This window comes from Pseudomonas sp. PA-6-3C, assembly GCF_021605825.1.
Taxonomy (GTDB): domain Bacteria; phylum Pseudomonadota; class Gammaproteobacteria; order Pseudomonadales; family Pseudomonadaceae; genus Aquipseudomonas; species Aquipseudomonas edaphica.
The window spans coordinates 1-53,614 of the sequence record NZ_WKDV01000032.1 but is presented as its reverse complement, the minus strand read 5'-3'; the positions used below and the strand labels follow the sequence as shown (position 1 = coordinate 53,614).

Here is a 53,614-nt window from a genome sequence, read left to right as displayed (position 1 = left end):
CAAACCGGCGGCACCATGCTCAACGCCACGTTCACCGTGACCTTGCCGGCCGGCGTGCAGATCAGTTGGCTGCGTGACCAATTCCTGGATTTCGCCGATGCCCTGAACCTCGACGCACTGATCGAGCCATGGCGCCCACAGAACCCAATGTAAGGAAGTACCTATGCCGGTAGCCATCGACAAACCCGTGGCCGATTTCGAAGCCCAGGCCACCAGCGGCCAGACGTTCAGCCTTGCAGCCCTCAAGGGCAAGCAAGTGGTGATCTACTTCTACCCAAAGGACAGCACCCCGGGTTGTACCACCGAGGGTCAGGGTTTTCGTGACCAGTACGCCGCGTTCAAGGCTGCCAATACCGAAGTGTTTGGCTTGTCGCGAGACAGCGTGAAGTCCCACGAGAACTTCAAGGCCAAGCAGGAATTCCCCTTCGAGCTGATCAGCGACAAGGACGAAGCGGTTTGCCAGCTGTTTGATGTGATCAAGCTGAAGAAGCTGTATGGCAAGGAATACCTGGGCGTGGACCGCAGCACGTTCCTGATCGACAAGGATGGCGTGCTGCGTCAGGAATGGCGTGGTGTGAAAGTGCCGGGCCATGTGGATGCGGTGTTGGCGGCGGCACAGGCATTGAATAAAGCTTGACCCTGCTGTGGCGAGCGAGCTTGTTGTGGCGAGCGAGCTTGCTCGCGCTGGAGTGCGAAGCGCTCCCGCTTTCAGAGGCCGCTAAGCGATCCAGCACGAGCAAGCCCCCTCGCCACAATAAGGTTGCTGCTACAACAAAGGCGCCACCACCGGCTCTTGCCGCGGCCACGCATCCAGTACGGCCTTGAACAGCGTCGCCAGCGGGATTGCAAAGAACACGCCCCAAAACCCCCACAGCCCTCCAAACAACAGCACCGCGCAGATGATCGCCACCGGGTGCAGGTTGACGGCCTCCGAGAACAGCAGCGGCACCAGCACGTTGCCATCCAGGGTCTGGATAATCCCGTACACCGCCATCAGGTAGATGAACTGGTCGCTCCAGCCCCACTGGAACAACGCGATCAACATCACCGGCACGGTCACCACCACCGCGCCCACATACGGCACTACCACCGATACACCCACCAGCAAGGCGAGCAGCGCCGCGTAGTTCAGCCCGAGCGCGACAAACGCGATGTAGGTGACGCCGCCACAGATCACAATCTCAATGACCTTGCCGCGAATATAGTTGGCAATCTGCCGGTTCATTTCTTCGGCCACTCGGGTGATCAGCGCCCGTTCACGCGGCAGATAGCCGCTGACCCAGCGGCCGATCATTGCGCGGTCCTTGAGGAAGAAGAACACCAGGATCGGCACCAGCACCAGGTAGATCATGATGTTGACCAGGAGCGGCAGGCTGGACAGGGAAAAAGTCAGCGCCCATTGTCCGAACTTTCCGATCTCGCCGCGCGCCACTTCAATGGCCTGCAACACCTGCTCGTCCGATACCAGGTGTGGATAACGCTCCGGCAACAGCAGCAACAGCGATTGCCACTTGGCGAGCATGCCCGGCAACTCGTTGAACAAGGTGATCAACTGATGCCACAGCAATGGCAGCACCACGACGATAAACACCACCAACAGCCCCATGAACAGGGCAAAGACCAGCCCTACCGCCACACCGCCGGGCAAACGCAGACGTTCCAGGGTAGTGACCAAACCTTGCATCAGGTAGGCCAGCACCATACCCGCCAATACTGGCGCCAGCATGCCGCCCAAAGTGAGCACGGCGGTAAAAGCCAGGAATAGCAGGACGGCCAGCACCACCGCTTCTTCATCGGAAAAATAGCGCTGAATCCAGTCTCGTAACACTTTGAACATCAATCAACCTCGGGCGGTGGGGGCGAACAGTTCAGGCCTTGCGCAACCAGTAACGGTACACACCGGCGGCATCTTCTTCATGCAGCAGGGTGTGCCCGGCCAGCTTGGCAAAGGTGCGAAAATCGCGCTGGGAGCCTGCGTCCGTGGCGATCACCTTGAGCACGGCACCGCTGGCCAAGCGGTTGAGTTCCAGCTTGGCCTTGAGCAGGGGCAGCGGGCAATTGAGGCCACTGGCATCGAGTTCGGCGTCAAAGGCTACAGCGTTGGTCATCGGTTTGCTCCGGGCATGCGTTTGGAGTGCTTAGAATATCTGGTCCGAAGCTCAGTGTCCGGCTACAGTAAGCTCTTTGTCGAAAGGCTTTGTGCATGACTTTTTTGCGCCCTACCCTGCTGACGCTGGCTTGCCTGCTGGCCTCCCCGGCCTTCGCTGACGACCTGCCGTCACTCGGCGACGCCAGTTCTGCCATTGTCTCGCCGCAACAGGAATTCCAACTGGGCCGCGCATGGCTGGCCTACCTGCGAGGCCAGGTCTCGCAACTCAATGACCCGCAGCTCAAGGATTACGTCGAAACCAGCGTGTACAAGCTGGTGGAGACCAGCCAGGTGAATGACCGACGCCTGGAGTTCATCCTCATCGACAGCCCGCAACTCAACGCCTTTGCCGCACCCGGCGGGATTGTAGGGGTTAACGGCGGCTTGTTCCTGAATGCTCAGACTGAAGGCGAATATGCCTCGGTACTCGCTCACGAATTGGCTCACCTGTCCCAACGTCACTTCGCGCGAGGTGTGGAAGCGCAGTCGCGCATGCAGATTCCGATGATGGCCGCCCTGCTCGGCGGCATTATCGCGGCGGCAGCGGGTGCAGGTGATGCTGGCATTGCCGCGATTGCGGGCAGCCAGGCGGCAGCTATCCAGGAACAGCGCAGGTTTTCGCGCCAGAACGAACAAGAGGCTGACCGTATCGGCATCCTCAACCTGGAAAAAGCCGGTTACGACCCACGCTCCATGCCGACGATGTTCGAACGCCTGATGCGCCAATACCGTTTCGATGCCAAGCCACCGGAGTTTTTGCTGACTCACCCGGTGACCGAGTCGCGGATCGCCGACACCCGCAACCGTGCCGAACAAGCCAAGCAGGGCGGCAAGGAAGACAGCTTGCGCTACCAACTGATTCGCGCACGGGTGCAGTTGCAATACGAAGACACGCCGGGGCTGGCCGCCAAGCGCTTTCAGGCGCAATTGGACGAGAACCCGAAAAACGATATAGCGCGTTATGGCCTGGCCATCGCGCAGATCAAGGGTACCCAGTTCAAAGATGCACGGGAAAGCTTGCAGCCGCTACTGGCCAAGGCGCCCAACGACATTACCTACAACCTGGCGCAGATCGAGTTGGATATCGACAGCAACCGCCTGCCGGATGCCCAGCAACGTACTGACCGGATGCTGGCCCAGTACCCCGGCAGCTATCCGCTGAATCAGATTCGCATAGATGTGCTGCTCAAGCAGAACCGTACGGCCGATGCTGAAAAGGCATTGGACGGGTTGCTCAAGTCGCGCCCCGATGATCCGGATGTGTGGTACCAGGTGGCAGAGACTCGCGGCCTGTCCGGCAATATCATTGGTCTGCATCAGGCACGCGCCGAGTACTTTGCTTTGGTGGGTGACTTCAAGCAGGCCATTCAGCAATTGGACTTTGCCAAACGCCGGGCCGGCAACAACTTCCCACTGTCCTCGCGTATCGACGCGCGCCAGCGTGAGCTGATCGAACAGGAACGCTTGGTGAAAGGGATGATGAGCTAAAACCATCGCCCACAAAAAAGCCCCGCTTTCGGTAACCGAAAGCGGGGCTTTTTATTGAGCTAGCGGATTACTCGGCCAGCTTGAAGGTGATGAAGCTTGCACGGCCCTGACGCAGCACGCGCATCGACACCGAGCGATTCTTCGGCAACGCTTTGGCGATGTCGGTGAATTCCTTGGTGGAGTTGATCGCCTGGTTGTTCAGGTGGGTGATCACGTCGCCCGGCTGCAGGCCGATCAAGGCGGCTGGGCCGTCCTGGACTTCTTTAATCACAACACCGCTCTTGAGGTCGAAGCTCTTCTTCTGCTCGTCGGTCAACTCAACCACGGCAATGCCCAAGCGATTGCTGCTGCGCTCAACGCCTGGCTTGGCGTTGCCCAGCGCGTCCAGGGTTGCACCCTCTTCCGGGATCGCGCCGACGGTCAGCTCAACGGTCTGGCGCTTGCCATCACGAATCACTTCCAGCTTAGCTTTGCTGCCGGCTTTCAGAGCGCCTACCAGATGCGGCAGGTCGGCGGACATGACGATCGGCTGGCCATTCATGCTCAGGATCACGTCGCCCACTTGCAGGCCGCCCTTGGCAGCCGGGCCGTCGTCCTGAATCTGCGCGACCAAGGCACCGGCCGGCTTGTCGAGGCCGAACGATTCAGCCAGGTCTTTGTTCACTTCCTGGATCACCACACCCAACCAGCCACGGCTGACTTTGCCGCCGCTTTTGAGCTGGTTGGAAACGTCCATGGCCACGTCGATCGGGATGGCGAAGGACACGCCCATGAAACCACCGGAACGGGTGTAGATCTGCGAGTTGATCCCCACCACTTCGCCCGCCAGGTTGAACAGCGGACCACCGGAGTTACCCGGGTTGATCGGCACGTCGGTCTGGATGAACGGTACGTAGTTTTCATTTGGCAGGCTGCGACCGATGGCGCTGACGATACCCTGGGTCACGGTATGGTCGAAGCCAAACGGTGAACCGATCGCAACCACCCATTGCCCGGCTTTAAGGTCCTGGGATTTACCCAGTTTCAGTACGGGCAGGTCTTTACCTTCGATTTTCAGCAAAGCCACGTCGGAACGCGGATCGGTGCCCACCAGCTTGGCTTTCAACTCACTGCGGTCGGCCAGGCGCACGAGAATTTCGTCAGCGTCGGCAATCACATGGTTATTGGTGAGGATGTAGCCGTCTGGCGAAATAATGAAGCCCGAGCCCAGGGACTGCGCCTCACGCTGCCCGCCACCGCCGCCACGCGGGGAGCGTTGTTGCGGCATACCGCGCTCAAAGAACTCGCGCAGCATGGGCGGCAAGCCTTCCAGGTCAGGCATCTGCTGGTTCGAGACTTTGCGATCCGGCAGCTTCTGCGTGGTACTGATATTCACCACGGCAGGCGAAGCCTGCTCCACCAATTGGGTGAAGTCAGGCAGCTCGGCCGCTTGCGCGGACACTGCCTGACCCAGCACCAATACCGTGGCGACTATGGTTAAGTAAGACTTCAAACGTGGTATCGACATACAGCTCCCGTTACGACGAGCAGGGTTGAGCGACAGGGTTCAAGAAACGCCGAAAACTTCGACCGGCATTTTTGTTCCGCGAACAAAATAAGGTCAGAGCCGACAAGCTCTGACCTATAAAAAACATGGGGATGTTTTGCAAGTGAAAATACTGATCCAGAAATTTCATGCTCTCAGCCCCCAACCGCGCAAAGGCTCACATTGAAAGGTCAGGATGAACATAGGATTAACGACTCATGGCTTGGCGGCGGTCTTTTCGCCGCGCACCGACAGCGCGATGCGTTCGGCGGTGCCGATGGGGATTTCGCCTACAACCGTCACCATGACTTCGCCATCGACCGTGTTCAGACGGCGCGACACGGCCACAGTTGGGCCAAGCTGCGTGCGTGTTTCGCTCACACTCGCACCGTCGGTGGACTCAAGAAACACTGAGAAACGTGCAAGCCCGTCGTCGTACATCAGACTGTCGACAGTGGCGTGGGTCTGAGTATCTTTTCGCGAGACGCTGTTGGTGAGCTGAAAACCTGGAGGCAACCAGTCCAGATGCCATGCGTGAGTGGCGGGCACCTCGAGTGCTTTGGTGCTGGAAACAGCCACAGGTGAGCATTCGCTGCTGGGCAGTAAGTCACGATCTGATGGCGCAGCCGAAGTGTTCAGTCGAGTGAACTGGAAGCGCTCCAACAACTGACCCTGCTCATTGAGTAACAGGGACTTTAGCGGCAGCGCGGTTTCACGATCCAGGTGCAACTCAAAGCCATATCGGTATTGATCACGGGGAGTAATCGACACAATCACCGCATTCCGACCGGCCACGCGAGATTTGCCAATGACGGCCAGTTCGTAGAATTGAGTTAGTTTTTGCGGATCCAGAGCGCGCGAGGGCGCATCAGGCGAGTTGCCAAGGCCGGCAACCAAGGTGCCACTGACACACTGCGTGCGTCCATCTACGCGCACCAGTTCCTGGGCAGAGCCGTCGAGTTGCAACAGCCGCTCGCGGACGTGACCGTCTTGGACGCGATGCCAGATGTCATGGGTAGAGAAACTGCCGTTACGCTCGTAGACGAACGTACCTGCAAAGCTTTGCTGCTGTTCTGCACGCCCAAGTCGAGTCAGCCAGTCTTGGGCTTCGTCGGCATGGGCGGATAGTGCAAAACAACCACTGAGCAAAAGCGTAAGGAGCGGTATGGCGCGCATAGGGCCCCTTAGCGGTTTAGCGGTTTTCCAGGCTGGCTGCACGAGCGTATGGCAGAGCGCTTTCAGTGCCTTTCAAGGCCGATTCCTGTGCGTGTTGGCGCAGGTAGCCTGGAAGACGCTGGTCCTGCCAGCCGGATTGCCCTTGAAGTACGCCGTTGGCCATAGGGCCGGTGGCATCAGAGCTTTCCTTGTAGCCGGCCAGTACCGCTGGGCCTTTGACTTGCGGACCGGCCATGACCGGTTGCTGAGTCTGCTGGGCCAGTTCGGCACCGGCAATTTCGTCCTGGTTGTACAGGCGAACACCGGCCAACACGGCAACAGTCACCGAGGCAGCTACTGCCAGGCGACCCAGGCTACGCCATGGACCACGAGCAGCTTTTGCCGGAACGGCTTCATCGGCCAACGCGGCAGAAACGGCCGCAGCAATATCCAGACGAGGGATTAAAAGATCCTTGTGCATCACCGCCCGAGCGACTTGGTAACGAGACCAGGTATCACGGGTTTCGGCATCATCAAATGCGTTGAGCACTCGACGAAGTTCCAGTTCATCCGCTTCGTTATCCATCACTGCGGACAGCGATTCCTGCAGGGCATCACGACTCATGGCGGTTCCTCTCTTGGCTGTCGCCGCTGTCTTTAGTTTTCCTGCAACAACGGTTGCAAGGCTTTGTCGATGGCTTCCCGGGCCCGGAAAATCCGTGACCTTACAGTCCCCACCGGACACTGCATGACGCTCGCAATGTCTTCGTAACTGAGACCATCGAATTCACGTAAAGTTAACGCCGTACGCAAATCTTCTGGCAGTTGCTGAATAGTGCGATGAACGGTGCCTTCGATCTCGTCGCGCAGCAAAGCACGTTCCGGCGACTCGAGATCTTTGAGGCCGTGATCACCATCGTAAAATTCTGCATCTTCTGAACTTACATCACTGTCCGGTGGGCGGCGGCCGCGAGACACCAGATAGTTCTTCGCCGTGTTAATGGCGATGCGGTACAGCCACGTGTAAAACGCACTGTCACCGCGAAAATTGCCAAGTGCACGGTACGCCTTGATAAAGGCTTCCTGTGCAACGTCCTGCGCTTCATGGGTGTCGTGCACAAACCGCACGATCAACCCGAGAATTTTGTGCTGGTATTTCAGCACTAGCAGATCAAATGCTCGCTTGTCGCCACGTTGAACGCGCTCGACCAGCTGCTGATCCTCTTCCTGGGTTAGCATGAACACTCCTCGTTGTACTCGCAGGAGGCTTGCATAACTAAACGATCAGGCTTGCAAACATAGACTAGGACTTCTCGCAAAAGTTCTCCCCCTCCAAGCAAGTTTCCGGCATGCACTGATTTGGCACACACGAAAAACGCAGCACGGGCTAGGCCGGCTGCGCGAATAATCTTGTCGCCGGTTTTCTGACGCGTCCAATGCTCCCGACGGGCCAATAAACTCAACGTTTTCCCAGCTTTCGGGCAACCTGCTATTGAGTCGGGGCTCATGCAAAAAGTTCCCATCCCAATAGCCGGCCCATATGACCCCAGCTGTGCACCGTAATTTCACATTGCCACGAATGCCCGGCTATTGTGCCGCTCCCCCCCTCTATATACTAGTGGCCCGTGTGACCCTTTGATTCGCCGATCCAGGCGTCCTGTTTGCGCCAGCCCTTTGGATCGCTTTTTGCGGAATCCTTCAAATGAGCCAACAGTTTCAACACGATGTCCTGGTGATCGGTAGCGGTGCGGCCGGCTTGAGCCTGGCACTCACCCTCCCCAGCCACCTGCGCATTGCGGTCCTGAGCAAGGGCGACCTGGCCAATGGCTCGACATTCTGGGCCCAAGGCGGTGTCGCCGCGGTACTGGACGACACCGACACAGTGCAATCCCACGTCGAAGACACCCTTAACGCCGGCGGCGGCCTGTGCAACGAGGACGCGGTGCGCTTCACCGTCGAGCATAGCCGCGAAGCCATCCAATGGCTGATCGACCAGGGCGTGCCGTTCACCCGCGACGAACACGCGGGCAGCGATGACGGCGGATTCGAGTTCCACCTGACCCGCGAAGGTGGCCACAGCCATCGCCGCATCATCCACGCCGCCGATGCTACTGGCGCCGCCATCTTCAAGACCCTGCTCGAGCAAGCCCGCCAACGCCCCAACATCGAATTGCTGGAGCAACGCGTCGCCGTCGACCTGATCACCGAAAAGCGCCTGGGCCTGGACGGCGAACGCTGCCTCGGCGCCTACGTGCTCAACCGCGCCAGTGGCGAAGTGGACACCTACGGCGCACGCTTCACCATCCTGGCCTCAGGCGGTGCCGCCAAGGTCTACCTCTATACCAGCAACCCCGACGGCGCCTGCGGTGACGGTATCGCCATGGCCTGGCGTTCAGGCTGTCGGGTGGCCAATCTGGAATTCAACCAGTTCCACCCCACCTGCCTGTATCACCCGCAAGCCAAGAGCTTCCTCATCACCGAAGCCCTGCGCGGTGAAGGTGCGCACCTGAAACTTCCCAACGGCGAGCGCTTCATGCAGCGCTTCGACCCCCGCGCCGAACTGGCGCCACGGGATATCGTGGCCCGCGCCATCGACCACGAAATGAAGCGCCTGGGCATCGACTGCGTCTACCTCGACATCAGCCACAAGCCCGAAGCCTTCATCAAGACGCACTTTCCCACCGTCTATGAGCGCTGCCTGGCGTTCAACATCGATATCACCAAAGGCCCGATCCCGGTGGTCCCGGCCGCGCACTACACCTGCGGTGGCGTGATGGTCGACCAACACGGTCGCACCGACGTGCCCGGCCTGTATGCGATCGGCGAAACCAGCTTCACCGGCCTGCACGGCGCCAATCGCATGGCCAGCAACTCGCTGCTCGAATGTTTCGTCTACGCACGCTCGGCGGCCACCGACATCCTTGAACAGCTACCCCGCATCCCGGTGCCCGCTGCCCTGCCGCGCTGGGACGCCAGCCAGGTGACCGACTCCGACGAAGACGTGATCATCGCCCACAACTGGGACGAACTGCGGCGCTTCATGTGGGACTACGTAGGCATTGTGCGCACCAATAAGCGCCTGGCACGGGCTCAACACCGCGTGCGTTTGCTACTGGACGAAATCGACGAGTTCTACAGCAACTACAAAGTCAGCCGCGACCTGATCGAGTTGCGCAACCTGGCCCAGGTTGCCGAGTTGATGATCCGCTCAGCCATGGAACGCAAGGAAAGCCGCGGCCTGCATTACACCCTCGACTACCCGCAGATGCTGCCCGAAGCCCGCGACACTATTCTGGTGCCAGCCACCTACGGCGACTGAACTTCAAGCGCACCCGCAGGCGTCGGTGCACATCGGCGACCTGCGAATCCATCGGCACACAGACCGAACGCACCCACCACTCGCCCTGCACCCGATAGCGCAGCACCACGATCAGCGGCAACGCCAGGCTGTCCGGACGCAGTTGTACGCTGTGCCAGCCGCGCTCGGCACTGAACAATTGCCAGCCATCTTCGTCACGGCGCAGGCCACGAATCGACGAACGGTGAGTCAGCAGGATATGACGCGGCAACACCCAGGCGGCATGGGCCAGGCACACCAGAATGCCAAGGCTTGCGAAGGGCAAATCAATAATCAACAAGGCACCCAGCGCGAACGCCTGGGCAAACAGATACGCCGCCAGCAACAGCCGAGAGGCCTGCCAGCGGCATTCGAAGCGATTACTTGGGCTGGACACGATCCAGAATCTTGCGAACCATGCGCTGCAGCTCCGGATCGTCAGATTCGGCGCGCTCCATGAACCAGCCGAACATGTCCTGGTCTTCGCACGTCAGCAGCCGCTCATAAAGTTCGCGATCCACCTCATCGAGTGTCGAGTACACCTCTCTGGTGAACGGCACCAGCAACACATCCAGCTCCAGCATGCCACGGCGGCTGTGCCAGTAGAGGCGGTTGATTTCTACATCTTCGACCATGGACTGCTCCTCAAATAGCGCGCAAGTATACAGGCCCGACGGCAGCGGAACACTCGGCTTTGGTCGCCCCATACGGAAACTATCCATTTGCCGGGCGCCCCTCTATGATGCACGCATGACTTTTTGACCTGCGAAGACCCATGGCCGACTCTGCATTTTTCTGCCCCCTGACACACGAAGGCGTCCTTGCCGTCCGCGGCTCCGACGCCGCCAAGTTCCTGCAAGGGCAACTGACCTGCAACCTCAATTACCTGAGCGACACCCAGGCCAGCCTTGGCGCGCGTTGTACGCAAAAAGGCCGCATGCAGTCGAGTTTTCGCATCCTGCTGCAAGGTGACGGCGTGTTGCTGGCCATGGCCACTGAGCTGCTCGAACCGCAACTGGCAGACCTGAAGAAATACGCGGTGTTCTCCAAATCCAAACTCACCGACGAAAGCGCCGCCTGGGCACGCTTTGGCCTGTCGAATGCGGATCAAACCCTGGCCACCCTTGGGCTTGAGCTGCCAACTGAAACCGACAGCGTGGTGCGCACCGACACATTGATTGCCATTCGTGTCTCCCAGAACCGCGCCGAACTCTGGGTGCCTGCCGAACACGCCGAAGGCGTACGCCAGCAATTGGCCAGCCAACTGCAACAAGCTGACTTGAATGACTGGTTGCTCGGCCAGATCCGAGCCGGCATCGGCCAGGTCATGCCGCAGACCCGCGAACTGTTTATCCCGCAGATGCTTAACCTGCAGGCCGTAGGCGGCGTCAGCTTCAAAAAAGGCTGCTACACCGGCCAGGAAATCGTCGCGCGCATGCAGTACCTGGGCAAACTCAAGCGTCGCCTGTATCGCCTGAGCCTCAATGCGGCGCAATTGCCCGAGCCAGGCACTCCGCTGTTCTCGCCCAACCATAACAGCGCGATCGGCGAAGTCGTCATCGCGGCAAAAGCTGACCATTCCATTGAACTTCTGGCCGTGCTGCAAGCCGAAGCTGCCGACAGCGGCGATGTGCACGTCGGCACCCTGGAAGGCCCCGGCTTACAACTGCTCGACCTGCCGTACCTACTGGATCGAGATAAAGAGATCCAGCGTTAATCGCCGCACCTTTTTGCAACACCCTAGAGAGCATGAATGAACAAGCTGGCGGAAAAAGTCCAACAGGCTTTGGTAACGGCCATCGACAACGATGACCTGGTTCTGCCGACATTACCGGAAGTGGCCTTGAACATTCGTCAGGCCGCGGAAGACCCGGAGATCAGCATCAGCCACTTGAGCAAAGTGATCGGTCGCGATACCGCGCTGTCGGCGCGCCTGATCAAAGTGGTGAACAGCCCGCTGCTACGCGCAACCCAGGAAGTCACTGATCTGCATACCGCCATCACGCGGCTGGGCACCAACTACAGCAGCAACCTGGCCATCGGTCTGGTCATGGAACAGATCTTCCACGCCCGCTCCGAAGTCGTCGAACTAAAAATGCGCGAAGTGTGGCGCCGCAGCCTGGAAGTGGCGGGCGTGAGTTATGCCTTGTGCCGCAACCACAGCCACCTCAAGCCGGACCAGGCCGCCCTCGGCGGGCTGGTGCATCAGATTGGCGTGCTGCCGATCCTCACCTACGCCGAAGACCGTTACGAGCTGTTGGCCGACCCGGTCAGCCTCAACCATGTCATCGACAGTATTCACCCGTTGCTGGGTGACAAACTGCTGGGTGTGTGGGATTTCCCGGAAATGCTGGCCAAGCTGCCGGGGCAGTACCTGGATTTGGAGCGTGACTCCCCAAGCCTGGACTACATCGACGTGGTGCAAATCGCCGCACTGTATTGCCACCGAGGCACCGCGCATCCATCGGCCAACGTAGACGTTACCAGCCTGCCGGCGCTCAAGAAGCTGCGCATCGACCCCTACAGCGAAACATTGCGTGCCGAGCTGGATGAAGCGCGCTCGATGTTCTATTGACTACCCCGCGATAAAACTCACCCGCACCTTCAACCCCGCCAATTCACCATCATGCAGGCTGATCTGCGCCAAATGCGCCCGGCAGATCTCGCCGACAATCGCCAGCCCCAAGCCCGAGCCCATGCCCTGCTGGCTGCGGCGGTAGAAACGTTCGAAAACCCGGTCCCGCTCATCCAGCGGGATGCCTGGGCCGTCATCTTCAACTTCCAGGATCGCCGGCGCGGTCACCCGCAGAATCACGTTCCCGCCCGATGGGGTGTGGGCCAGGGCGTTATCCACCAGGTTGCTCAGCAGTTCATTCAGCAAGGTCGGCTCACCGCGCAGCCACACCGGTTCGTCCGCCTCCAATGCCAGGGCAACGCCCCGCGCGTGGGCCAGCGGCGCCATGGCCATGCCGAGTTCCCGCGCCAGCTGGCTGAGGTCAAGCAATTGCGCACCGCCCTCGGCAATCGCCCGCGCGCCGTTTTCGATGCGTGCCAGGGACAGCAATTGGTTGGCCAAGTGGGTCAGACGGTCGGTGCCTTGGGCTGCGGTTTCCAAGGTACTGCGCCACGTCGCCGGGTCGCTGCTGCGCAGGCCCAGCTCAAGCCGGGCCTTGAGCGCCGCCAGCGGGGTGCGCAATTCGTGGGCGGCGTCGGCGATAAACTGCGCCTGGCGCTCGAACTGGCCGCGCAAGCGCTCGGTGAAATGATTAAGCGAGCGCACTAACGGGCCGAACTCATGCTGCACCTCCACCAGCGGCAGCGGGCGCAAGTCGTCGGGCTGGCGTTCTTCCACGGCGGTGCGCAGGCGTTCCAGCGGGCGCAGTGCCGCACTCACGGCAAACCACACCAGCAATAACGCACCGACCGCCAGCATGCCCAGGCGCAGCAAAGTGTCGGCCATCAGGCTGCGAGCCATGCTCTCGCGAGCTTCGTCAGTTTCGGCCACGCGAATTTCCGCCATGCCGTTCATGTTCGGCTCTGACACCGCCTTGAGCAGGCTGACCACCCGCACATGCTGGCCCTGGTACATGGCGTTGTAGAACCGCGCCAACGCCGGGTAATCATCGGTGCGCGGCGTGCCCCGCGGTGGGCCAGGGAGGTTTTCGTAGCCGGAGATCAATTTTCGGTCGATGTCATTGACCTGATAATAGATCCGCCCGGCACTGTCGTAGGCGAAGGTATCCAGCGCCACATACGGCACATTGGCACTCAGGGTGCCGTCCACCTGGGTCAACCCGGCGGCGATGGTGCGCGCAGAAGCCAGCAAAGTGCGGTCATAGGCGGTGTCGGCAGCTTCGCGGCCATTCCAGTAAGCACTCATGCCGCTGGCGAGCATCAGCACCACCAGCAGCAGCGCCAGGTTCCACAGCAGCCGCCAGCGCAGGCTGCTGGGCTTATGCATCACGGGCTTCCAGCAAGTAGCCAAGGCCACGGAAGGTCACGATGGCGATGGGCTGGCCGTCGAGCTTCTTGCGCAGGCGGTGCACGTAGATTTCAATCGCGTCGGGGCTGGCTTCCTCGTCCAGGCCGAACACCTGGGAAGCCAGTTGCTCCTTGCTCATCACGCGGCCGGGCCGCGCGATCAGCGCCTCAAGCACCGCCTGCTCGCGAGAGGTCAACGTCATCAGCTCGCCGCCCACGGTGAAACGCCGGGTATCCAGGTCGTAGACCAGCACGCCGCACGCCTGCTGACGTTCACCGCCCAGCACACTGCGGCGCAACAGCGCCTTGACCCGCGCTTCCAGCTCGGTCAACTCGAAGGGCTTGGCCAGGTAGTCATCAGCGCCCAGGTTCAGGCCATGCACACGGTCTTTTACATCACTGCGCGCCGTCAACATCAACACTGGCAGATTTTTCCCACGCGCCCGCAGACGCGCCAACACCTCAAAACCATCCATGCGCGGCAGCCCCACATCGAGGATCACCACCGCATATTCCTCGCTGCTCAAGGCCAGGTCCGCGGCCACGCCGTCGTGCAGTACGTCGACGGTCAAACCCGTGCTCTTGAGCGCTTGGGCAACACTTTCGGCGAGTTGCAGATGGTCTTCAACCAAGAGGACACGCATGGATTTTCACCTCGTTCGGGCATGGTCGACGCCACGCTTTGGCGGGCAGTTTACAGGCGCCGCCTGCCCTGTGAAGCCCGAAAACATTGAAAGGCAGCTGAAAGGTTAGTGAAAGCTTCGCCCTTTAGCATCCAGCAACGGTGGGTAATGCCCGCCGAGCTACCTGATCCGTAGCGATCGAAAAACGCCTCGAAGCGTTTTCGCCAAAATAAGAACAATAACGGAGTACACCACGATGCTGTCGACCCAGCCCCAGGCTTGCCCGCCTGTCCGTTTTTCCCGTCTTGCCAAGACCGCCCTTGCCAGTGCCACCGCCCTTGCCGGCTTTTCGCCGCTTGCCCAGGCTGCCTTCTTTGAAGACAGTAGCGCGACCCTGGAAACCCGCAATATGTACTTCAACCGCGACTTTCGCGACGGCACCAGCGCGCAGCAATCCAAGCGCGACGAATGGGCTCAGGGCTTCATGCTCAACCTGCAATCGGGCTACACCGACGGCACCGTCGGCTTTGGTGTGGACGCGCTGGGCATGCTTGGGGTCAAGCTCGACTCCAGCCCCGACCGCACAGGTTCTGGCTTGCTGCCCACTGACAACGGCCGCGCTGTCGACGACTACGCCAAACTCGGCCTGACCGGCAAAGTGAAGATCTCCGCCACCGAACTCAAGATCGGTGCGCTGATCCCCGAACTGCCGACCCTCAAGCCCAACGACGGCCGCATCCTGCCGCAGACCTTCAACGGTGGCTTGCTGACCTCCAAAGAATTCAAAAACATGGTGTTTACCGGCGGCCGCCTGGACAAAGCCAAAGACCGCGATTCCACCGACTACGAAGAAATCGCCCTCAACAACAAGAACAGCCGTTTCGTCAGCGGCGCTACCGGCAAGCACTTCAACTTCGGCGGCGTGGACTACAAGTTCGCCGACAAGATCACCGGCAGTTACCACTTCGCCCAACTCGATGACGTGTACCGCCAGCACTTCCTCGGCCTGGTTGCCTCGCGCCCGCTCGGCCCCGGCACCTTCGGCACCGACCTGCGCCTGGCCATCAGTGATGACACGGGCGCGGCCCATGGCGGCAAGATCGACAACAGATCGCTCAACGGCCTGTTCAGCTATGCCCTCAATGGCCATAAGCTCAGCGCCGGCTACCAGCACATGTCCGGCGACAGCGCCTTTCCGTATGTGGATGGGGCCGACCCGTACCTGGTCAACTTCGTACAGATCAACGACTTTGCCGGCGCCGAAGAACGCTCCTGGCAAGCGCGCTACGACTACGACTTCGCCAAGCTGGGCATTCCCGGCCTGAGCTTCATGAGCCGTTACCTGTCGGGTGACAACATCAAGCTCAAGAACGGTGAGACCGGCAAGGAGTGGGAACGCAACAGCGAGATCCGCTACATCGTACAAAGTGGCACGTTCAAGGATGTCGCGTTTCGCCTGCGTAATGCCACGTACCGTTCCAACTACTCGGCCCGTGATGCGGATGAAGTACGCGTGCTGGTCAGCTATAGCGTCGCACTTTGGTAGTAGCCCCTAAATAACAACAAGACGGAGATTCAAATGACCTATTCACTGCGTAAATTGGCCCTCGCCGCCGGCTGCATGTTGTTCGCCGGCCAACTGCTGGCCGCCGACGAACCCAAACGCCCGGAATGCATCGCCCCAGCCTCCCCCGGCGGTGGTTTTGACCTGACCTGCAAACTGGCGCAAAGCGCGTTGGTCAATGAGAAGCTGCTGAGTAAACCGATGCGTGTGACCTACATGCCCGGCGGCGTGGGCGCGGTGGCCTATAACGCGGTGGTAGCACAGCGCCCAGCGGACGGCGGCACACTGGTGGCCTGGTCCAGCGGTTCGCTGTTGAACCTGGCCCAGGGCAAGTTCGGCCGTTTTGATGAAAGCGCCGTGCGTTGGTTGGCAGCGGTCGGCACCAGCTACGGTGCCATCGCAGTGAAAAGCGATTCGCCCTACAAGACCCTCGACGATCTCGTCAAAGCCTTGAAGAAAGATCCGGGCAGCGTGGTGATCGGTTCCGGCGGCACCGTAGGCAGTCAGGACTGGATGCAAACCGCCCTGATCGCCAAGGCCGCCGGCATCAACCCGCGCGAACTGCGTTATGTCGCCCTCGAAGGCGGCGGTGAAATCGCCACCGCCCTGCTCGGCGGCCACATCCAGGTGGGCAGCACCGACATCTCCGACTCCATGCCGCACATCCTCAGCGGTGACATGCGCCTGCTAGCGGTGTTCGCCGAAGAGCGCCTGGACGAGCCGGAAATGAAGAACATTCCGACCGCCAAAGAGCAAGGCTACGACATCGTCTGGCCAGTGGTCCGCGGTTTCTACCTCGGGCCAAAAGTCAGCGATGCCGACTACGCCTGGTGGAAAGGAGCGTTCGACAAACTGCTGGCCTCCGAAGAGTTCGCCAAGCTGCGTGACCAGCGCGAGCTGTTCCCGTTTGCCATGACCGGCCCGGAGCTCGACACCTACGTGAAGAAACAGGTGGCTGACTACAAAGTGCTGGCCAAAGAGTTCGGCCTGATCCAGTAATCGCCCCTCTTTTGCACGGCTGCGCCCTCTTTAACGGGCGGCGCGGCCCAGGAGTTCCACATGCTCTTACAACGCATTTTCGCCTCGGTGATGCTGCTGGTCTGCGCCGGCCTGGCACTGATGGCCTGGCCGTATCAGGCGGCGTTTTCCTACGAGCCGGTCGGCCCACGTGCCTTTCCGCTGCTGATGCTCGGCCTGATGAGCCTGGGCCTGATCTACATGATCTTTCGCCCGCAGCCAACCAAGCACACCGAAGAAGAACCCGCGCTGGACCGCGAAACCCTGATCAAGATCTGCATTTGCGTCGCGCTGCTGATCGTGTTCGCCGGCACTTTCGAGCCCTTGGGCTTCATCCTCAGCAGCATGTTGATCGGTATTCCGATGGCACGCCTGTATGGCGGCCGCTGGTTGCCCAGCGTAGTGATCGTCACCCTCATGGCTATCGGCCTGTACCTGCTGTTCGACAAGGCCATGGATGTACCGCTGCCCCTCGGCCTGCTTGAAGTTCTGGAGAACTGATATGGATACGTTCAGCTATTTGGGCCAGGGCTTCGGCGTTGCACTGACCCCTTACAATCTGGTGACCGCGCTGTGTGGCACCTTGATCGGCACCGTGGTCGGCCTGTTGCCAGGCCTTGGCCCGATCAACGGCGTGGCCTTGTTGATCCCCATCGCGTTCGCGTTGGGCCTGCCGCCGGAATCGGCGCTGATCCTGCTCGCAGCCGTGTACCTGGGCTGCGAATACGGCGGCCGTATCAGCTCGATCCTGCTCAACATCCCGGGCGAAGCTTCTACCGTAATGACTACCCTCGACGGCTACCCGATGGCCCGCAAAGGCCTGGCCGGTGTGGCGTTGTCGCTGTCGGCATGGAGTTCGTTCATCGGCGCGTTTATCGCCACCTGCGGCATGGTGCTGTTTGCGCCGCTGCTGGCCAAATGGGCGATTGCCTTCGGCCCGGCGGAATATTTCGTACTGATGGTGTTCGCGATTGTCTGCCTGGGCGGCATGGCCGGTGACAAACCGCTGAAGACGTTTGTTGCAGCGCTGATCGGCCTGTTCCTCTCGGCCGTGGGCATCGATGCCAACAGCGGCGTGTACCGTTTTACCGGCGACAACATCCACCTCACCGACGGCATCCAGTTTGTGGTGTTGGTACTGGGTCTGTTTTCCATCAGCGAAATCCTGTTGCTGTTGGAAAAAACCCACCGTGGCCAGGAAGCGGTAAAAGCCACCGGGCGCATGATGTTCAATCTGAAGGAAGCCGGTGCTGTCTTTGTAGTTAACATCCGCTGCGGCCTGCTCGGTTTCATCATGGGCGTGCTGCCGGGTGCTGGTGCAACCCTCGCTTCGGCTGTTGCCTACATGACCGAGAAACGCCTGGCCGGTGCCAGCGGCAAATTCGGCCAGGGCGACATGCGCGGCCTCGCTGCGCCGGAAACTGCAATCGGTGCGTCCGCCTGCGGTGCCCTGGTGCCGATGCTCACCCTAGGCGTACCCGGTTCGGGCACCACGGCGGTGATGATCGGCGCGCTGTCGCTGTACAACATCACACCCGGCCCGCTGCTGTTCCAACAGCAACCGGACATCGTCTGGGGCCTGATCGCTTCGTTGTTTGTCGCCAACATCATGCTGGTGATCCTCAACATCCCGATGATCCGCATCTTCACGCGCATCCTCGCCGTACCGAACTGGGCGCTGGTGCCGGTGATCGCCATCATCACCGCCATCGGTGTGTACGCGGTTCACGCCACCACCTTCGACCTGTTCCTGATGGTCGGCATCGGCATCTTCGGTTACATCCTGCGCAAGCTGGACTTCCCGCTGTCGCCGGTACTGCTGGGCTTTATCCTCGGTGGCCTGATGGAGCAGAACCTGCGCCGCGCGCTGTCGATCTCCAACGGCGCGCTGGAAATCCTCTGGTCCAGCCCGATCACCTTTGGCGTGTGGGTACTGACGGCGATCATGTTGTTCGTGCCGCTGCTGCGTATCTGGCGTAAACGTGCCCAACAGCGTCGCGCCCTGGCCGATGTCTGAGGTCACCTTTAAACAATGGTGGGCAACACCGCTGGTCGGCCTGGCCGGCGGTTACCTGGCCAGCCTCGTCGGCTGGCCTTTGCCCTATATGGTCGGCTCGTTGCTGGCGATCATCCTGGTGCGTTGCCTCACGCCGTGGCAGTTGGCGGAGATTCCCGGCGGACGCAAATGTGGCCAATGGGTCGTAGGCATCGGCATCGGGCTGCACTTCACGCCGGTGGTGATCGAGCAAGTGATGAGCCACTTCGGCCTGATTTTCTTCGGTGCGCTGATCACCAGCCTGTCGAGCGTGGTCGGCGTGTGGTTGATGCGCCGCAGCGGCGAAGACCGCGCCACCGCGTTTTTCTCCAGCATGCCGGGCGGTTCCGGTGAAATGGTCAACCTCGGCGCCCGTAATGGCGCAGTGCTCAGCCGTGTCGCAGCGGGGCAAAGTTTGCGTGTGCTGGTGGTGGTGCTGTGTGTGCCGGCGATCTTCAAGTACTTGCTCGAAGGCGGCACGCCGCAGTTTCACCCGGCGCCAGTGAGTTGGGGTTGGCTGGCGCTGCTGTTCCCGCTGGGCGCGCTGGTGGCCTGGGGCTGGCAGCGTTTACGTCAGCCAAACCCGTGGTTGTTCGGGCCACTGTTGGTCAGCGCGACTGCCAGTGTTGTCTGGGACTTGCATTACGGCCTGCCGGACGGCGGCAGCCAGATCGGCCAGTGGCTGATCGGCAGCGGCCTGGGCTGCCACTTCAACCGTCAGTTCTTCCGTCGTGCGCCGTCGTTCATGGGCCGTACCTTGATCGGCACCGCCTTGACCATGGCGCTTGCGACGTTGGCGGCGGTGGGCTTGAGCGCGCTGACGCAGCTGGATTTGCGCTCACTCACCCTGGGCATGATGCCGGGCGGCATTGCCGAAATGAGCCTCACGGCAGAGACTTTGCAGCTGTCGGTGCCTTTGGTAACGGCAATGCAGGTAATGCGCTTGTTGTTTGTGCTGTTTTTGGCTGAGCCGTTGTTCAGGCACTGGAATCGTCAGCCGGAAAAAATCTAAGCCTTCAAAAAACTCCAATGTGGGAGCTGGCTTGCCTGCGATAGCGGTGGTTCAGTCAATAAATGTATCGGCTGACAGACCGTCATCGCAGGCAAGCCAGCTCCCACATTAGTTTGTGACTAACCTTTAGAGTGGCGGCAACCGCCACTCAATCGGCGTCTCGCCATTCTGCTCAAGAAACTTGTTGGTACGACCGAAGTGCCCACACCCCAAAAACCCGCGATACGCCGACAGCGGCGACGGGTGCACCGAGGTCAGCACCAGGTGCTTGGTCGCATCCACCAGCTTTTGCTTGCCTTGCGCATGGGCGCCCCACAACAGGAACACCAGGTGCGGCTGGTGCTCGCTGACCACTTCGATCACACGATCGGTAAAGAACTGCCAGCCCTTGCCCGCGTGGGCATTGGCATTCGCGCGCTCCACGGTCATGGTGGTGTTGAGCATCAGCACGCCCTGTTCGGCCCAGCTTTGCAGGCAGCCGTGGTTGGGAATGTCGATGTTCAGGTCGCGCTTGAGTTCTTTGTAGATATTGACCAGCGACGGCGGCGTTGGCACGCCCGGTTGTACCGAGAAGCACAGGCCATGGGCCTGGCCGGGGCCGTGGTATGGGTCCTGGCCGAGGATCACCACCTTGACCTTGTCCAACGGCGTGGAGTTGAGCGCATTGAAGATCAGCGGGCCAGGCGGGTAGATCTCTTTGCCGGCGGCATGTTCCTGGCGCAGGAACTCGCGTAGTTCGGCCATGTAGGGCTTGTCGAACTCATCCCGCAGGGCGTGTTTCCAGCTGGGTTCGAGTTTGATGCGGTCGCCTTCGGTCATGGTGTGTTCATCGTGTAAAAAAGAATGGGCGAACCCTAGGAAAGCCGACCCCGCTTGTCAATTGATCTGACACATCATCGGCACTTTCCTTTGAAGCGTTCATACTGAACCTTCACTTTCTCGATTGAGGTCACGATGAACCTGCACTTCGAAGAGCTGACCGGCAGCGACGGTGCCCGCCTCGGCATCGCCAGCCTGGACGCGGAAAAATCCCTCAACGCGCTGTCCCTGCCCATGATCCTGGCCTTGGACGAACGCCTGGAGGCCTGGGCCAAAGACCCGAATATCGTGTGTGTACTGCTGTGCGGCAATGGCCCCAAAGCCTTTTGCGCCGGTGGCGAAGTCCGCAGCCTGGCCCAGGCCTGCCGTGAACTCCCCGGCGAAGTGCCCGCCCTGGCCGCGCAGTTCTTCGCCGCTGAATACCGCCTCGACTACCGCCTGCACACCTACCCCAAACCGCTGATCTGCTGGGGGCACGGTTATGTGCTCGGCGGTGGTATGGGCCTGCTGCAGAGCGCTTCGGTGCGTATCGTCACGCCGAGCAGCCGCCTGGCCATGCCCGAGATCAGCATCGGCTTGTACCCGGATGTGGGGGCCAGTTGGTTCCTGTCGCGGTTACCGGGCAAGCTGGGGTTATTCCTTGGCCTCACCGGCGCCCATATCAACGGCCGCGATGCGTTGGACCTGGGCCTGGCCGACCGTTTCCTGCGCGATGACCAGCAGGAAGCGTTGATAGATGGCCTGCTGCAATTGAACTGGCAGGAACAAACCGCGATGCAGCTCAACAGCCTGCTCAAGGCGCTCGCCCAGGAAGCCGTCGACCAGCAACCCGAAGCGCAATGGCTGCCGCGCCGTGCGCAGATCGACGAATGGCTGGATGTGGCTGATGTGCGCTGTGCCTGGCGCGCCTTGAGCCCGTTACGTGAGCACGCCGACCCGCTGTTCAGCCGCGCCGGCAAAAACCTGAGTGAAGGCTGCCCGCTGACCGCGCACCTGGTGTGGGAGCAGATCCAGCGGGCGCGGCACCTGTCGTTGGCCGAGGTGTTCCAGATGGAATACACACTGAGCCTCAATTGCTGCCGTTACCCGGAGTTTGCCGAAGGCGTGCGGGCGCGCTTGATCGACAAGGACCAGACGCCCCATTGGCACTGGCCGGATATCAATACGATCCCGGACGCGGTGGTGCAGGCGCATTTCAACAAGGTGTGGGAAGGCCGGCATCCGCTGGCGGATTTGTCCGATTACTGAAAAGTGTCGCCCACAAAAAACGGCGCTTCCTGCGCCGTTTGCATTCAAGGCCTGTCAGCGGTGACCGCCGCGGCCACCTCCATGATCGCCACCCCGACCGTGCCCGCCTCTGCCGCCGTGATCGCCCCAACCCTGGTTCGGATAAGGCCGGTAACCGCCCCTTGGGCCCGAGGGGTAGTAGCGCGGGGCCGGTTGGTAATAACGCGGCGCCGAGTAGTAACGCGGTGCGGGGGCGTAATAGCGCGGAGCCGGTGCGTAATAACGTGGCGCCGAATAGTACGTGCCACCGCCGTAGTAATACGCCGGCGCCGGCGCGGTGTAGACCTCGGATCGATAGTAGCTACCGCCTCCATCGTAGTAGGGCACACAAGCAGAAAGGGTAAGACCGAGTAAAGCGCTGAGCAGCAGTCGTCGATACATGGCGGCCTCCTGGACCGCGGAAGAGCACCTCCAGCGACGCGGGAGGGCGGCACCCGGCTTTCGCCGAATGACACAGTATCGGACATCGAAAACCAGATCTGGTGCGTTTTGGTAACAACTTGATACATGACCGTAGGCGGTCGATACGATCCGTTGCGCATCCCGGTAACTATCAAGTTACTTTATCGATTCAGTAAATTTTGCTGGCCCGGAACCTTGTCGATTGCGATGATGTCACTATGACATCGCACATGGCCAGGGAGGCTCTATCGTGCGCCCCTCGCCAATATCGCCGGATTAGAGTCATGAAAATTTCAACCAAGCTGCTGCTTTCATTCCTACTGTGCGCACTGGTCACCCTCGGGGTTGGCCTGCTGGGTATCAAAAGCGTCGTGCGCCTTTCCAGCGCATTGGAACTCACGTTCTCCAACAACCTGGTTTCCGTCAGCAACACGGCAAGTACGCTCAATGGTCTGGTCGCCCACAACCGTGGTCTGTACCGTTTGCTGGACGCCAGCAAGGGCGACGTCTCCGCCCAGGACCGCGACCGCGTGACCCAGGACATCGCCAACGAACTCAAACGCAGCCAGAGCGCCTACGCCACCTACCGCGCCACGCCGCTGGCAGACGACGAACGGGCAGCCGGTGACAAGCTCGACCAGATCTGGCCCACATACATCAGCAACTCCGAGCGCATCGTCGCGATGATGAACGGCGGCCAGCTCGAGCAGGCGCGCGCTCAGCTCAACAGCACCAACAATGAGCTGTTCCGTCAGGCGCGCGAGCTGATCCGTGTGATTATCGATTCCAACAACCGCCAGATCCAGGAAGGCGCCGCCGCCGCCGCCGACCTGCGCAGCAGCGCGTTGACCTGGATGATCAGCGGCATCGTGCTGGCCTTCATCATCGCCCTCATCATTGGCGTGCTGATCACCCGCCTGATCACCCGCCCTATCGCCCAGGCCGTCGAGAGCGCCCAACGCATTGCCAAGGGTGACCTGACCCAAGCCATCATCACCGACCGTACTGACGAAGCCGGAAAATTGTTGATGGCATTGGCCGACATGCAGGGCGGGCTGAAAAGCACGCTGGTGGAAATCGCCAACGCCGCCGACCAGCTCGCCTCCGCCGCTGAAGAACTCAGTGCGGTCACCGACGAAAGCAGCCGTGGCCTCACGCGCCAGAATGACGAAATCCAGCAAGCCGCCACTGCCGTCAACCAGATGACGGCGGCGGTGGATGAAGTGGCAAGCAATGCGGTGTCGACCTCCGAAGCCTCGCGCCAGGCCACCACTGAAGCGGAGGAAGGCCGTGAGCAGGTGGCGCAGGCCGTGTCCGGTATGAGTTCGATGGTGGTCGAGATCAACGATTCGACACAATCGGTGGCCGACCTGGCCAGCCAGGTGCGCGAGATCGGCAAGGTGATCGACGTGATCCGCGGTATCGCCGACCAGACCAACCTGCTGGCCCTTAACGCCGCCATCGAAGCCGCACGCGCGGGTGAGCAAGGCCGTGGTTTTGCGGTGGTGGCCGATGAAGTCCGCGCGCTGGCCCATCGCACCCAGACCTCCACCGTCGATATCGAAAAAATGATCGGCGAAGTGCAGGTCGGCGCCGATGACGCCGTGGCAGCCATGAACAAAAGCCTGACCTGGGCCAACAACACCCAAACCCTGGCGCAAAACGCCGGCGAAGCCCTGGAACGCATCACCGCCAGCGTGGCGAAGATCAACGAACGCAACCTGGTGATCGCCTCCGCGTCGGAAGAGCAGGCGCAGGTAGCCCGCGAAGTGGACCGCAACCTCCTCAACATCCAGGACCTGTCGACCCAGACCGCTGCCGGTGCCAACCAGACCAACGCCTCCAGCCAGGACCTGTCCCGCTTGGCCACCTCATTCAACGTGCTGGTCAGCAAGTTCCGGTTGTAACCGCCTCATTGCAGTGCGCCAACGCACCCGAGTGGCGCACGCACACCCCTCTTCCCCGCCACGCCCGGCCGTAAACCGGGCCTCTGGCCCAGTTGGCACGACTCTCGCTTTGCCTCTCCCGTGCAGGATTCATCACAGGTTCGCGGCACCACAATTTGCAATGGCCGACTAGGGTTCCGGCTCGCTTGAAAAGCGAGTGGCTGGTCCGAGAGTTGGCGACCTCCAGTTGAGGTTACACGGCGGGATAAAAGCCCGGGAGACAAGCCACCGTTCACGGTGCCGCGTTGCTCCTGCTCGCCCATGTTCAACTGGAGAAGCCCCATGCCCACAATCCGTTTACCCGCCCTGCTCGCCGCCGCCTTCGCCGCCGTGCTGAGCTTTCAAACCCAAGCCGCGACCAAAGACCACTTCAGTGTGTGCTGGACTATCTATGCCGGCTGGATGCCGTGGGAATACGCCGGCAGCCAAGGCATCCTCGACAAGTGGGCCAAGAAGTACGGCATCAAGATCGACATGGTGCAGCTCAATGACTATGTCGAGTCCATCAACCAATACACCGCCGGCCAGTTCGACGGCTGCACCATGACCAACATGGACGCCCTGACCATTCCCGCCGCCGGTGGTGTGGACAGCACCGCGCTGGTGGTCAGCGACTTTTCCAACGGCAATGATGGCGTGGTGGTCAAGGGCACCGGCAAGACCGTGGCCGACCTCAAGGGCATGAACGTCAACCTGGTGGAACTCTCGGTGTCCCACTACCTGCTGGCCCGCGCGCTGGAGTCGGCTGACCTCACCGAAAAAGACCTGAAAGTGGTCAACACCTCCGACGCCGACATCGCCGCCGCCTTCAACACCGACCAGGTGCAAGCCGTGACCACCTGGAACCCGATGCTCTCCGAGATCAAGGCTAAACCGGGCGTCACCCAAGTGTTCGACTCCAGCAAAGTGCCCGGCGAAATCATGGACATGATGGTGGTCAACACCCAAACCCTCAAAGACAACCCGGCCCTGGGCAAAGCGCTGACCGGTGCCTGGTTTGAAGTGGTCGCGCTGATGAACGCCAAAAACGCTGCCAGCACCGCGGCGCTTGAACATATGGCCAAGGCCTCCGGCACCGACCTCAAGGGTTTCCAGGCGCAACTGGACACCACCAAGCTGTTCGCCACGCCCAAGGAAGCGCTGGCGTTCGCCACCAGCGCGCAACTGCCCGCCACCCTGCGCAAGGTCGCCGAGTTCTCGTTTGAACACGGCCTGCTCGGCGAAGGGGCCAGGGACGCCAGCGCCGTGGGCATGAGCTTCGCCAATGGCATCACCAGCGGCGACACCGCCAACCTCAAGCTGCATTTCGACCCCAGCTACGTGCAGATGGCCGCCGACGGCACGCTGTAAGAGGACCCGGCCATGCGCCTGATCAACCGTCACCCGGAACGCTCCAGCCGCCTGCTGTTGGTGCTGCTGCCGTTCGCCCTGCTGCTGTTCGCCTACTTTGTAGGCTCGGCCGAGCGCCTGGCGGATAACCCCAACGACAAACTGCTGCCCAGCGCCGCGCAAATGGGCGACGCGGTGAAACGCCTGGCGTTCAGCGCCGATACGCGCACCGGTGAATATGTGCTGTGGCAAGACAGCGCCTCCAGCCTGCGCCGCCTGGCAATCGGCTTGGGCATCAGCGCCCTCGCCGGCCTGTGCCTGGGCATCGCCGCCGGCACACTGCCGTTGTTTGGCGCGCCGTTGTCGCCACTGCTCACGGTGCTGTCAATGGTGCCGCCACTGGCGATCCTGCCGATTCTGTTCATCGTGTTTGGGCTGGGAGAGTTGTCCAAAGTCATGCTGATCGTCATCGGTGTAACACCGTGCCTGGCGCGCGACCTGGAACAGCGCGCCCGGGAAATACCCGTCGAGTTGCTGGTCAAGGCACAGACCCTCGGCGCTTCCACCTGGACCTTGATGCTGCGCGTGGTACTGCCGCAACTGCTGCCGCGCTTGCTGATCTCGCTGCGGCTGATGCTCGGCTCGGCGTGGTTGTTCCTGATCGCCGCCGAAGCCATCGCCTCCACCGACGGCCTCGGCTACCGGATCTTCCTGGTGCGCCGCTACCTGGCGATGGACGTGATCTTGCCCTACGTGGTGTGGATCACCCTGCTCGCCTGGCTGATGGACTGGGGCCTCAAAACCCTCACACGGCGTGCGTTCCCCTGGTACGAAGGAGCGCGGCCATGAGTTTTATCAGCGTCAACAATGTGTGGCAGCGCTATGGCGAACAGGTGGTGCTGGAAGGGCTCAACCTGCATGTCGATGAGGGTGAGTTTTGCACCCTGGTCGGCACGTCCGGCTGCGGTAAATCGACCTTCCTGCGCTTGTTACTGGGCCAGGAAACCGCGAGCAAAGGCCAGATCCTGCTGGACGGCCAACCACTTGCCGGCGAGCCGGATGCCAGCCGTGGCGTGGTGTTCCAGCGTTACTCGGTGTTCCCGCATTTGACGGTGCTGGACAACGTTGCGCTTGGCCTTGAGCTACCGCGCTCGCCGCTGCTGGGACGGCTGTTCGGCAAAGCCAAACAAGACGCACGGGAACAGGCCGCCGCCCTGCTGCAAAAAGTCGGCCTCGGCCACGCACTGGACAAATACCCGGCGCAGCTCTCCGGCGGCATGCAGCAACGCCTGGCCATCGCCCAAGCCCTGATCATGAAACCCCGCGTGTTGTTGTTGGACGAACCCTTCGGCGCCCTCGACCCGGGCATTCGCAAAGACATGCATCAGCTGTTGCTGGCGCTATGGCGCGAAACCCGGCTGACGGTGTTCATGGTCACCCACGACCTCAGCGAAGGTTTCAGCCTCGGCACGCGCTTGCTGGTGTTCGACAAAGTTCGTGTCGACCCCCACGCCCCCGGCGCCTATGGCGCGCGCATCACCTACGACATCCCTTTGAACAGCGAGCGCCGTAAAGCGCTGGCCGCCGAACTTGGAGCGACTTGCAAATGACCGATTCCATTCAACTGTTCCCACCCTTCGCCGAAGAAATGCTGCCCGGCGGCGGCCACCGCTCCTTTGTGCTCAAGCGCGGCCAACTGCTGCGCCTCACGGATATTCGCGGTGGTGCCAACGTCAGCCTGACCCTGCTCAATGCCAATGAAAAAACCGAGCGTCTGAACCTGCCCGACAGCCTCAAATGCCAACACACCGCCAAGCTCACCCGCGGCCATTGCCTGTACTCGGACATGGGCCGCGTGCTGGCCGCCATCACCGCCGACACCTGCGGCTGGAGTGACAGCATCGGCGGCGTGCTGTGCGCCGCCGAAGTGGCCGAGAAGTACGGCCAGGGCCGCTATCAGGAGCTGCGCAACGGCTTCTTTCGCAACGGCACCGACAACCTGTTGGTGGAATTGGGCAAGTGGGGGTTGGGGCTTAGCGACCTGCTGATGACCCTCAACCTGTTCAGCCGGGTCAGCGTTGACGAAGGCGGCGGCCTGCACTTTGTACCGGGCAATTCCAAAGCCGGCGACTACATCGAACTCTACGCGCCGATGGACACACTGGTGGTGCTGACCGCGCTGCAACACCCGATGGACCCCAACCCGAACTACGCGCCGCAACCGCTGAAAATCAGCTGGATGAACGCCGATTCCAGCGTCGCCGAACACTGCCGTACTTCGCGCCCGGAAAACGAGCGCGGCTTTATCAACACCGACCGTCTGTTCGCCTGAGGAACTGCCATGTCTATCGCACTGAAACAACCCGAGGCAGCCGTGTACCGCGCCATCATTCCCGCCGGCGAACCGTGGCTGATGGAGGTCAAGGCCGGGCAGACCCTGCGCATCCTCGACCTGGAGGGCAACCAGGCCGTCGACACGCTGTTCTACAGCCGCAAAAACCCCAAGGAACGCTACGACGTACAGCGCACATTACGCCGGCAAAACCGCGTGTACCTGAGCACCGGCAGCGTGCTGTATTCCAACCTTGGCCAGCCGATGCTGACCATCGTCGATGACACCTGTGGGCGCCACGACACCCTCGGCGGTGCCTGTGCCCAAGAGAGCAACACCGTGCGCTACGCTCTGGAAAAACGCTACATGCACAGCTGCCGCGACAACTACCTGCGCGCCTGCGCCCACGACGGCCGGCTGGGTAAAGGTGACATCGGGCCGAACATCAATTTCTTCATGAATGTGCCGGTCACCGCCGACGGCGGGCTGACCTTTGAAGACGGCATTTCCGCGCCCGGCAAGTACGTCGACCTGCGTGCGCAGATGGACGTGATCGTGCTGATCTCCAACTGCCCGCAACTGAACAATCCATGCAATGGCTACAACCCGACGGCTGCGGAGTTACTGGTATGGAACTGAAAATAAAACGCCTGCGTAAGTGGTTATTCGCCCTGTGCCAGTCCCGAGCCGGGCAATGCATCCGAAAACACTAGCGATCAACTGTGGGAGCTGGCTTGCCTGCGATAGCGGTCCATCAGCCAACCGATAAGCTGACTGCCCTACCGCCATCGCGGGCAAGCCCGGCTCCCACACTGACCACAGGCACTGCGGACGACCGCAGTGCTCCCTCACTTTGCGGGACGGCCCGCAGGGTTTTGCCATGTTCGAAAAACTCTTGATCGCCAACCGTGGCGCCATCGCCTGCCGCATCCTGCGCACCTTGCGCGAGCTGCAGGTCAAAGGCATCGCCGTCTACGCCGAAGCCGACGCAGCCAGCCTGCATATCCAGCAAGCCGACGAGGCCTACAGCCTCGGCGAAGGCGCGGCGGCGGCCACCTACCTGGCAGTGGAAAAAATCCTCGCCACCGCCAAGGCCTGTGGCGCCAAGGCGATTCATCCTGGCTACGGTTTTCTCTCAGAGAACGCCGCCTTTGCCCAAGCCTGCGAAAATGCGGGGATAGCCTTCGTCGGTCCGACACCCGAACAGCTGCGCGTATTCGGCCTCAAGCACACCGCGCGGGCCTTGGCCAAACACCATCAAATTCCATTATTGGAAGGCACCGAGCTGCTCGACAGCCTCGATACAGCGTTGCTGGCGGCCGAAACCGTGAGCTATCCAGTCATGCTCAAAAGCACCGCAGGCGGCGGTGGCATCGGCATGCGTGTGTGCCGCAATGCGACAGAGCTGAGTGAGTCCTTTGAAGCGGTCAAACGCCTGGGGCAAAACAACTTCAGCGATGCCGGTGTGTTTATCGAGAAATACATCGAGCACGCCCGCCACCTGGAAGTGCAGGTGTTCGGCGACGGTTTGGGCGACGTCATCGCCCTTGGCGTGCGCGACTGTTCCGTGCAACGGCGCAACCAGAAAGTCCTCGAAGAAACACCCGCGCCGAACCTGCCCGACGGCATGGCCGAAGCCTTGTGCACGGCGGCCATCACCCTGGCCAGGGCGGTCAATTACCGCAGCGCCGGCACCGTGGAGTTCATCTTTGACAGCGCTGACGGCCGCTTCTACTTCCTCGAAGTGAACACGCGCCTGCAGGTAGAACACGGCGTCACCGAACAAGTCTGGGGCGTCGACCTGGTGCGCTGGATGGTGCAATTGGCGGCGGGTGAACTACCTGCGTTGAGAGAATTGAAGCTGCACCCTCAGGGCCACGCGATTCAGGCGCGGCTGTATGCGGAAGATCCAGGCAAGGATTTCCAGCCGAGCCCAGGCCTGTTAACCCGTGTGGATTTCCCGACGGCTGAAGGTTTGCGGATCGACACCTGGGTGCAAGCCGGTTGCGAGATACCGCCCTACTTCGACCCGATGATCGCCAAGCTCATCACGTGGGCGCCGACCCGCGAACAGGCGCGTCTGAGTCTGCATCAGGCATTGAGCGACAGCCAGCTCTACGGCGTGGAAACCAACCGCGACTACCTGCGCCAAATCCTGCTGGCCACGCCGTTTGCCAGCGGCCGCCCGTGGACGCGTTGCCTGGAAGGCCTGGTCTACAGCGCCAGCACCTTCGAAGTGCTCAGCGCCGGCACCCAAACCAGTGTGCAGGACTACCCCGGCCGCCTCGGCTACTGGGCCGTCGGTGTGCCGCCCTCCGGGCCAATGGACAGCCGCGCACTGCGCCTGGGCAATCGCCTGCTGGGTAACGACGACGGCGCGGCGGCGCTGGAAATCACCATGAATGGGCCGCTGTTGCGCTTTAATTGCGCGGCGGTCGTCGCTGTTACCGGCGCAGCCATCACGCTGTTGCTGAACGACCAACCAGTGCCGATGAACACAGCGTTGCGGATTGAAGCAGGCGCGGTGTTGAGCCTTGGCAGCATCATAGGTGCCGGTGCGCGCAGCTATCTGTGCCTGCGCGGCGGGTTGCAAGTGCCGGATTACCTGGGCAGCAAAAGCACCTTCACCCTCGGCCAGTTCGGCGGGCACGCAGGGCGCGCTTTACGCACTGGCGATGTGTTGCATTTGCTGCCACTGACAGACGCCGACGCCGGCCAGCAATTGATCGCTGAACCCCTGCCTGCGGTGCGCACGCTGCGGGTGATTTATGGCCCGCACGGCGCGCCGGAATACTTCAAGCCTGAATACATCGACACCTTCTTCGCCACCCAATGGGAAGTGCACTTCAACTCCAGCCGCACCGGCGTGCGACTGATCGGGCCAAAACCTTTATGGGCGCGCACGGACGGTGGCGAAGCGGGGCTGCATCCGTCGAATATTCATGACAACCCCTATGCCATCGGCGCGGTGGATTTCACCGGGGACATGCCCGTGATCCTGGGGCCGGATGGGCCGAGCCTGGGCGGGTTTGTGTGCCCGGTGACGGTGATCGAGGCGGACCTTTGGCAGTTGGGGCAACTCAAGGCCGGGGACAAACTGCGGTTCGAACCGGTGAACCTCAAAACCGCCCGCGACCTCGCCCTGAAATGGGATCAATGTGGGAGCTGGCTTGCCTGCGATCCAGACAACTCGGTACCTCAGGCAGACCACATTGATGCCATCGCGGGCAAGCCCGGCTCCCACATCGACCGTGGCCCACTTACGATCGGATCGCCTGTGGTGCTGGAGTTGGGTGAAAGCGACACCCGCCTCGTCGCCCGCCTCGCCGGCGACACTCACCTGCTGCTGGAAATCGGCGCCCCCGAGCTGGACCTGGTGCTGCGCTTTCGTGCTCATGCACTCATGCAAGCCCTGGAAACTCTCGCCCTGCCAGGTGTCATCGACCTGACCCCAGGCATCCGTTCCCTGCAAATCCACTACCAGCCCGAACAACTGCCGCTGGCCGGTTTACTGGCGTTGATCACCACGCAATGGGCCGCTGTGTGCGCCACCCCCAACCTGCAAGTGCCCTCGCGCATCGTGCACTTGCCGCTGTCGTGGGACGACCCGGCGTGCCAGCTGGCGATCGAAAAATACATGACCACCGTGCGCAAGGACGCGCCGTGGTGCCCGAGCAACCTGGAGTTCATCCGTCGCATCAACGACCTCGCCAACCTCGATGAAGTGCGCCACACCGTGTTCGATGCCAGCTACCTGGTAATGGGCCTGGGTGACGTTTACCTCGGTGCCCCGGTGGCCACACCGCTGGACCCGCGTCACCGTCTGGTGACCACCAAATACAACCCGGCGCGCACCTGGACCGCCGAGAATTCGGTGGGCATTGGCGGCGCTTATTTGTGCGTGTACGGCATGGAAGGCCCAGGCGGTTATCAGTTTGTGGGCCGCACCTTGCAGATGTGGAACCGCTACCGGGAGGTCTCGGCGTTTGATGGCAAGCCGTGGTTATTGCGGTTCTTTGACCAGATCCGTTTTTACCCGGTGACGGCTGATGAGCTGGTGCAGATCCGGCGCGACTTTCCGCTGGGGCGCTTTGAATTGAGCATCGAGCACAGCCAGTTGAACCTCGCGGAGTATCAGGTTTTCCTCGCGCGCGAAGCCGCAAGCATTGGCGCGTTTCGTAAGCATCAGCAGCACGCCTTCAATGCCGAGCGTGAACGCTGGATTGCCAGTGGCCAGGCGCATTTCGACAGCGAAGAACTCGCGGCACCACAAGGTGCAGACACGCCGTTGCAGGCCAACCAAATCAGTGTCGACAGCCCGATCGCCGGCAACCTCTGGCAAGTCCAGGTGGCTAACGGCGAGCGCGTGTCGGCTGGCGATGTGCTGGTGATTCTGGAGTCAATGAAAATGGAAATCCCGGTAGTGGCGCCGTTCGCCGGCACCGTGCGCGAGATCCCCGTGCAACCCGGCAGCGGCATCGGCGCCGGGCAACGGGTGGTGGTGCTCGAACGTGACTGACTCTTCTATTTCTACAGGCGGACAAGCCATGAACCTGCAACTGGACAACCTGCGCAATGCCTACCTGAGCGGCGACACCACGCCCCGTGAAGTGCTGCTGCACCTGCGCGAGAAAGCCGCGCACTTGAACCCCGATTATCACCTGTTTATCCACTTGCTTACCGAAGCGGAGCTGGAGCCGTACCTGGCCGCATTGGACGCGCGTGAACCGGCTGAGTTGCCGTTATTCGGCGTACCGTTTGCGATCAAAGACAACATCGACTTGGCTGGCATTCCCACCACCGCCGCGTGCCCGGCGTTCGCCTATGTGCCGCAGCGCAACGCGAGCATTGTCGAGCAGTTGATCGCCTTGGGCGCGGTGCCAGTGGGCAAGACCAACCTCGACCAGTTCGCCACCGGGCTCAATGGCAGCCGCTCGCCGTATGGCGCGTGCCCCAACAGCGTGTTGCCGGAGTATCCGTCGGGCGGCTCCAGCGCCGGGTCGTCGCTGGCCGTCGCGTTGGGTGTCGCGAGTTTTGCCCTGGGCACCGACACGGCCGGTTCCGGACGGGTGCCGGCGGCGCTGAATAACCTGGTGGGGCTCAAGGCGAGCAAAGGCTTGATCTCCACAGCCGGCGTGGTGCCGGCGTGCCGCACGCTGGATTGCGTCACCACCTTTACCCGCACCGCGCGCGAGGCCAGCCAGTTACTGGCGCTGACTGCCAAACTCGATCCGTTGGATGCGTACAGCCGAGCGAACCCGGCGTGGAATGATGCATCGGCGTTTGGCGCACCCCGCGCGTTTCGTTTTGGCGTACCGCGCGAGCAGGACCTGGAGTACTTCGGCTGCGAGCAAGGCCCGCAGTTGTTTGCGCAAGCCATCGACCGCTTGATTGCACTGGGTGGCGAGCCGGTGACGCTGGACCTGTCGCCCTTCCTGGAAGCCGCGCGCCTGCTCTACGAAGGGCCGTGGGTGGCTGAACGCTACAGCGTGGCCGGTGAACTGATGGAGCAGAACCCCGAGGCCGTGCTGCCGGTAATTCGTGCGGTGCTGGCCAAGGCGCCTGCGGTAAACGGCGTGCAGACCTTCCGTGCGCAGTACCGCCTGCAAGCCTTGAAAGCGCAGTGCGATGGCATGCTTGAAGGCCTCGACTGCGTACTGACGCCGACCATCGGCCGCCCGGTGACGCTGGAAGAACTGCGCGCCGAACCGGTGCTGCGCAACGCCGAGCTGGGCTACTACACCAACTTCATGAACCTGCTGGATTACGCCGCCGTCGCCGTGCCCAGCGGCTTTATGCACAACGGTTTGCCTTGGGGTGTGACGCTGTTTGGCCGAGCGTTCACCGACCAATACCTGTTGGGCGTGGCAGATGCGTTGCAGCGCCAGCACGATACGTCGCTGCCTGTGCCTGTCGGCAGCGCAGGTCATGACTTTACCCGGCTGGTGGTGTGCGGCGCGCACCTGCAGGGGCTGGCGCTTAACGGCCAATTAGTGCGGCGTGGCGCGCGCCTGCTGGAGCGCACCCACAGCTCGGCCGACTATCAGTTGTTCGCGCTGGCCGGTGGGCCACCCTATCGCCCCGGCATGCTGCGGGTGAGCGAAGGCGGCGTGGCTATTGAGGTGGAAGTGTGGGAACTGCCGAGCCGCGAATTGGGCTCCTTCCTCACCGGTATCCCCGCACCGTTGGGCCTGGGCAAGGTGCAACTGGCCGACGGGCGTTGGGAAACCGGCTTCATCTGCGAGCCCTATGGCTTGACCGGCGCCGTGGACATCAGCCACTTCGGCGGCTGGCGCGGCTACCTGCGCAGCTTGCAATAGCGGGGCGGGGCTGTATCGTGCAGGGAATTGCGCGATACAGCCCGAACCGACATGACCTCACCCACCCTTTGCCCTGCCTGCGGTGCCCGCAACGACTGCACCCTGGCCGACCCACGCACCGCCGACCAAGCCTGTTGGTGCTACAGCGTCACCATCGACCCGGCGGTACTCGAAGCGCTGCCCGATGAACTGCGCAATAAGGCCTGCCTGTGCCCACGCTGTGCGCAGGTAGATGCGCAATTGCGTGGGGCTGAACAGCCGTAATGCGCGTTGATCGTTTCCTCAGCAACCTGCCGCGTTTCAATCGCCAACAAGTGCGTGTGCTGCTGGTTGAGCGACGGGTGACAGTTGATGGCGTGGCCGTCAGCGACCCACACCATGAAGTGCGAGCATTCAGCCGCGTCTGTGTCGATGATGAGGTACTGCAAGCCGGCAAACCGACGCGTTATTTCATGCTGCACAAACCCCAAGGCTGCGTGAGCGCTACCGCCGACCCGGTGCATCCCACCGTGCTTGATTGGCTGAGTGAACCGGACACGCATGAGCTGCACATCGCCGGCCGTCTGGACTTCAACACCACCGGGCTGATGCTGATCACCAATGATGGCCAATGGTCGCGGCGCCTGACACAGCCCCAGACCAAACTGCCCAAGGTTTACCTCGTTGAAACCGAGCAGGACATTGGTCCTGAGTATGCAGCCACCTTTGCCGCTGGCCTGTATTTCGCCTTTGAAGATCTCACCACTCAACCCGCCGAACTTGAGCTACTCAGCCCTAGGACCGCACGTCTGAGCATCATCGAAGGCCGTTATCACCAGGTGAAGCGCATGTTCGGGCACTTTGATAATAAAGTGATTGGCCTGCACCGCGAGCGGATGGGACCTTTGGTGCTGGATGACACGCTTCTGCCGGGCCATTATCGGGAATTGACTGACGACGAGATCCGACAGGTCTGACGACCGTTCAGCCGGTGATGGCAAAAAACCAGCTTGGCGCCTTGCGAGCTGGCGCCTGTGCTGCTTGAATCAAGACGTCAGCCAAATTATGACTGGCGAGTCGCCCCATAACCTCCAAGAAACACCTTGCCCCGCCCGCGCTTGATCTATGGGCGTTCCAGGCAAACAGCCCGCCATAACAACACCCGTCGGCCAGCCGTTATCGGACCGACATGGGCCTCATCTTCCAGGCGTATGCCTACCTGTCATAAAGCTCGTGCAGAGTGATCTGCGCGCCCTACCCGCTTGCCAGGAGTCTTACGACATGAGGCCAGAAATCGCTGTGTTGGATATACAGGGTCAGTATCGGGTTTACACGGAGTTCTATCGCGCGGACGTTGCTGCAAAGACCATCATCCTGGTCAACGGCTCCATGGCCACCACGGCATCCTTCGCTCAAACCGTGAAAAGCCTGTACCCGCAATTCAATGTGGTTTTGTACGACCAGCCCTACGCTGGCCGCTCCAAAATCCATAACCGTCATGAGCACATGCTGACCAAGGAAGTCGAAGGCCAGATCCTGCTGGAACTCATCGAGCACTTCGGCGCCGAACACGTGCTGTCGTTCTCCTGGGGCGGCGCCGCTGCCCTGGTCGCCCTGGCCCACCGGCCGCGCCGGGTGGAAAAGGCCGTGATCAGCTCGTTCTCGCCGGTGATCAACACCCCCATGCGCGACTACCTCGAACGCGGTGTCGACTACCTCGGCAACCTCGATCGCCACAACGTCGGCCACCTGGTCAACAGCACCATCGGCAAACACCTGCCGTCACTGTTCAAGCGCTTCAACTACAAGCATGTGAGCGGCCTGACCGAGCATGAATACGGGCAGATGCACTTCCACATCAGCCATGTGCTCAACAGTGACCGGCTGTGCTACCTAAAAGCCGCCAGGCAGATCGACATTCCGGTGCTGTTTTTGAATGGCGAATGGGATGAATACACCAGCGCCGAGGATGCCAAGCTGTTTGGCCAGCACGTGGCCAACAGCAGCTTCAGCACCATCCAGGCGACCGGGCATTTTCTGGACATGGAGCACAAGGCGGCCTGCAGGGACAGCCGGGATGCGGTGGTGGGCTTTTTGAAACCAGAACGCCAGGTGAGTCGGTTGCGTTATCACCAGGGCCAGACGCAGCATGCGTTTGCTATCTGAAAGGCGGCTTATGTGGGAGCCGGGCTTGCCCGCGATGCAGGCGCTGCGGTGTGTCAGTCACACTCAAGTGATGCAATCGCAGGCAAGCCAGCTCCCAAACAAGCTTGATGAACCCAACTCACACATTTTTCGAAGAAAAACTTCAAATCCCGGCGAACATCTGGTACAAAGTCAGCCGCTTTGAGCGGGTATAGTTTAATGGTAGAACAGTAGCTTCCCAAGCTTCCGACGAGGGTTCGATTCCCTCTACCCGCTCCACTTCTGCTTTTCCCTCGTTTTACGCATCATTCCCCACCTATCCAGCGCCAGCCCTTCGCCGAAACGGTGTTGACCGCATTGGGACCAGAGGTAAAGGATCAGGCGCAGCACTGAAGCTGAGTGCAGACGGCATTGACCCCATCAGCCATAAACCCGCCATGAACGCCGCACTGGCCGTCGTTGAAGCCGTTACCAGCGGCGCAGGCACTCCATCGTTGCCGGCAAAGGGGTGCTGGGCGAGGATGACTGACAGCCGGGAACGGCAGGCAAAAAAATCCGGTGCCCTAATAAGTAGCCCGGATTTCTCAGCGAGCCAAACCATCTGAGTACTACAGAGCTTTTACCGGCTTAATCAAACTCTCCGCCGGAATCCCAAACATTTCATGCAGTTTCCAAATCATCGGCAGCGTGAGAGCTCGTTTTCCGTTCAGCACCTCATAAACCCGATTTTTGCGCCCGATGGCAGGCACAAGGTCTGTTGCTGACAAACCAGACTGCTCCATCCTGAAACGTATGGCATCTACCGGATTGGGCAGGTCAACCGGAAAGTGTTTCGTTTCATAAGCCTCTATCAGCGTAATCATTACCTCAAGGTAATCCCCTTCAGAAGTCCCTGGCTCTGGTTCGTTGTCGAACAGCGGCGAGACAGCCTTCAGCGCTTCCTGGTAATCCTGTTCGGTATGAATGGGTCGAATGTTCATGGGTTACTCCATTTCAACAGTATCTGCGTCAACGGCGTCGTACTGCTTATGTGTGCCGACAAATTTGATGTAGAGCGCGCCGTAGCGGTAGGCCACAGAGACCACTAGCCGGTAGTCATTGCCTTTGATGTTGAACACGACCCGACGGCTCTTGAGAACGCTCGCATGGCGAAATTGGCCCTTGATGTCTGCGGGCGTTTGCCAGTTCGCTTTCTTGACCTCGTCAATCCAGGCAAGGAGGGGTTGCTCTGAATCCGGGTGTTTCTGCCAAAAAGTCTTGAGCTGGCTAATCGCGATGATTCTCATAGAATGATCCTAGTCCCACACTGGGACTCATACAAGTGCGTTTCATCTGTTTGCCGTGCCCTGATACTCCCCTACGCCCAGAAACGCCAAACTGAAATCATGAAAAAATTTACAGTCGGACACCCATGATCTGGCTGAAGAAGCAGTCGCGGTCACCGACCTCGGCCAGCTGCAGTTCTGATGGCTCCCCTTCCCCTTGGTATGTGCGGCCTGGGAAGGCAAGCCTGTTGCAGGGCGTGAAAAACCTACGCGGCGCGGTCCACGCGGTCTTGCGCCGCTTCTACCAGCATCAGCCCCAGTTCGATCATTTGCTGAATGGCCAAGGCCAGGTATCGATGTTGAGAAGGCAGGCTTTCGGCGAACTCGTTGGTCATGGCACCCGCGCCGGCAATGGTTTCGTAGGCGTTGGCGAGCAAGGCTTCAGTGTTGGCTTCGGGGCGGACGCTGAACAGGGTCGCGGTTGGGTTGCAGGAGTCAGTACACATCTGTTGATCCTCGGTAAGGACCACCTTCCAGAGCTACTAAACAATGGGTGGCGGCTGTATGCAGGTTAGTAGACCGGCGGATCAACGAAACCGGCGCACCCGAAAGTGCCCTGCGTACAGCCACCATTGAGGACAGACATCGAGATGCCTGACTGATAGGACAGCCATACGCCGTTGATCAAATCGGGCTACTAAACCCGACCGCTGATGGGCAGCGGCAGACGAACCTTAAAGCGCTCGTCCAAGGCGTACAACTCAGACGATTCTGTGTGTTGTGTAGGCAATAACGCAACATTCAGGACCGCTGTACCGTTCTCCTTCAGACCGTAAATTCTGGCAATAGGAAAACCCTGAAGAACGTTTGAAACCGGCACGCCCTCGCATCACTCTCCCCAGCCTTCGACACTGACGTGTCTCTTGCCAACCCGTATCCAAGTAGATACAGTGAGATTCTGTGAGGCCCCGTGCGTTATTCGATCCAGCAAACCCAAGCCTTCACTCAATGGTGCTCGGCAATTCGCGATCTGCGAGCAAAAATCACTATTGCTCGACGTATCGAGCGAGCCAGTGTGGGAAATCTGGGTGATTTCAAGATGCTGGGCGGCGGTGTTTCAGAGATGCGGATAGACGTAGGTGCAGGTTATCGCGTTTATTTCACCCTGCGCGGCAGGGAGGTTGTCATCTTGCTGGCAGGTGGCGACAAGTCCTCACAAGAGGCCGATATCCGGCGAGCAAAAAAATTAGCAAAGGAGGTTTGATCATGACTCAAACACTGACGACATTTGATATGGCCGAGCTGCTCGACAGTGATGAGGCCATCAGCGAATACCTTTCTCAGGTGCTGGCTGACGGTGACAACGAAGAGTTCCTTCGCGCCGTAGGCTACGTCGCCAAAGCCCGTGGCATGACAAAGATCGCCACGGATGCGGGCGTAGGGCGCGAGAGCTTGTACAAGGCATTTGCCCCGGGCGCAAAACCTCGTTTTGAAACGGTTCTGAAGGTGCTTCACTCACTGGGCATTGATCTGTTGGCTCGGCCTGGGCATACCAGCAATTATTCGATTGTTTGAGGCGCACACCCCCGCTGCACCACCCACGCCAGCGGCAACGTCACCAACAACATGCCCGCCAATACCATCACCGCCACCGGCACGCCCAGTGCATCGCCCACACCACCAAACAGAACCGGCGCCAGCGCGCCGCCGCCGATCGTACCGGTGTAGAACACAGCAAACGCCTGCTCGCGTTTTCCCGCCGCTGCCAGGTCCGGCACGGCGCCGTACAGCACTGAGGAGGTGCCATTGAGCACCAACCCTAGCAGTGGCAGCATCACCATCAGCCCATTCAGCGGCAGGTACACGGCGGTAATGATCAGCAGCGCCGTGCTGGTTTCCGTCAGCCATACGGTTTTCATCATGCCGATGCGGGCACCGAGGTAGCCGCAGAGCAATTTGCCGAACGCGCCACCGATAAACAGCAGCGTCAACGCCAGGCCGATGCCGGCAGTTCCCGCGCCTTTGGCTTGCAGCAGAAACGGCAGGAAGGTGAGAAAGCCCATGCGCACGGCGCTGTCGAGCGTGCCGGTAAGCATCAGGGCGCGCAGGCCGGTAATGGAGCCGGTTCCGCTGAGGGGTTTGGCTTTTTTTACAGAAGCGGTTTCGGACATTTGCGCAGGCACTAACCACCACAACAACCCCGCCGCCGCCACGCCGAGCAAGCCCAACAGTGTGGCACTGGCGCGCCAACTGATGACGGTGAGCAGCAAGCCGACCAACCCCGGAATCAGGGTTTTGCCGATATCGCCGGAAAAGTTGTATTGGGACAAGGCTTGCTTGACCCCGCCGCCGTCCTCATAAGCATCAGTAATCATCGAAGAGGCTAATGGGTGTTGGGTGCTGGCGCCCAAACCGCCTAACAGCAACGCCAATAGCAGCATGATCAGCCCAGTGGCCTGCCCCACCAACAAATAAGCGACGCCAGCAAGCGCCGTGCCGCCCACCAGCATCGGCATGCGCCCCCATCGTCGGGCGGCGCGGCTGGCCATCAGCTGAAACACGGCCATCATCCCGGAATAGGCACCGCGCAACAGCCCGATCTGCGCGTAGGAAAGAGCGAACTGTGCCTGCCAGATCGGCAGCAGCACGTAGATCACATCCGTGAGGCCATCGTGTACGGCATGGGCGCCGCACCCGGCGATCAGCGAGCGGCGGCGGTTTGAGGTTTCGCGGGCAGGCACAGCGCTGGTGTCGGTCATGATGCTTGGATCAACTCAGGTTTAAGGGGCTTCCAGCCCGTCAGGGCGATCAGCAACGTCAGCAGTTGAAAGCCGATAATCAGCGCTACACACCCAGCCCAGCCCCAGCGCTCCCACATCAAGGCGGGGACGATGGCACCACAACTGCCGCCCAGGTAATAACACGTGAGGTAAACGCCCACGGCGCCTGCCTTGTTGGCCTGCGCGGTGGCACTGATGAACGCGTTGGCGGCGGCCTGGGCGAGAAAGACACCGGTCGAACTGAGCGCCAGGCCCGCCACGATGCACCCCAGCGACGGCGCCAGGGTCAGTGCCGAGCCACTGATGCCCAGCACGGCAGCCACAGCCAGCAGCTCGGCGTGGGGCCGCGCTTTGCTGAGGCGGCCGGCGATAGGGATCACGATCAAGGCCAGCAGAAACACCATGTACAGCGTGCCCAAGGCCGCAGGCCCGAGGTTGAAAGGCGGTAGGCCAAGGTAGAGTCCCGCGTAGGTAAATGCCGCAACCTGGGAGAACAACACACAAAACCCTACGGCGTAGGCAGCTACCAATGGCTTGCGAAAAACGCCTGACGAAGCAGCCTTGACCGGTGCGACTCGCGGCGGGTTATCGGGCAGCAAAAACTGAATGAACCCACCGACCATCAAACTCAATACGGCCAACAATTCAAAGGCCTCGCGCCAGCCGACATATTCGGTCATCACGCCGGTGACGAAGCGCCCGGCGAACCCGCCCAGTACGGTGCCCGCCACATAGAGGCTGGTGACTTCGGTCACCGTGGCGCCGTGCCAGCGGTCGCCGATGTAAGCCACGCTGGTGGCAAACACCACCGGGATCAACATGCCTTCCACAAAGCGCCACACCAACACTTCGGCAAAGCTGCCGGCGTAGGCGGTCATCAGCGCGGGCAAGGCCAGTAACAGCGCGGTCACAGCGATGACCGTACGCTGCTGGAAACGCCCGGTCAGCCGGCCGACAAATGGCGCGGTCACTGCCACGGCCAGGGTGGTGACCGTGATACTCCAGCCCGCCGCCTTGGCGCTGATATGAAACTGCTCGGCGAACGTGGTCAGGATGCTCTGGGTGGCATACAGGTTTAGAAACGCCGCGCAGCCACACAGGAACAGGGCAAGACGGGCACAATGCAGGCGCGGTTTCATGAAACCTCTCGTTTTATTTTGTGAGGTCTTTATAGAATGGCCAGCGGGTCTTAAACCAATACCGAATTCGAACCGATCAATACCCAGGGATCAGGATGCTCGACCTACGCAAGCTGCGTTACTTTCTGACGGTCGCCGAAGAACTGCACTTCGGCCGCGCAGCCCTTCGCCTGCACCTGGCCCAGCCGCCGTTGACCCGGCAGATCTCGGCGCTGGAAACGGAGTTGGGCTTCAAGTTGTTTGATCGCACCAGCCGCACGGTTTCCCTCACCGCTCAGGGCCGTTCGTTCTTGCCCTATGCGCGTGGCGTGTTGGAACAGGTGGAGCTGGCACAGGTAATCGCCGGTAAATTGGCCGCCGGGACCGCTGGGCAACTGACCTTGGGTTACGTCAGTTCGATCGCGCTGTCGGACCTGTTTAGCCAGGCGATCCAGGCCTTCGCCCAGGGTTTTCCCGATGTGCAGTTGACCTTGGTGGAGTGCGCTTCCGGCAGCCTGGGCGCACAGGTGGCAGATGGGCGCCTGGATGTCGGCCTGAGTCGTCTGCTGCCGCAAAGCCAGGCCGTGCAAGCGCTGTCGCTGGGTGAGGAGCGCTTGTGGGCGGCGGTTTCCAGTGAAAGTCCGTTAGCCGACCAAACGCAGGTGAGCCTGGCGCAGCTCAGTGCTTACCCGCTGATTCTGTTTCCGCCCGATTACGGGTCGGGGTTGAACCAGTCGATCGAGCAGTTGTACCGACATCACGGCGTGCCCCTGCGCGCCGGGCCGACCGGGCGGCAGATCACTTCGATCATTGCGTTGGTGGCCGCCGGGCAAGGCGTGGCATTGGTACCCGAATGCACCCGGAGCTTGATGAACAAGGGTATCACCTATAAGCCCATGGTCGAGGTGGATGCCTGTGCGCAGCTGTTGGTGCTGACGCCTGCGACCAGAAAAAGCCTGTTGGCTGACGCATTTCTCGCCGTTCTCGCCCATGTCTTAAACAACGAGTAACACTTCGAAAATCCCCGCAATACCTCTCTAAGACGCCGTTTTCAAAGGCTCATACACTTCATTCAGCACTTACCGAAACGCCGGTCGTCAGCCGTCGGTAGGTAGAGTGTTGATAATTTATTTTCAGTGGTTATAGTCACTACCAACACACACCACAAGGAGGTGCTGTGGATAGCCGATATTTGATAGGTCACATTGTTGCGGATGGCTGGTACCTGGTACGCACCCGAGGCAGTCACCACCACTTCAAACACCCGACCAAACCGGGGCTGGTGACGATTCCTCATCCAAAGAAAGACCTGTTGGACAAGACCGCCAAGAGTATTTTGAAACAGGCGCTGCTGAGCTGAGCGCCCCTGGAGAGCAATAGACATGCTTTACCCCATCGCAATTTCAACCGGTGACGAGGACCACGCCTGGGGTGTGGAAGTGCCGGATATTCCTGGCTGCTACTCCGCCGGCGACGACCTGGACGACGCCATGGCCATGGCCCGCGAAGCGATCGAAGGGCACTTTGAAATCCTTGCAGAGGATGGCGCGCCGATTCCCACCGCTCAGAAAGTCACCCTGCACGCGGCCAACCAGGCATATGCCGGCTGCATTTGGGCCGTGGTTGATATTGATGTCACTAAATATCTGGGCAAAGCGCAGAAGCTCAATATCACCCTGCCGGGTTACCTGCTGAATCGAATTGATGAATACGTGTTGCATCATCCTGAAGAAAAAAGCCGTTCCGGCTTTCTGGCATCGGCAGCACTAAAGGTTCTGCAGCAGGAACATTGACTTAAGCAAATTCCTAAAGCGACGAAGACGACCTTCGTTAAAAATGCGCACATATCTTACCCATGAGCAGAGCCAATGCGCGTGCCTGTACAAAAAACTGAGAGCCAAGTCGTTAGAAAGGTGGTGGGGCTGGTATTGATCATTCCACTGCTGTTACCGCTGACGCCAATCCCTTTCGGCCTGAGGAGCCTGGCGTCGATAGCGGCTCTGGCGGGATCCATCTATGGCGTCTGGTATTCAAGGCAGAACGCCAGCCGAGGCATCACACTCTGCGCAACCGCACTTGCGCTACTTAACCTCGGTTCATGGGTAGCACTGTCGACGCCCTCGATCGTCTGGTTCATCTATTTCGTCGCTTGGGCCTATGGTTCCGGTAACTGGATTCACTGGAGCATTTAGTCCCAGTAGAATTTGACCGCAAGAAACTGGGTTTCCCAACCGCCCACAAGGTGGATAGTGGCCCCCTACATCTTCAAGGAGCCCGCTCATGCCCTACCAATACAAGCTCATGCCTTCCCCCGTCGGCCAGCTCACCCTGGTGGCGCGCAACGGCAAACTCAGCGCCATCCTGTGGGAAAAAGAACGCGCCAATCGCGTGCGTCTGGGCGAGTTGCATCTAGCCGACGACAGCCCGGTGTTATTGGAAGCCGAGCGCCAGCTACGGGAATACTTTACCGGCACCCGCAATCAGTTCGATCTGGCGTTGGACTTCGACGGCACCGATTTCCAAAAACAAGTCTGGCAGGCACTGCTGACCATCCCCTTCGGCGAAACCCGCAGCTACAGCCAGATTGCCCAGCAGATCGGCAACCCCAAGGCCGTGCGCGCGGTAGGCGCAGCCAATGGCCGCAACCCCATCTCGATCGTCGCGCCCTGCCACCGGGTGATCGGTGCTTCGGGCGGGCTGACCGGGTTTGCCGGTGGGCTTGAGGCCAAGCAGTATTTGCTGGCGCTTGAGGATCGCGGCCAGGCAAAGCTGGCCCTCTGATTACGCGTCTGCAAGGGCGTCACGGGTAAAGGCCTGGCACTCGTACAAAGGTTCGAAACCTAGTTGCCGGTACAGCGCGAAGGCACCCTGCGAGGCTTCTAGAAAGCATCGCAGGGCCCCGAGGCTCGACGCGTGCAGCAGAGCGGCATGGATCAATCGAGTGGCGTACCCTCTGCCACGCAAGCCCATGAGTGTGCCGATATCGCTAAGCCGGGCCTCACCATCACACAGGGACAGCACCAGCGAAGACCTTACCTGCCCCTCATCGGACAAGATGAAGTGGTAAAGCGCCTCACCCGCGTCCAGGGCCCGCTGGTGGCGGACCTGATAACGCGCAACCTCCTCGGGCAGCCTCATGAACGCACTGCCAAAGGGCTCAGCCCAATCGTTCATGTTCCGCGTGAGCTGGACCTGCACACCGCTCTCGCCCACCCATGGCGCCAGGCACGCCAGGTCACCCACCATCGCGGTGGTCTTTTCGACCGGCTTAAAGCCGTGTGCCAAAAACACCTCACCCAGCGCTTCGACCTGTTCCTCATGGATCACCACGCGTATTGCCTGCGTGGTACGCCGGATAAGCTCCAGCGGTGCGGCCAAAGCGTTATCCAGCAAAGTGCTGCCAACCCGGATAAACAACAAATTGAACGGGCTGAAATACTCATCCGTGAAATAAGCATTGATGCCGCCGCTGTATCGACGATGCGTTGGGCACACCGCGGCAAAAAAATGCTCTTCGGTTTTACCGTAGAGCGTGGGCAAATCGCAGGCGGCGTTAGCGTGCATGGGAGAACATCCGGATAAAAAAACCAGTCTTGCTCCCGCCACTCAAAGGCGCAGTAGGCCAATTCCTAAGATAGCCGGAGGAAAAAGCACGACATTGTTCTAACCCTAAAATGTAAAAAGAAATTTCGAAGCGGGCCTGCGGTCCATAATTTCATCACCCTCCGGTCAAGGAAAAACGGTCATGAAATTCTCTGCAGTCTCCCAATCTCTGTCCCGCTGGGCAGGCAGTGCCCGCACGTTCTACGTGGCTGTCGCACTGATTTTCCTGTGGAGCCTCAGCGGGCCATATTTCCACTACAACGACACCTGGCAACTGATCATCAATACCTCGACCACCATCATCACCTTCCTGATGGTGTTCCTGATCCAGAACACGCAAAACCGCGACAACGACATCCTGCATATCAAGATCGACGAGTTGCTGCGCGTCTCCAAGGATGCGCAAAACGCCGTGCTGAGCCTCGATGGCCTGGACCGTAAGGAACTGGAAAAACTGCGCAGCGAATACCGCAGCATCGGCGCCGCAGGCAATGTCAGCCTCAACAGCAGTTGCGGCGAAGTAGTCGACGATGCGGTGACCAACAAAACCGATCTGAACCAGGCATAAAAAAACGGCGGCTGGAGAAAATCCAACCGCCGTTTTCTATCTCAAGTGACGGACTCAACCGTCGCCTTGATGACCTTTGCCATAGGTCGACGCCAAGGCACGGGCCTTTTGCAGGCGCTCCTCCAACTTGGGCAGCGTTTCATCCACCAGCGCTTTGATTTCCGGCACATCGGACGCCGCACCTTCCTGTTTGAACAGGGCAATGGCGTCTTCGTTTTCCTTGACCTGTTGCGCGGTGTAGGCCGCGTCGAAGGAGTCGCCGTCCTTGAGTTCGGGCATCAAGGTTTCGGCTTTATCGACGATCTTCTCGCGCGGGGCCACCGGCAAGTCGAGTTTCTTGGCGATGGCTGCCAGGTGCTGGTTGGCCTGGGTGCGTTCGTTGATCACCTCGATGGTGTAGTCCTTGATTTCCTGGGACGAGGTTCTGGCGTGGGCCATGCGACTGGTTTCGATATCGGCCATCCCTTTGGCCGAAGCCTGCTCGATGAATTCAGCAGGCGACTGGGCGAAAGCATTGCTGGCGCCGAGGCCCAGCAGCATCGCGAAACTGGCGGTGCGTAACCGGATAGCCATGCGGCTCATGATGGGTTCCTCCAGGTCAAAAATAGGTGCGGGAACAGACGCCCCGCCCTGAATTCGAATTTTCAGGGCGGCAAAGGTTTAGAAAAAACTCGCCAGTGCGACGAACGGTCGTCGCTGTATCAGGCCGGTTTGCTGCCAAACAGGCCCGGCAACGCATGCGCCAGGGCATTGATGGCGAAGCCGATAAACATCACGCCACAGAGTTTGGTGATAAGGATTTCATGGCGCTGATACACGGTGCGCACACGTCGGGCGCCGACCACGCCGATCAGAATGGCATAGGCCAGCAGGCCACCGATAAAGCTCAGGAAGATCAACGACGGCAGCATCGCCCACGTCAGCAACTCGGCACGGCTGGACAACAACGCGGTGAAGGTCGCCACGGCCACCGGGTAAGCCTTGGGGTTGGTGAGACCGAACACAATGCCGTGCCAGAACGGGTGCCGCGCCGCGTCCTGAGGTGCATCGCTGCTGCGCCGCTGGGTACGGATCGCACGCCAGCCGAGCCAGAACAGGTATAAACCGCTGAGCACGCCCAGTGCATCAAAGGCTGTGCTGCCCACTTCCCGCGCGCCCACGATGGCAATCAGCGCCGTGCTGCACCACACCACGTCACCCAGCAAATGCCCGCACAAAAAACCCGCCCCGGCACGGCGACCACGGGCAGCGCCGATACCGAATACGGCGAGCACGCCCGGACCGGGCGTAATGCCATAGATAAAACCCGAAGCAAGCACGGCGAACAGCAGGGATAGGGTCATGGGCGCGACTCTGATAGACGGTGATGAGGTGGATCGATTCTGCACGTTCCGCCGCTACGGGTAAAACTTCATTCCTGCATAAGGCTTGGCGCGACAGGCCTGCAAACGTGAGGCCAGATCGCCGACGTGGGCTTCGAGCTTGTGGCCATCGGGGTCGAGAAAGTAGAACGACGCGCCTTCACTGCGGTTGTCGCGCCATTCCCGCACCTGCGCAGCGCGCAGGCGCGCCACCAGCGCCGCAAAATCACCGGTATCGGCGGTAAACGCGTAGTGCGTGTATTCAGCCGCAGGCTCTGGCGAGCGCAATGGGTCGAGGGACAAGCACAGCCATAAACCGGGTAGGGACAAATAGGCGCCGCCGTCCCAGGTCGCATCGAGCCGAAGTTGCAACAATTGATAGTAGAAGCCGATGCTGCGGTTCAGGTCGGTGACGGCAAGGGTCAGGTGGTTAAGGCCGCAGAGCATGGAATGTCCTTTTATCTATTCACCCAGTGACGAACGGGGCAAACCGTTTTTGCGATGACGATGTAGTATGTTGCACTACACATCACTACATCGAGGCTCTTATGTCTGTTATGTCTCTACGCATACCGGAAGACGTCGCCGACACGCTTGCCAGTCTCGCCAAGGCGACAGGGCGCAGCAAATCCTTTCTAGCCGTAGATGCATTACGCGAATACCTGACGCGTGAGGCCTGGCAAATAGAGGAAATTCAAAAAGCATTGAAAGAAGCTGATGCGGGCGACTTTGCGACAGCGGCCGAAGTAAAAGCAGTCGCCGATAAATGGCGTAACAATGCAGGTTGATTGGCTGAGGGCTGCCCTCAGGAATCTTGACGATGAAGCGGCCTACATTGCCGAAGAAAACCCGAAAGCTGCCCATGAGTTCGTGCAGGCGATCTTGACCGGGCTTGAACATGTCGCTGAATTTCCGGCAATGGGCAAAGAAGGCAGAGTGCCCGGCACGCGCGAATGGGTAGTGCCCCGATGGCCCTATATCGTTCCCTACCGTATTCGAGATGGCCGGTTACAGGTGATGCGAATTTTTCATACACGCCGCCAGCCACCCGCTTCCTGGTAGCCACGGTTCAGACGGACAATACACCCTGCACCTGCCCAATCAACCACTGCAACCCCGAATCCCCGCCCCGCCGCGCATGCCACGCCAACTCAAACGCAAACGAAGGGATATGAAACGGCGGCGGCACAGCCAGCAGGTGCTGCTGATCGATGTTGAGCAAGCCTCTGGATGACACCGTCAAAACCAGGTCTGTGCCCTGGATCAACTGCGGTGCCACGCCCCAGTGCGGCAGGCTGATCGCCACATGCCGGCGCTCACGAATTGCCGTCAACGCCCGTTCGATCTCCGGGGTGCCGCTGCCGCGCATTTCCAGCAACACATGCGGACGCGACAGGTAAGCGGGCAGATCGAGCACGCCGTTTTTCGGCAGGCTTTCGCGGTCAATCAGGCAGGTGTAATGCTCTTCGAATAACGGCGTGGTGCGCAGTTCGGCGGGCATGTCGGGGAACACCCCGGCGGCCAGGTCGAGGTCACCATTGAGCACGCCATCGACCATGCCTTCGCGGCTGGCCTGGACGATTTGCAGGTCGATGCCAGGCGCTTCACGGCGCAAGGTGCGGACCAGCCCCGGCAGGAAAATCGCCGCGCTGTAGTCCGACATCGCCACACGAAACCGGCGCTTGGCCGATGCTGGATCAAACCGGTTGGGCGCCAGCAGCGCCTGCACCTGGGCCAGGGCTTCGGCCAGTGGCGCGGCCAGCTCCAGGGCGCGGGCGGTCGGCACCAAGGCACCGCCCTGGCGCACCAGCAATGGGTCACCAAGCAGATCACGCAAGCGCGCCAGCGCATGGCTGACCGCCGGCTGGCTCAGGTGCAGGCGCTCGGCGGCGCGGGTGACGTGTTGCTCGCTGAGCAAGGCGTCGAGGATCACCAGCAGGTTGAGGTCGATGCGACGCAGGTCATTCATCAGCTGCATGCTCAGCATAAGAACTTGGAATTTAAATTTGCGCGACGAATAGCCTAGAGTCCAGCAAAACCTCTGGGAGAACTGAGATGACGACGTTGCATTGGGTAGGTCTGTTGGCACTGGCGGTGATCGCCGGCGCGGTGGTGCCGTTTCAGAGTGCGATCAACGCAAGCCTCGGGCGCGGGCTGGGGCACCCGTTGTGGGCCACGCTGGCGTCACTGCTGGTGAGCATTATTGTGTTGCTGCCGGTCATCATCGCGCTGCGCCTGCCCTTGCCGAGCCTGGCCTTTATCACCAAGGCGCCGCTGTGGATATGGGCCGGAGGCGCGTTTGGCGTGTGCTTTATTTCGCTGGCGCTGATGTTGCTGCCCAAGCTCGGCGCGTCGGGGTTTATTGCGCTGGCCATGGCCGGGCAGATTCTCGCTTCGCTGCTGCTCGATCACTTTGGCCTGTTCGGCCTGATGGAACGCCAACTGACAACGCCCCGCGTGCTGGGGGCGTTGTTGTTGATTGGCGGGGTGGTGTTGATTCAGTTCAGCGCCACACCGGCCCGCGCCCTTGCCACGGCAGGCTGATCAGCCCCTGTCGAGCGTGCGCAGTTTTTGTGGCAAGCCCCACAGCAGCAGCGCCGCCGCCAACAGCGCACACACACCGATCACATACAGCGCCGGCGTGGTGCTGCCGGTGAGGTCCTTGATGCGCCCCACCATCACCGGGCTGACGATACCGCCGAACTGCCCGAGGGTGTTGATCACCGCAATGCCACCGGCCGCACCCGCACCGGCGCCAGCCAGCAATTTGGGCGGCAGGGTCCAGAAGGTGGGGATCGAGGCAATAATGCCCGCGCCCAACAGGCCCAGGGCGATGATCAGGAAGGTGGTGTGGTCGGCAAAGATCCCGGCGCAGAAGAAGCCAATGGCGCCCAGTACCACCAGGCCGCAGACAAACTTGCGGCGCTCACCGGTGGCGTCCGACAGTCGCCCGATCACCACCATGCTGATCGCCCCGCACACATAGGGAATGGCGGTGAGCAGGCCGATCATCACCGGGCTCTGGGTACCGGCACTGCGGATCAACTGTGGCGCCCAGAAGTTGAGACCGTAAGACGCCACCTGGATCAGAAAGTAGATAAACCCAAGCATCAAAAACCCAGGAATACGGATCGCCGAAAGCAGCGAGCCACCATGCTGGTTCGGCTCATGCTTGGCGATGCGACTCGACAGCAGGGTTTTCTCGGCAGGCGTCAGCCAATGCGCGTCTTCAATGCGGTCCTTGAGCAAGGTCAGCACCAGAAAACCCAGGCCGATGCAGGGCAAGCCGCCGAGCAGGAACAGCCAGTGCCAGCCGCGCATTTGCAGTACGCCGTCGAGGTGTTCCAGCACCAGGCCGGAAAATGGCGCGCCGACTAAACCGGCGAAGGCCGAGGCCAGGAACAGCATCGAGGTGATGCGCCCACGAAAGTGCTGCGGGAACCACAGCGTCAGGTAATACAGCACGCCAGGCGCAAACCCCGCCTCCATTGCGCCGATGATGAAGCGCAGGCCATAGAACTGCCATTCGGCGGTGACAAACACCATGGCCGCCGTGGCCAGGCCCCACGACATCATGATGCGCGCGATCCAACGGCGGGCACCGACCTTGTAGAGCATCATGTTGCTCGGCACTTCGAACAGCACATAACCCACCACAAACAAGCCGGCGCCCAGGCCATAGGCGGTGTCGCTCAGGCTCAGGTCGGTTTGCAGCTGGAACTTGGCGAAGCTGATGTTGATGCGGTCAAAAAACGCGAACAGGTAGCACACCATGATCAGCGGCATCAGGCGCCAGGCGACCTTACTGACCAGGGCTTTTTCGGCATCGATTTCAGCGGCCGGGCGCACGCCGGCCTCTAACGTATTAGTGCTCATGGTTTCTCTCCAGCGGGCTGCTCACAGGCGCCCGATTGTTTTTGTTGTCTGGTAGCGCGTTACAGCGTGGCGATGTAAGCCGGTGGCGGGTGCAGGTCGCCATTGCGCCCGGCCTTGGCGACTTGGCCGGGCAGTTCATGCCCAAGCAAGGCCGGCAAGCGACGGGACATTTGCAACAGGTGCGGCAGGTCGATGCCGGTGTGAATGCCGACCTCTTCGCAGAGGTTGACCAAATCTTCGGTGCAGATATTGCCCGACGCGCCCGGTGCAAACGGGCAACCGCCGAGGCCACCCAATGCCGCATCAAACCGGCGGGCTCCAGCCTCGTAAGCGGCCAGCACATTGCACAAACCCAGGCCACGGGTATTGTGAAAATGCAGGGTCAGATCGCTGGCCGGCACCTGTTGCAGCACGCGCTTGACCAAACGTTCGACCTGTCGCGGATTGGCCATGCCGGTGGTGTCGGCCAACGTGATGCCCTGAATGCCCAACTCGCGATAGGCGTCGACTATTTGCAGCACGCGGTCTTCATCGATCTTGCCTTCGAACGGGCAGCCAAAGGTGGTGGCAATGCTGCCGTTGAGCCGCACCGGGTGGTCGGCGGCAAAGCTGACGATATCGCCAAACGCCGCCAACGATGCCTCGCAACGCATGCGCATATTCGCCAGGTTGTGGGTCTGGCTGGCGGACATCACCAGGTTCAGCTCATCGGCGCGCGACTCGATGGCGCGCAGGGCGCCCTTGAGGTTGGGGATCAGCGCCACATAAATCACACCGGCCCGGCGCTCAATGCCCTGGAACACCTGCTCGCCATCACGCAACGCGGGAATGGCCTTGGGCGACACGAACGAGCCCGCCTCGATCCGCGAAAAACCGGCCTGCGCCAGCGCGTTGATCAGCGTGATCTTGTCGGCGGTTTCAACCCACGTCGGTTCGATCTGCAAGCCATCGCGCGGGGACACTTCCTGCACGATCAGCGCGTCAGAATAATCAGTGATCATTGCACCACTCCCGCGGTCTTCAGGCGTTGGATATCGGCGCCGGTGAGGCCCAGGCTGCCGAGGATGTCATCGGTATGCTGGCCCAGGGTCGGGCCTTGCCAGTTCACACCGCCAGGGGTTTCGGAAAGTTTGGGCACAATGCCAGGCATCTTCACCGACACGCCGCCGGGCAATTGGGCATTGAGCAGCATGTCACGCGCCTGGTAGTGCGGGTCGCTGACGATATCGGCCACCGAGTAAATGCGCCCGGCCGGCACCTCGGCGGCTTCGAGCGCGCTGAGCACCTGGTCGATAGGCAGGCTGCTGGTCCAGTGGGTAATGGCCGCATCGAGCAGGCCACTTTTGGCGGCGCGGCCGTCGTTGTGGGCAAACTCCGGCGCTTCAGCCAGGTCGGCACGGCCGATGGTGTGCATCAGACGCTTGTAGATCGGGTCACTGTTGCCGGCGATCACCACATAGGCGCCGTCGGCAGTCAGGTAGGTGTTGGACGGCGCAATACCCGGCAAGGCGCCGCCGCTGCGCTCACGCACATGGCCGAGCATGTCGTATTCGGGCACCAGGCTTTCCATCAGGTTGAACACACTTTCGGCCAGTGACACATCGACAACCTGCCCCTCGCCCTGCCCGGTCTTGACCCGCAGCAGCGACATCAGCGCGCCGATCACCGCGTGCAACGAGGCGAGAGAGTCACCCAGGCTGACGCCAACCCGCGCCGGCGGAGAGTCGGGGTTGCCGGTGGTGTAGCGAATGCCGCCCATGGCCTCACCGATCGCACCAAACCCTGGGCGATCGCGGTAAGGCCCGGTCTGGCCGTAGCCGGAGATACGCACCAGAGTCAGCTTGGGGTTCAGCGCATGCAGCACGTCCCAACCCAGGCCGAGTTTCTCCAGGCCGCCAGGGCGCAGGTTTTCGATCAGCACGTCGGCGTCGCCCAGCAATTGCTTGATCAACCCCAGGCCTTCCGGGGACTTGAGGTCCAGGGCGAGCGACTTTTTGTTACGCGATTGCAGGTACCACCACAGCGACGTGCCTTCGTGCAGCTTTCGCCATTTACGAAGCGGGTCGCCCTGGCCCATGGCTTCGATCTTGATCACCTCGGCGCCAAACTCGGCCAGCATCCGCGCGGCGAACGGCGCGGCAATCAGCGTGCCGATTTCAATCACCTTGATACCGCTCAATGGCGCTGTCATGGGATGGTCCTCTTGTTCTTGGAATATGCAGCCAAGGCTAGAGGACAGAGGGAAGATAAATCCAACCGTCAGTTGGCAAGGAGCGTTCGCGAAATGCGAACGGCTATTGGCTGCCGGCGTCAGTCAGATCGCTATCGCGGGCAAGCCCGGCTCCCACAGGAGGAATGCGGCCCCTTGTGGGAGCCGGGCTTGCCCGCGATGAGCATAGGTATCTACACAACTTTTAAAAGCAGCCTATTTCTCCTGTGGCGAGCAGGCTTGTCCTGCGTTGGGCTGCGGCGCGGCCCCAGTACAGGCACGGCAATTTTGCTGAAAGTACTCAGCGTCTGTTTTTGGGGCTGCTTCGCAGCCCAACGCAGGACAAGCCTGCTCGCCACAGGAGAAATAGGCTGCTTTTAAAAGTTGTG

59 protein-coding genes, 1 tRNA gene and 1 riboswitch (1 of these 61 cut by a window edge) are annotated in these 53,614 nt (G+C 60.7%); of the genes, 35 read left to right on the top strand and 25 right to left on the bottom strand.

Annotation, left to right across the window (positions count from 1 at the left end; translation table 11 throughout):
* Both GIW48_RS20440 and GIW48_RS20435 read left to right on the top strand, forming a co-directional pair.
* Positions 1-153, top strand: partial view of a glycine cleavage system protein R gene (locus tag GIW48_RS20440; protein WP_017137336.1) — the 3' end only. 408 nt of this gene lie to the left of the window's left edge; the window shows 153 of its 561 coding nt (coding positions 409-561); its start codon lies beyond the left edge, outside the window; the stop codon is at positions 151-153.
* A 10-nt stretch (positions 154-163) separates the two neighbouring features.
* Positions 164-637, top strand: a complete 474-nt coding sequence (locus GIW48_RS20435) for a peroxiredoxin (protein WP_017137335.1) — start codon at positions 164-166, stop codon at positions 635-637.
* Positions 638-766: 129 nt separating this feature from the next.
* Here the strand turns inward: GIW48_RS20435 and GIW48_RS20430 are convergent, their stop codons facing one another.
* Together GIW48_RS20430 and GIW48_RS20425 are read right to left on the bottom strand one after the other, a co-directional pair.
* Positions 767-1,837 carry an AI-2E family transporter gene (locus tag GIW48_RS20430; RefSeq protein WP_017137334.1) on the bottom strand — a complete coding sequence of 357 codons (1,071 nt, stop codon included), beginning with the start codon at positions 1,835-1,837 and terminating at the stop codon, positions 767-769.
* Positions 1,838-1,868: 31 nt separating this feature from the next.
* Positions 1,869-2,108: a sulfurtransferase TusA family protein gene (locus tag GIW48_RS20425; RefSeq protein ID WP_017137333.1), complete on the bottom strand. Its 240-nt coding sequence runs from the start codon at positions 2,106-2,108 to the stop codon at positions 1,869-1,871.
* Positions 2,109-2,203: 95 nt separating this feature from the next.
* Here GIW48_RS20425 and GIW48_RS20420 point away from each other — a divergent pair, with 95 nt between their 5' ends.
* Positions 2,204-3,637 carry a M48 family metalloprotease gene (locus GIW48_RS20420; RefSeq protein ID WP_236460896.1) on the top strand — a complete coding sequence of 478 codons (1,434 nt, stop codon included), beginning with the start codon at positions 2,204-2,206 and terminating at the stop codon, positions 3,635-3,637.
* Between the two features lie 67 nt (positions 3,638-3,704).
* On the opposite strand, the gene GIW48_RS20415 is transcribed toward GIW48_RS20420, so the two are convergent.
* The 4 genes from GIW48_RS20415 to rpoE form a co-directional block, all read right to left on the bottom strand.
* A complete protein-coding gene (locus tag GIW48_RS20415; RefSeq protein WP_017137331.1) occupies positions 3,705-5,144 on the bottom strand; it encodes a DegQ family serine endoprotease in 1,440 nt (479 codons plus the stop codon).
* Positions 5,145-5,378: 234 nt separating this feature from the next.
* Positions 5,379-6,338, bottom strand: coding sequence for a MucB/RseB C-terminal domain-containing protein (locus tag GIW48_RS20410; protein ID WP_170040572.1), 960 nt, complete (start codon positions 6,336-6,338; stop codon positions 5,379-5,381).
* Positions 6,339-6,354: 16 nt separating this feature from the next.
* Positions 6,355-6,942, bottom strand: a complete 588-nt coding sequence (locus tag GIW48_RS20405; RefSeq protein WP_034096393.1) for a sigma-E factor negative regulatory protein — start codon at positions 6,940-6,942, stop codon at positions 6,355-6,357.
* Between the two features lie 32 nt (positions 6,943-6,974).
* Complete coding sequence (gene rpoE, locus GIW48_RS20400; RefSeq protein WP_003172477.1) at positions 6,975-7,556, bottom strand: RNA polymerase sigma factor RpoE; 582 nt, start codon at positions 7,554-7,556, stop codon at positions 6,975-6,977.
* Positions 7,557-8,019: 463 nt separating this feature from the next.
* Between rpoE and nadB the strand changes: the two genes are divergently transcribed.
* Positions 8,020-9,636: an L-aspartate oxidase gene (gene nadB / locus GIW48_RS20395; RefSeq protein WP_017137328.1), complete on the top strand. Its 1,617-nt coding sequence runs from the start codon at positions 8,020-8,022 to the stop codon at positions 9,634-9,636.
* Here nadB and GIW48_RS20390 read toward each other — a convergent pair.
* Both GIW48_RS20390 and GIW48_RS20385 read right to left on the bottom strand, forming a co-directional pair.
* The gene (locus tag GIW48_RS20390; RefSeq protein WP_169985508.1) at positions 9,605-10,051 is read right to left on the bottom strand and encodes a hypothetical protein; all 447 of its coding nucleotides are present in this window, start codon (positions 10,049-10,051) and stop codon (positions 9,605-9,607) included. The genes nadB and GIW48_RS20390 overlap by 32 nt on opposite strands.
* Entirely contained in the window at positions 10,035-10,289 is a 255-nt protein-coding gene (locus GIW48_RS20385) for an FAD assembly factor SdhE (RefSeq protein ID WP_138451419.1), read from the bottom strand. The genes GIW48_RS20390 and GIW48_RS20385 overlap by 17 nt, the downstream gene beginning before the upstream one ends.
* Positions 10,290-10,429: 140 nt before the next feature.
* Between GIW48_RS20385 and ygfZ the strand changes: the two genes are divergently transcribed.
* Both ygfZ and GIW48_RS20375 read left to right on the top strand, forming a co-directional pair.
* The gene (ygfZ, locus tag GIW48_RS20380) at positions 10,430-11,371 is read left to right on the top strand and encodes a CAF17-like 4Fe-4S cluster assembly/insertion protein YgfZ (protein ID WP_099548636.1); all 942 of its coding nucleotides are present in this window, start codon (positions 10,430-10,432) and stop codon (positions 11,369-11,371) included.
* A 36-nt stretch (positions 11,372-11,407) separates the two neighbouring features.
* On the top strand, positions 11,408-12,229 hold the full coding sequence (locus tag GIW48_RS20375) for an HDOD domain-containing protein (protein ID WP_169985503.1): 822 nt from the start codon (positions 11,408-11,410) through the stop codon (positions 12,227-12,229).
* On the opposite strand, the gene GIW48_RS20370 is transcribed toward GIW48_RS20375, so the two are convergent.
* Together GIW48_RS20370 and GIW48_RS20365 are read right to left on the bottom strand one after the other, a co-directional pair.
* Positions 12,230-13,615 (bottom strand): sensor histidine kinase, encoded by a 1,386-nt coding sequence (locus GIW48_RS20370; protein ID WP_186617473.1) that lies wholly within the window; start codon positions 13,613-13,615, stop codon positions 12,230-12,232. It abuts the gene before it with no gap.
* A complete protein-coding gene (locus GIW48_RS20365) occupies positions 13,608-14,279 on the bottom strand; it encodes a response regulator (RefSeq protein ID WP_017137322.1) in 672 nt (223 codons plus the stop codon). The genes GIW48_RS20370 and GIW48_RS20365 overlap by 8 nt, the downstream gene beginning before the upstream one ends.
* A gap of 235 nt (positions 14,280-14,514) precedes the next feature.
* Between GIW48_RS20365 and GIW48_RS20360 the strand changes: the two genes are divergently transcribed.
* Genes GIW48_RS20360 through GIW48_RS20340 form a run of 5 tightly spaced genes read left to right on the top strand, consistent with a single transcriptional unit; the run spans position 14,515 to position 19,886 of the window.
* Positions 14,515-15,804 (top strand): OprD family porin, encoded by a 1,290-nt coding sequence (locus GIW48_RS20360; RefSeq protein ID WP_170040575.1) that lies wholly within the window; start codon positions 14,515-14,517, stop codon positions 15,802-15,804.
* Between the two features lie 33 nt (positions 15,805-15,837).
* Positions 15,838-16,821, top strand: coding sequence for a Bug family tripartite tricarboxylate transporter substrate binding protein (locus GIW48_RS20355; protein ID WP_189660861.1), 984 nt, complete (start codon positions 15,838-15,840; stop codon positions 16,819-16,821).
* Between the two features lie 60 nt (positions 16,822-16,881).
* Entirely contained in the window at positions 16,882-17,340 is a 459-nt protein-coding gene (locus GIW48_RS20350; protein WP_017137319.1) for a tripartite tricarboxylate transporter TctB family protein, read from the top strand.
* Between the two features lies 1 nt (position 17,341).
* Positions 17,342-18,856, top strand: coding sequence for a tripartite tricarboxylate transporter permease (locus GIW48_RS20345; protein WP_065929105.1), 1,515 nt, complete (start codon positions 17,342-17,344; stop codon positions 18,854-18,856).
* Positions 18,849-19,886, top strand: coding sequence for an AbrB family transcriptional regulator (locus GIW48_RS20340; RefSeq protein WP_026013720.1), 1,038 nt, complete (start codon positions 18,849-18,851; stop codon positions 19,884-19,886). The genes GIW48_RS20345 and GIW48_RS20340 overlap by 8 nt, the downstream gene beginning before the upstream one ends.
* 126 nt (positions 19,887-20,012) lie before the next feature.
* Here the strand turns inward: GIW48_RS20340 and ung are convergent, their stop codons facing one another.
* Positions 20,013-20,705, bottom strand: a complete 693-nt coding sequence (gene ung, locus GIW48_RS20335) for a uracil-DNA glycosylase (protein WP_169985500.1) — start codon at positions 20,703-20,705, stop codon at positions 20,013-20,015.
* A 135-nt stretch (positions 20,706-20,840) separates the two neighbouring features.
* On the opposite strand from ung, the gene GIW48_RS20330 reads away from it, so the two are divergent.
* The gene (locus GIW48_RS20330; protein ID WP_236460897.1) at positions 20,841-21,953 is read left to right on the top strand and encodes an enoyl-CoA hydratase/isomerase family protein; all 1,113 of its coding nucleotides are present in this window, start codon (positions 20,841-20,843) and stop codon (positions 21,951-21,953) included.
* A 54-nt stretch (positions 21,954-22,007) separates the two neighbouring features.
* Here GIW48_RS20330 and GIW48_RS20325 read toward each other — a convergent pair whose 3' ends face one another.
* On the bottom strand, positions 22,008-22,373 hold the full coding sequence (locus tag GIW48_RS20325; RefSeq protein WP_017137314.1) for a hypothetical protein: 366 nt from the start codon (positions 22,371-22,373) through the stop codon (positions 22,008-22,010).
* A 305-nt stretch (positions 22,374-22,678) separates the two neighbouring features.
* Here GIW48_RS20325 and GIW48_RS20320 point away from each other — a divergent pair, with 305 nt between their 5' ends.
* The 12 genes from GIW48_RS20320 (at position 22,679) to GIW48_RS20265 (ending at position 36,724) form a co-directional block, all read left to right on the top strand.
* Positions 22,679-24,301 carry a methyl-accepting chemotaxis protein gene (locus tag GIW48_RS20320; RefSeq protein WP_099548632.1) on the top strand — a complete coding sequence of 541 codons (1,623 nt, stop codon included), beginning with the start codon at positions 22,679-22,681 and terminating at the stop codon, positions 24,299-24,301.
* 157 nt (positions 24,302-24,458) lie between these two features.
* A riboswitch (guanidine-I (ykkC/yxkD leader) is annotated at positions 24,459-24,562 on the top strand.
* Between the two features lie 60 nt (positions 24,563-24,622).
* On the top strand, positions 24,623-25,690 hold the full coding sequence (locus GIW48_RS20315; protein WP_186617467.1) for a putative urea ABC transporter substrate-binding protein: 1,068 nt from the start codon (positions 24,623-24,625) through the stop codon (positions 25,688-25,690).
* A 12-nt stretch (positions 25,691-25,702) separates the two neighbouring features.
* Positions 25,703-26,518 (top strand): ABC transporter permease, encoded by an 816-nt coding sequence (locus GIW48_RS20310; RefSeq protein WP_017137311.1) that lies wholly within the window; start codon positions 25,703-25,705, stop codon positions 26,516-26,518.
* Positions 26,515-27,279: an ABC transporter ATP-binding protein gene (locus GIW48_RS20305; protein WP_176991241.1), complete on the top strand. Its 765-nt coding sequence runs from the start codon at positions 26,515-26,517 to the stop codon at positions 27,277-27,279. The genes GIW48_RS20310 and GIW48_RS20305 overlap by 4 nt, the downstream gene beginning before the upstream one ends.
* Entirely contained in the window at positions 27,276-28,001 is a 726-nt protein-coding gene (locus tag GIW48_RS20300) for an urea amidolyase associated protein UAAP1 (protein WP_236460898.1), read from the top strand. The genes GIW48_RS20305 and GIW48_RS20300 overlap by 4 nt, the downstream gene beginning before the upstream one ends.
* 9 nt (positions 28,002-28,010) lie before the next feature.
* Entirely contained in the window at positions 28,011-28,640 is a 630-nt protein-coding gene (locus GIW48_RS20295) for an urea amidolyase associated protein UAAP2 (RefSeq protein WP_099548629.1), read from the top strand.
* A gap of 241 nt (positions 28,641-28,881) precedes the next feature.
* On the top strand, positions 28,882-32,520 hold the full coding sequence (uca, locus tag GIW48_RS20290; RefSeq protein WP_236460899.1) for an urea carboxylase: 3,639 nt from the start codon (positions 28,882-28,884) through the stop codon (positions 32,518-32,520).
* A 28-nt stretch (positions 32,521-32,548) separates the two neighbouring features.
* A complete protein-coding gene (atzF, locus tag GIW48_RS20285) occupies positions 32,549-34,321 on the top strand; it encodes an allophanate hydrolase (protein WP_138451931.1) in 1,773 nt (590 codons plus the stop codon).
* Positions 34,322-34,372: 51 nt separating this feature from the next.
* On the top strand, positions 34,373-34,585 hold the full coding sequence (locus tag GIW48_RS20280) for a cysteine-rich CWC family protein (protein WP_236460900.1): 213 nt from the start codon (positions 34,373-34,375) through the stop codon (positions 34,583-34,585).
* Entirely contained in the window at positions 34,585-35,277 is a 693-nt protein-coding gene (locus GIW48_RS20275; RefSeq protein ID WP_236460901.1) for a pseudouridine synthase, read from the top strand. Before GIW48_RS20280 ends, GIW48_RS20275 begins: the two co-directional genes overlap by 1 nt.
* A 304-nt stretch (positions 35,278-35,581) precedes the next feature.
* Positions 35,582-36,466: an alpha/beta fold hydrolase gene (locus GIW48_RS20270; protein WP_236460902.1), complete on the top strand. Its 885-nt coding sequence runs from the start codon at positions 35,582-35,584 to the stop codon at positions 36,464-36,466.
* A gap of 184 nt (positions 36,467-36,650) precedes the next feature.
* Positions 36,651-36,724, top strand: a tRNA-Gly gene (locus GIW48_RS20265).
* A 329-nt stretch (positions 36,725-37,053) separates the two neighbouring features.
* Here the strand turns inward: GIW48_RS20265 and GIW48_RS20260 are convergent.
* From GIW48_RS20260 to GIW48_RS20250, 3 genes are all read right to left on the bottom strand, one after another.
* A complete protein-coding gene (locus tag GIW48_RS20260) occupies positions 37,054-37,425 on the bottom strand; it encodes a helix-turn-helix domain-containing protein (protein ID WP_138451923.1) in 372 nt (123 codons plus the stop codon).
* Between the two features lie 3 nt (positions 37,426-37,428).
* Positions 37,429-37,731 (bottom strand): type II toxin-antitoxin system HigB family toxin, encoded by a 303-nt coding sequence (locus tag GIW48_RS20255; RefSeq protein WP_236460903.1) that lies wholly within the window; start codon positions 37,729-37,731, stop codon positions 37,429-37,431.
* Between the two features lie 245 nt (positions 37,732-37,976).
* A complete protein-coding gene (locus GIW48_RS20250; RefSeq protein WP_017137302.1) occupies positions 37,977-38,216 on the bottom strand; it encodes a DUF6124 family protein in 240 nt (79 codons plus the stop codon).
* A gap of 464 nt (positions 38,217-38,680) precedes the next feature.
* Between GIW48_RS20250 and GIW48_RS20245 the strand changes: the two genes are divergently transcribed.
* A complete protein-coding gene (locus tag GIW48_RS20245) occupies positions 38,681-38,974 on the top strand; it encodes a type II toxin-antitoxin system RelE/ParE family toxin (RefSeq protein WP_138451919.1) in 294 nt (97 codons plus the stop codon).
* Between the two features lie 2 nt (positions 38,975-38,976).
* Entirely contained in the window at positions 38,977-39,285 is a 309-nt protein-coding gene (locus GIW48_RS20240) for an addiction module antidote protein (protein ID WP_017137300.1), read from the top strand.
* Here GIW48_RS20240 and GIW48_RS20235 read toward each other — a convergent pair.
* Both GIW48_RS20235 and GIW48_RS20230 read right to left on the bottom strand, forming a co-directional pair.
* Entirely contained in the window at positions 39,270-40,469 is a 1,200-nt protein-coding gene (locus tag GIW48_RS20235) for an MFS transporter (RefSeq protein WP_236472918.1), read from the bottom strand. The two genes, GIW48_RS20240 and GIW48_RS20235, sit on opposite strands and share 16 nt — an antisense overlap.
* Positions 40,466-41,629 carry an MFS transporter gene (locus GIW48_RS20230; protein WP_236458983.1) on the bottom strand — a complete coding sequence of 388 codons (1,164 nt, stop codon included), beginning with the start codon at positions 41,627-41,629 and terminating at the stop codon, positions 40,466-40,468. Before GIW48_RS20230 ends, GIW48_RS20235 begins: the two co-directional genes overlap by 4 nt.
* Positions 41,630-41,724: 95 nt before the next feature.
* Between GIW48_RS20230 and GIW48_RS20225 the strand changes: the two genes are divergently transcribed.
* The 5 genes from GIW48_RS20225 (at position 41,725) to GIW48_RS20205 (ending at position 44,389) form a co-directional block, all read left to right on the top strand.
* Positions 41,725-42,618 (top strand): LysR family transcriptional regulator, encoded by an 894-nt coding sequence (locus tag GIW48_RS20225; RefSeq protein WP_236447681.1) that lies wholly within the window; start codon positions 41,725-41,727, stop codon positions 42,616-42,618.
* A gap of 167 nt (positions 42,619-42,785) precedes the next feature.
* Positions 42,786-42,968: a type II toxin-antitoxin system HicA family toxin gene (locus GIW48_RS20220; protein ID WP_017736377.1), complete on the top strand. Its 183-nt coding sequence runs from the start codon at positions 42,786-42,788 to the stop codon at positions 42,966-42,968.
* Between the two features lie 22 nt (positions 42,969-42,990).
* On the top strand, positions 42,991-43,401 hold the full coding sequence (locus tag GIW48_RS20215) for a type II toxin-antitoxin system HicB family antitoxin (RefSeq protein WP_169985481.1): 411 nt from the start codon (positions 42,991-42,993) through the stop codon (positions 43,399-43,401).
* 75 nt (positions 43,402-43,476) lie between these two features.
* The gene (locus GIW48_RS20210; RefSeq protein ID WP_017137294.1) at positions 43,477-43,800 is read left to right on the top strand and encodes a hypothetical protein; all 324 of its coding nucleotides are present in this window, start codon (positions 43,477-43,479) and stop codon (positions 43,798-43,800) included.
* An 88-nt stretch (positions 43,801-43,888) separates the two neighbouring features.
* Complete coding sequence (locus GIW48_RS20205; RefSeq protein ID WP_017137293.1) at positions 43,889-44,389, top strand: methylated-DNA--[protein]-cysteine S-methyltransferase; 501 nt, start codon at positions 43,889-43,891, stop codon at positions 44,387-44,389.
* On the opposite strand, the gene GIW48_RS20200 is transcribed toward GIW48_RS20205, so the two are convergent.
* A complete protein-coding gene (locus tag GIW48_RS20200; RefSeq protein ID WP_138452872.1) occupies positions 44,390-45,172 on the bottom strand; it encodes a GNAT family N-acetyltransferase in 783 nt (260 codons plus the stop codon).
* A 181-nt stretch (positions 45,173-45,353) separates the two neighbouring features.
* Here GIW48_RS20200 and GIW48_RS20195 point away from each other — a divergent pair, with 181 nt between their 5' ends.
* The gene (locus GIW48_RS20195) at positions 45,354-45,779 is read left to right on the top strand and encodes a low affinity iron permease family protein (RefSeq protein ID WP_017137291.1); all 426 of its coding nucleotides are present in this window, start codon (positions 45,354-45,356) and stop codon (positions 45,777-45,779) included.
* A gap of 54 nt (positions 45,780-45,833) precedes the next feature.
* Here GIW48_RS20195 and GIW48_RS20190 read toward each other — a convergent pair whose 3' ends face one another.
* The 3 genes from GIW48_RS20190 to fos all read right to left on the bottom strand — a co-directional run bounded on the left by GIW48_RS20190 (position 45,834) and on the right by fos (position 47,587).
* Positions 45,834-46,361 carry a DUF4142 domain-containing protein gene (locus GIW48_RS20190; RefSeq protein ID WP_017137290.1) on the bottom strand — a complete coding sequence of 176 codons (528 nt, stop codon included), beginning with the start codon at positions 46,359-46,361 and terminating at the stop codon, positions 45,834-45,836.
* A 119-nt stretch (positions 46,362-46,480) separates the two neighbouring features.
* Positions 46,481-47,122 carry a LysE family translocator gene (locus GIW48_RS20185; protein WP_236462883.1) on the bottom strand — a complete coding sequence of 214 codons (642 nt, stop codon included), beginning with the start codon at positions 47,120-47,122 and terminating at the stop codon, positions 46,481-46,483.
* A gap of 54 nt (positions 47,123-47,176) precedes the next feature.
* On the bottom strand, positions 47,177-47,587 hold the full coding sequence (gene fos / locus GIW48_RS20180; RefSeq protein ID WP_176991247.1) for a fosfomycin resistance glutathione transferase: 411 nt from the start codon (positions 47,585-47,587) through the stop codon (positions 47,177-47,179).
* Positions 47,588-47,688: 101 nt separating this feature from the next.
* On the opposite strand from fos, the gene GIW48_RS20175 reads away from it, so the two are divergent.
* Positions 47,689-47,928 carry a CopG family ribbon-helix-helix protein gene (locus GIW48_RS20175; RefSeq protein ID WP_017137287.1) on the top strand — a complete coding sequence of 80 codons (240 nt, stop codon included), beginning with the start codon at positions 47,689-47,691 and terminating at the stop codon, positions 47,926-47,928.
* A complete protein-coding gene (locus GIW48_RS20170) occupies positions 47,918-48,202 on the top strand; it encodes a type II toxin-antitoxin system RelE/ParE family toxin (RefSeq protein ID WP_017137286.1) in 285 nt (94 codons plus the stop codon). The genes GIW48_RS20175 and GIW48_RS20170 overlap by 11 nt, the downstream gene beginning before the upstream one ends.
* Positions 48,203-48,209: 7 nt before the next feature.
* On the opposite strand, the gene GIW48_RS20165 is transcribed toward GIW48_RS20170, so the two are convergent.
* Positions 48,210-49,118, bottom strand: coding sequence for a LysR family transcriptional regulator (locus GIW48_RS20165; RefSeq protein ID WP_395600163.1), 909 nt, complete (start codon positions 49,116-49,118; stop codon positions 48,210-48,212).
* A gap of 77 nt (positions 49,119-49,195) precedes the next feature.
* Between GIW48_RS20165 and GIW48_RS20160 the strand changes: the two genes are divergently transcribed.
* A complete protein-coding gene (locus GIW48_RS20160; protein WP_169985474.1) occupies positions 49,196-49,684 on the top strand; it encodes a DMT family transporter in 489 nt (162 codons plus the stop codon).
* Here the strand turns inward: GIW48_RS20160 and GIW48_RS20155 are convergent, their stop codons facing one another.
* Genes GIW48_RS20155 through GIW48_RS20145 form a run of 3 tightly spaced genes read right to left on the bottom strand, consistent with a single transcriptional unit; the run spans position 49,685 to position 53,207 of the window.
* Positions 49,685-51,016 (bottom strand): MFS transporter, encoded by a 1,332-nt coding sequence (locus tag GIW48_RS20155; protein WP_236463067.1) that lies wholly within the window; start codon positions 51,014-51,016, stop codon positions 49,685-49,687.
* 59 nt (positions 51,017-51,075) lie between these two features.
* Positions 51,076-52,017 carry a hydroxymethylglutaryl-CoA lyase gene (locus GIW48_RS20150; protein WP_236463063.1) on the bottom strand — a complete coding sequence of 314 codons (942 nt, stop codon included), beginning with the start codon at positions 52,015-52,017 and terminating at the stop codon, positions 51,076-51,078.
* On the bottom strand, positions 52,014-53,207 hold the full coding sequence (locus GIW48_RS20145; protein WP_236463060.1) for a CaiB/BaiF CoA transferase family protein: 1,194 nt from the start codon (positions 53,205-53,207) through the stop codon (positions 52,014-52,016). Before GIW48_RS20145 ends, GIW48_RS20150 begins: the two co-directional genes overlap by 4 nt.
* Positions 53,208-53,614 lie beyond the last annotated feature (407 nt).

What these genes read in the sequence shown, in the direction of transcription:
- GIW48_RS20370 (WP_186617473.1), bottom strand. Translation starts at nt 13,615, where the DNA reads ATGCATAAGCCCAGCAGCCTGCGCTGGCGGCTGCTGTGGAACCTGGCG.
- GIW48_RS20260 (WP_138451923.1), bottom strand. Translation starts at nt 37,425, where the DNA reads ATGAACATTCGACCCATTCATACCGAACAGGATTACCAGGAAGCGCTG.
- GIW48_RS20420 (WP_236460896.1), top strand. Translation starts at nt 2,204, where the DNA reads ATGACTTTTTTGCGCCCTACCCTGCTGACGCTGGCTTGCCTGCTGGCC.
- GIW48_RS20235 (WP_236472918.1), bottom strand. Translation starts at nt 40,469, where the DNA reads ATGACCGACACCAGCGCTGTGCCTGCCCGCGAAACCTCAAACCGCCGC.
- GIW48_RS20325 (WP_017137314.1), bottom strand. Translation starts at nt 22,373, where the DNA reads ATGTATCGACGACTGCTGCTCAGCGCTTTACTCGGTCTTACCCTTTCT.
- GIW48_RS20340 (WP_026013720.1), top strand. Translation starts at nt 18,849, where the DNA reads ATGTCTGAGGTCACCTTTAAACAATGGTGGGCAACACCGCTGGTCGGC.
- GIW48_RS20195 (WP_017137291.1), top strand. Translation starts at nt 45,354, where the DNA reads ATGAAATTCTCTGCAGTCTCCCAATCTCTGTCCCGCTGGGCAGGCAGT.
- GIW48_RS20145 (WP_236463060.1), bottom strand. Translation starts at nt 53,207, where the DNA reads ATGACAGCGCCATTGAGCGGTATCAAGGTGATTGAAATCGGCACGCTG.
- GIW48_RS20205 (WP_017137293.1), top strand. Translation starts at nt 43,889, where the DNA reads ATGCCCTACCAATACAAGCTCATGCCTTCCCCCGTCGGCCAGCTCACC.
- GIW48_RS20350 (WP_017137319.1), top strand. Translation starts at nt 16,882, where the DNA reads ATGCTCTTACAACGCATTTTCGCCTCGGTGATGCTGCTGGTCTGCGCC.
- nadB (WP_017137328.1), top strand. Translation starts at nt 8,020, where the DNA reads ATGAGCCAACAGTTTCAACACGATGTCCTGGTGATCGGTAGCGGTGCG.
- GIW48_RS20200 (WP_138452872.1), bottom strand. Translation starts at nt 45,172, where the DNA reads ATGCACGCTAACGCCGCCTGCGATTTGCCCACGCTCTACGGTAAAACC.
- GIW48_RS20165 (WP_395600163.1), bottom strand. Translation starts at nt 49,118, where the DNA reads ATGCAGCTGATGAATGACCTGCGTCGCATCGACCTCAACCTGCTGGTG.
- GIW48_RS20230 (WP_236458983.1), bottom strand. Translation starts at nt 41,629, where the DNA reads ATGAAACCGCGCCTGCATTGTGCCCGTCTTGCCCTGTTCCTGTGTGGC.
- rpoE (WP_003172477.1), bottom strand. Translation starts at nt 7,556, where the DNA reads ATGCTAACCCAGGAAGAGGATCAGCAGCTGGTCGAGCGCGTTCAACGT.
- GIW48_RS20280 (WP_236460900.1), top strand. Translation starts at nt 34,373, where the DNA reads ATGACCTCACCCACCCTTTGCCCTGCCTGCGGTGCCCGCAACGACTGC.
- GIW48_RS20255 (WP_236460903.1), bottom strand. Translation starts at nt 37,731, where the DNA reads ATGAGAATCATCGCGATTAGCCAGCTCAAGACTTTTTGGCAGAAACAC.
- GIW48_RS20375 (WP_169985503.1), top strand. Translation starts at nt 11,408, where the DNA reads ATGAACAAGCTGGCGGAAAAAGTCCAACAGGCTTTGGTAACGGCCATC.
- GIW48_RS20385 (WP_138451419.1), bottom strand. Translation starts at nt 10,289, where the DNA reads ATGGTCGAAGATGTAGAAATCAACCGCCTCTACTGGCACAGCCGCCGT.
- GIW48_RS20250 (WP_017137302.1), bottom strand. Translation starts at nt 38,216, where the DNA reads ATGTGTACTGACTCCTGCAACCCAACCGCGACCCTGTTCAGCGTCCGC.
- GIW48_RS20305 (WP_176991241.1), top strand. Translation starts at nt 26,515, where the DNA reads ATGAGTTTTATCAGCGTCAACAATGTGTGGCAGCGCTATGGCGAACAG.
- GIW48_RS20365 (WP_017137322.1), bottom strand. Translation starts at nt 14,279, where the DNA reads ATGCGTGTCCTCTTGGTTGAAGACCATCTGCAACTCGCCGAAAGTGTT.
- GIW48_RS20425 (WP_017137333.1), bottom strand. Translation starts at nt 2,108, where the DNA reads ATGACCAACGCTGTAGCCTTTGACGCCGAACTCGATGCCAGTGGCCTC.
- GIW48_RS20240 (WP_017137300.1), top strand. Translation starts at nt 38,977, where the DNA reads ATGACTCAAACACTGACGACATTTGATATGGCCGAGCTGCTCGACAGT.
- fos (WP_176991247.1), bottom strand. Translation starts at nt 47,587, where the DNA reads ATGCTCTGCGGCCTTAACCACCTGACCCTTGCCGTCACCGACCTGAAC.
- GIW48_RS20415 (WP_017137331.1), bottom strand. Translation starts at nt 5,144, where the DNA reads ATGTCGATACCACGTTTGAAGTCTTACTTAACCATAGTCGCCACGGTA.
- uca (WP_236460899.1), top strand. Translation starts at nt 28,882, where the DNA reads ATGTTCGAAAAACTCTTGATCGCCAACCGTGGCGCCATCGCCTGCCGC.
- ygfZ (WP_099548636.1), top strand. Translation starts at nt 10,430, where the DNA reads ATGGCCGACTCTGCATTTTTCTGCCCCCTGACACACGAAGGCGTCCTT.
- GIW48_RS20430 (WP_017137334.1), bottom strand. Translation starts at nt 1,837, where the DNA reads ATGTTCAAAGTGTTACGAGACTGGATTCAGCGCTATTTTTCCGATGAA.
- GIW48_RS20360 (WP_170040575.1), top strand. Translation starts at nt 14,515, where the DNA reads ATGCTGTCGACCCAGCCCCAGGCTTGCCCGCCTGTCCGTTTTTCCCGT.
- GIW48_RS20160 (WP_169985474.1), top strand. Translation starts at nt 49,196, where the DNA reads ATGACGACGTTGCATTGGGTAGGTCTGTTGGCACTGGCGGTGATCGCC.
- GIW48_RS20345 (WP_065929105.1), top strand. Translation starts at nt 17,342, where the DNA reads ATGGATACGTTCAGCTATTTGGGCCAGGGCTTCGGCGTTGCACTGACC.
- GIW48_RS20270 (WP_236460902.1), top strand. Translation starts at nt 35,582, where the DNA reads ATGAGGCCAGAAATCGCTGTGTTGGATATACAGGGTCAGTATCGGGTT.
- GIW48_RS20310 (WP_017137311.1), top strand. Translation starts at nt 25,703, where the DNA reads ATGCGCCTGATCAACCGTCACCCGGAACGCTCCAGCCGCCTGCTGTTG.
- GIW48_RS20320 (WP_099548632.1), top strand. Translation starts at nt 22,679, where the DNA reads ATGAAAATTTCAACCAAGCTGCTGCTTTCATTCCTACTGTGCGCACTG.
- GIW48_RS20295 (WP_099548629.1), top strand. Translation starts at nt 28,011, where the DNA reads ATGTCTATCGCACTGAAACAACCCGAGGCAGCCGTGTACCGCGCCATC.
- GIW48_RS20405 (WP_034096393.1), bottom strand. Translation starts at nt 6,942, where the DNA reads ATGAGTCGTGATGCCCTGCAGGAATCGCTGTCCGCAGTGATGGATAAC.
- ung (WP_169985500.1), bottom strand. Translation starts at nt 20,705, where the DNA reads ATGACCGAAGGCGACCGCATCAAACTCGAACCCAGCTGGAAACACGCC.
- GIW48_RS20225 (WP_236447681.1), top strand. Translation starts at nt 41,725, where the DNA reads ATGCTCGACCTACGCAAGCTGCGTTACTTTCTGACGGTCGCCGAAGAA.
- GIW48_RS20435 (WP_017137335.1), top strand. Translation starts at nt 164, where the DNA reads ATGCCGGTAGCCATCGACAAACCCGTGGCCGATTTCGAAGCCCAGGCC.
- atzF (WP_138451931.1), top strand. Translation starts at nt 32,549, where the DNA reads ATGAACCTGCAACTGGACAACCTGCGCAATGCCTACCTGAGCGGCGAC.
- GIW48_RS20330 (WP_236460897.1), top strand. Translation starts at nt 20,841, where the DNA reads ATGAACCTGCACTTCGAAGAGCTGACCGGCAGCGACGGTGCCCGCCTC.
- GIW48_RS20170 (WP_017137286.1), top strand. Translation starts at nt 47,918, where the DNA reads ATGCAGGTTGATTGGCTGAGGGCTGCCCTCAGGAATCTTGACGATGAA.
- GIW48_RS20190 (WP_017137290.1), bottom strand. Translation starts at nt 46,361, where the DNA reads ATGAGCCGCATGGCTATCCGGTTACGCACCGCCAGTTTCGCGATGCTG.
- GIW48_RS20315 (WP_186617467.1), top strand. Translation starts at nt 24,623, where the DNA reads ATGCCCACAATCCGTTTACCCGCCCTGCTCGCCGCCGCCTTCGCCGCC.
- GIW48_RS20275 (WP_236460901.1), top strand. Translation starts at nt 34,585, where the DNA reads ATGCGCGTTGATCGTTTCCTCAGCAACCTGCCGCGTTTCAATCGCCAA.
- GIW48_RS20215 (WP_169985481.1), top strand. Translation starts at nt 42,991, where the DNA reads ATGCTTTACCCCATCGCAATTTCAACCGGTGACGAGGACCACGCCTGG.
- GIW48_RS20185 (WP_236462883.1), bottom strand. Translation starts at nt 47,122, where the DNA reads ATGACCCTATCCCTGCTGTTCGCCGTGCTTGCTTCGGGTTTTATCTAT.
- GIW48_RS20355 (WP_189660861.1), top strand. Translation starts at nt 15,838, where the DNA reads ATGACCTATTCACTGCGTAAATTGGCCCTCGCCGCCGGCTGCATGTTG.
- GIW48_RS20150 (WP_236463063.1), bottom strand. Translation starts at nt 52,017, where the DNA reads ATGATCACTGATTATTCTGACGCGCTGATCGTGCAGGAAGTGTCCCCG.
- GIW48_RS20300 (WP_236460898.1), top strand. Translation starts at nt 27,276, where the DNA reads ATGACCGATTCCATTCAACTGTTCCCACCCTTCGCCGAAGAAATGCTG.
- GIW48_RS20210 (WP_017137294.1), top strand. Translation starts at nt 43,477, where the DNA reads ATGCGCGTGCCTGTACAAAAAACTGAGAGCCAAGTCGTTAGAAAGGTG.
- GIW48_RS20175 (WP_017137287.1), top strand. Translation starts at nt 47,689, where the DNA reads ATGTCTGTTATGTCTCTACGCATACCGGAAGACGTCGCCGACACGCTT.
- GIW48_RS20410 (WP_170040572.1), bottom strand. Translation starts at nt 6,338, where the DNA reads ATGCGCGCCATACCGCTCCTTACGCTTTTGCTCAGTGGTTGTTTTGCA.
- GIW48_RS20155 (WP_236463067.1), bottom strand. Translation starts at nt 51,016, where the DNA reads ATGAGCACTAATACGTTAGAGGCCGGCGTGCGCCCGGCCGCTGAAATC.